This window comes from Candidatus Poribacteria bacterium (assembly GCA_009839745.1).
Taxonomy (GTDB): domain Bacteria; phylum Poribacteria; class WGA-4E; order WGA-4E; family WGA-3G; genus WGA-3G.
In genome coordinates this window covers 1-57,671 of sequence record VXPE01000030.1, presented here as the reverse complement: position 1 = coordinate 57,671, position 57,671 = coordinate 1, and the positions used below count along the sequence as shown (strand labels likewise).

Below are 57,671 nucleotides of genomic sequence, written 5' to 3'. Positions count from 1 at the left end.
AGGTGGTTTCCCATGTCAACATATTCCGAAGTGTGTTCCATGTCGAGGTGGTTCTGATAGAACCAGAGCTTGCGTGTGCAAACGTAGAGATAGTTGATAGCAGTGCCGGTGATGTTCGGTTGGTCTGGGGTTTGCATTTGTGGTGTCTCCTTTCAATGTTCCATAGGGGCGTGGTTGCCACGCCCGTCATAAGCGTTTTCATCATTTTGTAGGGGCGTGGTTGCCACGCCCGCTATAAGATGTTTGTGCTATGTTCATTTAAAAGTAAACCGAGCATGTCATCATAGCGAACCTTTATGAACCATTGCCCTAACTTTCCAAAGCGTTTACGCTCATATAGCTGCCCCTCCCGGTGTAGTCTTCCAAATTGACGCTCACTAATTTGGGCAATGTAAGCTCTGGATTCGTAGTATTGACGGTTTTCAATTTTTACCCAAAAATCTTCTTCATAACACTCGGGTACAACCTCAACACTCTTAAAAAGTTCATTAAATTCCTGATGCCCTTTAGAATCTTCAATAAACGGCACAATGTCTTGTAAGTGCCGCTCAAACAATTGTTTCGCTCTATCAAATTTTTTCTGTTCATCCTCATTATAGCCATCAGAATAAACTTCATCAATCAGACCTTGGATTTTGGATTCGTGGAGAACGTCTACAGATGCGAACGCTTTTATAGTGCGTTCAATCTTGTCAGGGGAATAGATATATTTGTCGTTTTCACTACCCTTTTCGCATATATGGACATCACAGATGTCTTTTTCACCTTTCCTGTTAACTCGACCAAAACGTTGAATGAGCGCGTCTATCGGGGCTGGTTCTGAAAATAGACAGTCAAAATCAATATCGAGTGAGACTTCTACGGCTTGCGTGCCGACGAGTAGGTTTGCGTCTTCAAGTTCCTTTTCAATCCGTTCTCGGTCTTTGAGGATAAATCGGCTGTGAAGGAGTTTAGCGTTTTCGGTTACACCCATTAATTCCTGAAACACATCTTGTGCTTGCTGGACAGTATTACAAACGACTAAAACACGCTGCTTTTGACTGAGACGCTCTTCAATCAGCGGAATTGCATCATGGATATTTCCGTCAAATAATTGGACTCGGTGTCGAGTGTATGTGTCCCGTTTTTCGGGTCCCATTTCAATCTGTGGTGGATCACCAAGTACCTTACTAATCATGCCTTTGAGGAACTGTGGCATTGTGGCAGTCATAATGCAGAATTGTGCGTCGTAATCTTTACGGAGTCGTTCTACCATTGTGAGAATAAGCGCGGTTGTGTGCGGGTCATAAGCGTGGATTTCGTCAAAAATAAAAAGCCCTTTGGACATCTCCGCCATTTGCATCTCAAAGCCGCGTATACCAAAAAAGGCTTTTAGGAGTTGAAAAGGGGTGAGTACCTTGTAAGGTCGGCAAATTTTTCGAGTCAGATTCTGTTGATCTTGAGCTTCGGCTGCGGCCTCTTGATAGGTATAGTCTTTATCGACGAGCTGTTGATAAACGAAATAAGCGGCTTTACCGTGCAACACACCGATTCTGTCATCGGATACGAGGTCTGTCAATCGATTATACATAGCGTTGATGCTGGCAGTGTAGGGTAAAACATAAAAGACACGGTTACCAAGTGTCTTGCCCTGATTTTTGTCCGACCAGAGGAGTGCGGCTTCAGTTTTACCGGAGCCTGTCGGTGCGGAGAGCATGAGTTGCCCGGTTGTTTCTCCAGAGACTTTTTGAAAGGGTTGCCACCCATGAAACTGCTGTCCTTTTTGCTTTGCCTTTTGTTTAATGTGTTGCATCAGGCAGGCTTTAAAGTTGTCAAGTGCGGTTTGTATCTCGTTTTTTCCCGCAGAAGCGAGATGATCGCAAGCAATCATACACCCACGGAGGAGCATGCCATAAGTGCTGTGTAGGATGGATAAAGGATGATTTTTTAATTGATGGTTCCTTTTAGTTCTTTGGTAAGGCAGCAAGAAATCGCGGTAGCCGTTAACAAGTTGGTCAGTTGAGGTAACAGGTGTCCACATACATTTTTCCAGAAGACACCAATGCGTGACTTGTTTCTGAATTGCCATTAACGCTTCCCAAGTCGGTTCTAATTCTTTGATTTTATCCTGCCAGACTTGGAATCCGATTTCACTTTCAGGATAGTGCTTATATGTGTGCCTAAGGGTGTCAATATCTTTATGATGTGTCAAGATTGTAAGTCCGATTGCCTTTTTTGCTTCTTGTGAGAGTTGAATGCCTGCTACAAATCCTGCAGATAGAATTTCATGGCGATAATTCCATCTCGTGCCATTGGTGAGTTGTTTTTGGAAACCCGTCGCCGCCTTTCCGAAATCGTGAAGGGCGACAGCGTAGAAAAGATGCTCAAAGAAATTGGAATTTTGGGCGACATCAGTTAAAAACGGCATCTGTTCTCGGAGGCTATTGTATACGTCGAGGCAATTTTCTGTATGCTTTTGGAGCGTTTCTGGTGGGTTGCTTTTTGCAAACAATATTGACATGGATTTTCCTCTGCGTAGGGGCGAGGTCCCCTCGCCCATCATAGATATTGTCATGGTTTCGTAGGGGCGTGGTTGCCACGCCTGCCTGTGTCCATTTCGGTTGCTCTCACCATTTGGAAGGATTGTCAGGATGCAATTGATCTAACGCCCATTTCATCGGATTGTCCTGAATGTATTGGTGAATTCGTTGTAAATCTGCGTCGTCTCGGATGATATGATCGTGATAATTTCTTTGCCAAATGCGCGTCCCGGGTGTATTGCGGTGTTGGTTGATATACTTGGTGGATTGGTATTTGAAGTAGGCTACGATTTTGCCTAACGAAGGTGAACCTCTATAAGCGGGCGAGGGGACCTCGCCCCTACGGTGAGAAGTGTTTTCTATTGGGTGGGGGGACCCCGCCCCTACGGGGTTGCATGTGATAATGCCGTGTATGTGGTTGGGCATGATAACAGACTCCCCTAACCCAATGGAAGGAAAATGTTGGGGAATACGGTTCCAACATTCAACGACGATTTTGCTTATTGCGTTCAATTGCATTTGTTCGTCCACAATCGCCCCAAATAAACATTTCCGGTGTTGGGCACAGACGGTCACGAAAGATGCACCGGGTTGGCTGTAATCATAATCCCGTAAGCGCGTGGGTTTGCGACGTGGAAGATTGGGTCTCATAAGGGAAATATCTCCTGTGGGCCCAGGGGCCCCGTCCCTACGGTTGTGTAGATTGTTGTTCTCCTACGGGCGAGGGAACCTCGCCCCTACGATGTATTGGGGTTAGGGATCAAAAAATTGCATCTGGTTTCCGCTCACGTCTGGAATTTGATAGTTTTTGTCAATAGGTTTCCTTGTTTGCTCAACAGGGACTGTGAAATTTCCCGGGATGCGTTCATGCAAATACACCCCCCAATTCTTATCAGGATCGTGTAGAACATTGCCCCTGTACTTTATCGGTTCGGTAATGATGCAAAAAGCACGCGTGCCGCATTGCCGACGGGGTATTTCCGCCGTGAAGTGCGTAGGCAATGCCTGGACCTGTCCATAAAGTTGTGGGTCAGGGAATGGGATTATCGTATTTTGATAAGTCGTTTCCGACCTACTCTCTAATTCAATTTCATCTATGGATTTGACAGTTGCTAAATCGGAGGAGCGTCCCAAGAGCAACGGATACCGAGGGCGTTCAAACGCTTCCTTTAACCATATCTCTGGGGTATAGAGATAGAGCTGAGGTTCAACGAGAAATTCACGTTTTTTTATGTTAGGGTTCATACGCATTGAGTACAATACTTTTGAAGAACCTAAACCAGATTTTTGCTTGTTTATCTTAGAGTTCGGACTCAAAGTATCCTCAAACTCGTAGATAGTTTCTAAATCAACAGCTTTTCCGTTACTTTTAAAAACAAATCCGATTGCAGTGTCGTGCGGTGTAACCCAATCACCTTTTGCGGCGGTAAAGAGCCCATAGAGAGTCGAGAGTGGTGGCAAAGGGAGTGTCGGTTGGAATCCGCTAATAAATAACGGATTCCGGAAAGAGGCGATCCAGCCGGTAATATGAACGCGAATTACCTTCATGGTGTGTCTCCAACGTGAGTTTCTAACTTTTGTGACAGTTGAGTAATTACCGTATTTGGTGTATCGTAAACGATCTCACCCGGCAGATTGTTGTCACCTGCTAACTCAGTGAGTTTGCCGTCTATGTCATCCATGAACCCGCTCCGTCTACCGATGTAAATTGCATCGCAAAATCTGTCTTTGTAATCTCCTATGATCTCTCGCAAGGCAGACAGACTTAATTTACCAAGCCCTTCTTCTTCAACTATTAAATTCATGAAGGGATGGTTGCCGCCCTTAAGCACAGAAAGAATAATGAGTTTGGGAGTAACGTCAGTGAGATGTGATGTCAACTTTGCCCCTCCGCTGAGAAAAGGAAGTGCCTTAAGTGTCTGTTGACAACGTCGGACGCGGATATCTTTCGGAAGGACCCACGGTGAATCTTCATTTTCTCTTGTTCCACGTGCGGCTTCAATAGTTGGAACATAGTCGTCACGGATATTTTTATACCCTGTCTTGTTAACAGCGGAAAACGATCCGACCGCACTAAGGTTTAGAGAAAAGATACCTTGTAGAATACAAGAGTAAAATTGGTGTTCATAAGGCACTGGGTCCCCTTCCTGACGTGCCATCACACCAAAATCGTTCGTTGGGATTTGTGGTGAAATGGAAATAAGCGGTGAGCATTTGAGAGGGGACAAACGGGTTACCGTAAGATCTTCCTTTTGTTTTCCTTTCCCTTCACTTCGCGCACGCATATAACCAAAAACATCGTCATCGTCATATTTTACCGGATCTACTTTGGTATATGCGATTTTATCCTCTCGATCTATAGGTGAGTTATGCCAGTCGTCAAATTCATGTTCAAGAGTCGTGCGCCACCAATTTCGCCATGCTTGACCGGACACATAGGGATAAGTCTGTCCTCTGCGCCCTTTTTTAAGGGTTTTAACAACAACTATGTTATCGTTAGGACGATCCTTCGGTTTATCAGCGTTATTCAACGCTGAATAAGGGGCATCAATAAGCATTAGTCCAATAAGATGCTTAGACATGATTAATTATCCTCCTGTTCAGTTAACCAACTGTGAAGTTGTTCATAAATCCGAAAAAGCAGCAAGTCACGGGTTTCACGCCAAAACCTGACATTATCATTTATAGAATGTCTCAACTGTTCTTTTTCTTCTTCATCCAACTCACTATCATCTAACTCATCACTCCAAGATTGAGCATTATCAGCAGAAATAAAAATATGTTCAACACAATCATCAAACGAGAACAGCGGCTCTGGTTCCTTTTGAACAATCCTATCTCTAATGATACGTAATAAAACGCTGCGGCAGTCAAAATAAGTTGTTGCATTTTCTAAATCTTGGAGTCGATTTAATCCACGCTTTTCAGATTTACGGATACTCTCTGCAATTAAATCGCCAACCTGCTTAATTTTCTCAATCCGTGTTGGTTTCATGTTTCTCACCTTCTGTAAATAAAGGGAAAATAATTCCCAATTTCCGCGATGTTTTTGAGTACGCCGGCTTAGAAAGAAGCCACGAATGGATCGATCTTCTAATAGGTACTCATATACAAGGTTTCTTGACTTCTTGTAATCTTTTTTAGATTTCCCCCTCCCGTAACCGATTTGGACGATCTCGTACCAGGCATCCTTATAGGGATTCTGCTCGGCGGCAGATAAAAATTGAAAGACAGAAGACGGGATGTAAAAGATTTCAATATCTGGAAACTGATTGTTGTTTGTAAAGGAGTAAACTTCCATAGATACATCTTTATCTGTGATTTCATCATAAAGCTGCATTTCCTCACATTCAATAATCATTTCCCGCACCATGTAAAACAAACCATTGCGAGAATTTTCATAATCAGGCTTAAAACATTCTCCTGATTGTTGTTGAGAATATTGTTGTTTAATACCTTGGATACACCGTATTGTCCAAATTCGCATAAGTTCCCAAGATTTGGAATGAAGCATAAGGAATCTTCCACCATTTTTCCCAGTCGCAACCAAAGAAAAGGGTAAAAACTGAATCGAGAAACTACAAGCGGGGCAATAACCTGCTCCTTCGGAGAAAACAGGGAAAAAGTTACTATTCTTTCCACCTGTTAGTGGAACGCCTGTTTTATCAAGCAAAGGTGTTGATCCTACGTCACGTCTACCACATCCCATACAATCGCCAATCTGATCAAGTTCCTTGACATTATGAATATAGTCAAGAAGCATTCCTCTGAAATGAGCTAGCCGTTCATCTTTTTTTTTCGAAGGATTAGTTAGTGAATGATTAAGTGTAAAAATTGAACCCCATTTTTCCCACTTCGCTGCCATAGGAATAAATTCCTCAACCATCACCTCAAGGTCTGTAGTTGTAATTTCCTCTGGCTGAGGTCGCCTTTCCAACCATTCACAAATTCCACAAACCCCCGCATCAACAAACGGATTTCCCATCAATTTTTCGTAAATTGGCATAGCATTTACCTCCCTTCAGAAAGTGTTAGAAATATATTATACAATTTTTACTAATGAGATTCAAATTAAAATTTGTTTGGACATCTACCATGCCGAAGCCTGCACTATTTTTGTCGCCGAAGCCACATTCGTAGCCGATCTGGATTAAGGGAATACTCCCAGAAACATCAAAAGGACACATCACGCCGCGAATCTTGATGCCTTTGTAGTCTACGAGACGGGTGACACGTCCTTGTCGTCTGTCAATATAGCCTTTGTCAAAAGTGAAGGTCAAGGTATCGTCATGCGGGGCGCGACCGTGGATCGCTTCGTGTTTGCGGATGAGGTTCTGACGGATGCGTTCTGAGAAGGCGGGATCCTCACAAGAGTCAAACCGAGTTATGGGCGGACAGTTTGCTGTTGTTTGAGGGTTTCAATTTCTCCTCTAAGTTCTTGATTGATTTTCTCCTGTTCGTGATCTCTTGTGCTGCGCCAGCCTATCATGACAGTCAAAGCTACCAGCGGAATGCCTATCAGAGCTATCATGGCGACGAACAACGCTATGAGCCAGGTGATTAGGGTCTTGATATTCTCTATCTGTGTGTTGGTATTTTCTTTAATGCGTGTCTCCGACTCTTTAATTTTTGTGTCAATTTTCTCGAGATCTTCAACCGTCAATGCCGCAGGGCTAACCGAAGACCCCGCGAGAATACAGAGGAATATCAAAAGAAGCAGCATAGATTTCATAAGAGGCTCTCCTTTTGGAGATAGATAAGTAAGGTTCGTATATTATAACCCAAGTTGCCACTTGTAGCACAAACTTTCCAGGTTGTGTCTGTGGATGCGCAAACTAAAAGTTTACGCTACGAGACCCTCGCGGCTTATCAACGCTTTTCACTGAAAAATGGGGTTCCTACATCCGAACTCAGGATGTTTATAGAGAACGGTTCTCTCAGGACTCCCAGCCCTGTCAGGGCGATATGTTTATAGAAAGTCGTATCATCGTGTATTTTAGCCCTGTCAGGGCGATATGTTTATACGCTCAGCAGTTTCACATTCAAAAACATAGTTCCTATCATCAGCAATCCTAAAAAGATAAAGACGTTCAACATATGCCTCACCAAACCTCTTGGTTCAATGCGGGGTTCTGGATTTTTAATCCACTGTGCAAGAGCATACAAGTGCCCATGAGAATATGAAAAAGCCGAAAAAACCTTCTAACTTTGATAAATATATCGATGCTACACACATATCGCCCTTACAGGGCTGAATAGGGTGCCGTCCCTTTTTCTATAAACATAGCGTTCCTACGGAACTCAAGAGGTTCGAGGGTGAGACGCAATGTCCCCCATAGGCATCACGTGTTAAACCTAAGGCAACGCTAAATTGACACCTATGGTGCGGTTAGATGAAGATTAATTTATTAATTCGGTAATTTCCTAACGGGTCCGGTGCGGTTAGGAAACCGCACCTACAGGGCCGGGGAAAATATTGGATTACCGATTTATTTTCTGAAACTTCATGAAACCGCACCTACCGGTTCTGTGGATCAAAACGCGTAAAAAATGGAAAACTAAATGCCCCTACCCTGTAGGGGTGCTATGTAAATGAAAAGTAGAAATTTGGGTTATTATAGCAAACATATCAACGAATATCAAGGAAAATGCGTGAAAACCGATATTCAGGTTAGACTTCTGCCATGCCGAAGCCTGCACTGTTTTTGTCGCCGAAGCCACATTCGTAGCCGATCTGGATTAAGGGAATACTCCCAGAAACATCAAAAGGACACATCACGCCGCGAATCTTGATGCCTTTGTAGTCTACGAGACGGGTGACACGTCCTTGTCGTCTGTCAATATAGCCTTTGTCAAAAGTGAAGGTCAAGGTATCGTCATGCGGGGCGCGACCGTGGATCGCTTCGTGTTTGCGGATGAGGTTCTGACGGATGAGTTCGGAGAAGGCGGGATCCTCGGGTAAGCAATAATGCATGACCTGTTTACCATCACGCTCGCGTTTTGTAGACATCGTGATTGGGGAGAGACATCGGAAATACATCTCGGGTTGAAAGCGCGGAATACGCGGCACGGTGACATCCTTGATTCGCAACTGATGTTGACCTATGGACAATCTGCCCTCGGTGAGCAAAGTATCGGCGAAATGGGATAGGAAGCGTTCGACGGGGGAGGTGATATACCACGTCAACGTTGATCCGAAGTGGATCGTCGCACCGGTGATGCGTCTGCGTTCCGCCATAAGCTGCGAGAAGGTGAAGAGCTTGAAACGTTTTTCTGCGGCAGCGTAACCCTCCTTGTGAAGAAAGGCGGCGTATTCAGGGTCGGATTCTGCGAGGAACCGGTAGATGACACCCGCGAGCGGATAGTTATAGTTGATAGGAAGCGTAATTCCGTTACCAACATCGGCGAGGATTTTGATGCGCATATTATATTCCCATCCGAAGGGCGACGGCGGCGAGGAGGATCAACAACGATACGACTCCCATCAGGCTCGATATGATTGACAGCTGGGAACGGAGGGGTTTTATCTCCGGGGGGAGTTCCGTAAGGTCAGGATCTAAGGTCTCGATGGCTGCTGCGAGTCGCGGTGCGAAAATCATACTGTGTAATGCCGTGAGGATGACCAGCACGAAGAATAGCACGATTTTGATGAGAAGCGTCCGCATAAAGGCGTTGGAAATCGCAGTGGTAGAGGTGAGATCCACTGCAAAGAAGATGTTGACGATGCCGGTGAAAAATAACACACCGATACATCCCCATACGATGGGCTCAAAGCGTTTCCCGATTTGCGTCAAAAGCTGGATACGCTGGACAGGGGGCAGGTTTTGTCTGAAATGCGGAACGATCACCATCGCTAAAATCAGGTTGCCGCCGACCCAGACGACAGCAGCGATAACGTGTAGCCAAAGAACGAAAAGCGAGAATATTTCCATGTTTTAAATTTTCCTTGCGGTTAAGCTGAGTGCGTTTGGATTGTCAAGCGCGTTGTTCATATCCGCCTGTGTGTTTTTGCGAATCAACGGTATGAAGCCCGTGTGGGCTTCCCCGGGGTATTTCTGCGTATTGTTGCAGACTACTGTTTTGGGTTTAATGAACACCTCATGTGTCCTGTGTATTCTGAAGGTTCTCAATGTCGTTAATAACCCTCTCAGCGCGAGCGATCAACGTATTTCGTTCACCCGTGGACAGTGGCACAGGCGCGAATCGGTGGTAATCACACTTCGTGAGAAGGTCGATAAGTGCGTCAAGGATAGGTTTCGGAATTCCGGCGTTCGCGCAGACTTCTCGTGCTGTGTCGATATTCCGCTGTGACACGCCAAATGTATCCTCAAGATATTGATGAAGCACTTGTGCGAGTGCGTTGGCAAATGTTGTCGCATTTTCTGTGGTATCGCTATTTATGAGCCTCCCAAGTGCCTGGCGTGCCTGTGAAACGGGTGTTATCGGTTCTGTCTCGGTATCCTGTGTGTTTCGATTTCTGGATCCACTGACTTCGGATGTATCCGTTCCTGTTTCGGTGTTCGGCTTCCTTCCTGTAGGGATCGCAAACCCAGTGCGATACCAGAGATACCCCCCTATACCCAACGCCGCTATCAGAATTGCCAAAACAATTAACCAGAGTAACCACGGTGAACTATCGGTCTCATATTCAGCAGGGTCGTTTGGGTGCGGGCGCACAGAAACAGGGATAGGAGTGGTCTGCGTGGTTGTATAAACCGCACGGATCGGATCGAAACAGGTGTATGCGATCGCGGGGATGCGGAATATTCCCTTTCTAACAGGGGTGAGTGTGTATACGTAAGCCCGGCTTGTTGATGTTATCACTTCAAACCGAGTGGCTCGGCTCACCATGACCCCAGCAATCCTTGGCAGCGTGGGGGGTATAACTGTCTGGATATTGCCGTGTCCGGAGATACGGACAGTGAGTGTTAGTTCGTGTCCGGCTTCAATCCAACCCCGTTCAATTTCAGCAGAAATTTGATATTCACCGATAGCGCCGTTGAAGTGAGACGGTCTGCCTGTTTCGGGAATCGGTTGCACCGTCAAGGTCAACGGTTTGGTTTTCAAGGTTCTACGTCCTTGCGGGAGGGGTAGCAACAGTTCCGCAGGTGCAAGCACGATCTGTCCGATTTTCTGTTGTGGATATAACGTGCGGGTATGCTCTTCGACCCAAAACGTCTTCCCGCGAATTTCTCGTGTATATAACGGTCGTTTTTGGGGGGTCTCGACGAAGAAACCACGGAATGTCGGGAGTCGTGGGGTTGGTGACTCGCGAGTCGGGAGCACCGTCGTATAAAGGTATCGGAATGTGTAAGTCAAAGGAGCGTTGAGATACGGTTCGTGCGTATCAACCTCCGCTTCAACTTGGTGAATCGCGTTGGTTGAAACATCTACGTATGTATCAGTGCCGCTCACGCGAATCGACCCCGGATTTGCGAAATACGGGGTGCCTTGATAGGCGAGACGGATGTCGGATAGCGTAAAGTCGCCGATCTTTTGTGGGATCAATTCATAAGCCCACGCCATAGAAACCGCAATTTGGTTGGCTTCTAAGCGGGGTGTCGTTTCGGAGTGCAGGGGCACTGCAAGGAACGCCGGTAGGAAATTGAACTGCGGGGCTTCAATATGCTTGATGAATGCCTCTCCTGAAAGTGTGAGGTCCAACCGCGCTTTCTCTCCAAATTGGATGTGACGCGGACTCACCACGGCAGCAACATTGATCTCCTGGCTTTGTGCCGCTGTTGCGAGAAAGATGAAAACGATGCTGACGAACTGAAGGTTACCAATCCTTTTCACGCCGATATCCACTTTTGCGTTGTTGTTGTAATTTTTGCCGTAGCCTGTTTTCATTCTCACTGAAACGTTCTAAGAGCCGAAGGGCTTCGGCTTTACCAACGTCGTTTGGCTCGGTTTTCGGTGCAGTGCTGCTCTTCGCCTGCTGTTGTGCGAGGTCTTGTTGCTGTTTTAAGAGTTGACGTGCCAATGCGAGGTTATGGTGTGCATCCGTATCTTGGGGGTCAAAGCGGAGTGCCTGCTGGTAAGCGTCAATTGCACTCGTAAGATCACCGACTTTAAATTGGGCGTTGCCTAAGTTATACAAGATACTGGATCGATTGAGAGTGTCTTCAGTCTGTTCAGCGTGTCTTGATAGCGATGCCTGAAATGTCCGTGCCGCCTCTCGAAATTTACCCTGTCTGTAGAGGGCAGTCCCTAAGTTATAGTGTGCAACGGGATTGTCAGGTTTTTCAAGGGTTGCCCGTTGAAAAGCCGCGTGTGCCTCGTTGTAGTTTCCACGCACATAAGCCGCGTTCCCGGCTTTCATAGCGCGGGTCCAACCCCCGATCCATCCGCTGAGAACGATAACGAAAGCAGCTATAAACGAGCAACAGCGCATTTTGTTTATCATAGTCTTATTATAGCAGATGCTTTTATGGTTTGCAAACAAATGTAATGGGGTATCGGTATTGTCTTTCTCAGTTCCGCTCAACCCAATCTACGGAAACTATACGAAAGGAAGTTGCGTCTATAAGGATCAGGGTTTAGGAGACAATAAAAAAGGCGCGCTTAGAAAGCGCGCCTACAAAAATAGCGATAGATCTTATTGGCGTTTGATATCCGCCCAAGTTGTCGTCAACTTCCCAGTGGGTTCAACGGAAACCACGATATCTGCGATCTCATCGAAGAAACTCGACTGGTCGGTTGAATCTTTGGGGTAAACGGTAACGGCATCGTTCGTTGCATCGTCTAAGTGCAGGTTGAAATATGCGGAACCGCCGGATTCACCACACCGGTAAAGGAGGACGTTCGCGCCTTTTTGCAAGTCGATTTCGACGTCGTGCAGAATCGTTTGCGCGGCACCTGTCCATCTGGTATTGTTGTACCATTTTTCGCCGTTGATCCAGATTTGCGCGTGGTCATCGTGTGCTGGAGACATCACGGCTGTCATATCGCTCGGAGAATCGATAACGATCAGAGCGTATGTATCGATATTATCAACGGGTCCGCCTCTGTTCATATTGTTGCCATCTGCGGGATCGATTTCGAAGACTGTCCATCCACGGTCACCGCCGTGGTCGTCGCCCCATTCCATATCAATGTCCTGCGTCATCAACAGACCGTCCAGCGTTGAAAGTGATGCCTGATTCAGTTTGCCGCCGCTTCCTTCTTCGATGAAGTCCATCGGGCCAGAAACTTGGAAGGTCCCGTTGTTTTCGTAGTTGCCATCAGGGCCATACCACAATGTAATCCACGGCGAATCACTGCGATCTTCTCTCAGATCGTCGCCGTTCGGATCTGGATCTTCTAAGAGCATGTCTTCAGCCAAGGGACCCCCTGTGAGGAGATCAGCTGCGAATACATGGTGTGAACCACTGATAATGAGCGTAAATACGATCGCGATTGCGAGTGCAAAAGTATCAAATCTTTTCATTCTGTATCCTTTTTTGGAGATTAAAAACTAAAGTAAATAGGACGCGTTGTGAGCATCCTAAGATTCTTTAACAGTTTAACAAATTATAAACGCTGAAATTGCGTTCGAGATTACAATTTACTAATTATTATAACACCTGAACATAAATTTGTCAAGCGAGTTGTAGAACAATATTGTAACGCTTCAGTTTTCTAATGTGCGATTCCGCATTAACTAAGGTTTTAATACACGCGCTTCCTCAAATTTGTTGACCAAGTAAGCAACACCGTCCCCCTCGGATATACCTAAAACAATCCTGGCTTTTCCATCGGGCGCGAAAAGTGAGAGGACCCCGCCGCCTTCATTCACCATGAGAGAGGCACCGGTTTTCTCCTTTGCACCTTGCGTCGTCACAACGCCATTCCCCTCCGCAACCAAAAGCGAGGCGGCACCGACTCCCTTTGGACCGTAAGTTACCAAACGTCCGCCATTTCTGTCCCAAGAGATATGAACGCGCGGCTCCATATCATCGCTCATGAGCCTTATATCCTTACGCACGATGAGCTCCCCGACGGTCAGTTTATCAATCGTTTCATATCCAAACTGTGCGTCTGTGGTGTTGTTCATGTTCCCTAACATAAAACCGGCGAGGGTCAGCAGTCCCCCGAGAAACATATATTTCAGTTTTTCACGCACTCTCAATTTCATTGGATTCTCCTTGTCAAAAGACTCGTAGAATACCCGCAGAAAGCATTTCTTTGGCATCCTTGGTAAGTTATGTTAGGTATGGGATCGGCTGTCAGCAGTCAGTAACCCCCTCAATCCCCCTTATCAGGGGGACAGGGCATTAAGAGTCGGGATTCGGAGATCCCCTACACGGTTTGTCAGGGGTCGGTGCAGAAAAAAGTGAGCAAGAAAAAGCCCTCGTCTGAAAAGAGTAGACAAGGGCTTATCTTTGCTACTAATTCCGCTTAATATCTGCCCAGGTGCTTGTCAATTTTCCAGCAGGATCGACTGCAAGAGCACGAGAGGCTTCGTTGAAGAAACTTTTCTGGTCTTTCGCCTTTTCTGGATAGATTTTGCAGAGCCTGTGCGTGTCTGAGTCAAAGTGCAAATTGAGGTATGCGGCACCGCCGGATTCGCCACATCGGTAAAGCACAACATTCCCGCCTTTTACCAAGTCGACTTCGATGTTGTAGTGCACGATCTGCGCGCCCCCTGTCCAGGTGCGATCGTTGTACCATTTTTCACCATTGACCCAAATCTGTGCCCAATCGTCGTGTGCCGGAGAAAAGATGGATTTCATATCTTTGGGTGCCTCAATCACACACATCACATACGTATCGATGTTATCGGCGGGACCGTCTCTATTCATATTGTCTTGATTTGCGACCTCAAGTTCAAAGACATCCCACTCTCGGGTGCCGCCGTGCTTCTTAGCCCATTCCATTTTAATGCTCTGGGTCTTTTTCAAGCCTTCGATCGTCGAAAGTGAGATTTCCGTCAGTTTTCCATTGGTGCCTTCGTCGATCAGGTCTCTCGTCCCGGAAACTTGGAAACTTCCATTGTTTTCATAGTTTCCATCGGGCCCGTACCACAGACTGATCCAATCTTTGACATCGGCGTGGTTCTCGCCCAATTGTGCGGCGGCGGCTTCCGCGCGCCAATCTTTCTCTGGTATAGGACCGCCTTTAATGTTGACTTTGTGCTTCTGTGCCAATGCGAGATGCGAGGTGCTCGCAACCAGCGCAAAGATAATTGCTATCGCAAGCATAAGTTGATACACTCTTTTCATTTTTCTCTCCTCCATGGTGGATATGTCTATGCGGGCGAGGCGACCTCGCCCCTACGATGTTACCCAGATTCACTGATGGATTGTATAACGTGAAACAATCCAACATTATAATTCGGCAGTATAACAGATGTAATAAAATTTGTCAAAAAAAATGATAAAAAAATGGCGGATTGTCGCGCAGGGTAGCACCACAATCCGCCTATGTAAGCATAAAGTTAGAAAACACAAATATAGAAACTGTGAGGTGTTCTATTTGCGTTTAAGGTCTGCCCACGTTGTTGCCAATTTGCCGGCTGGGTCAACAGCGAGAACGCTCTGAACTTCATTGAAGAAACTCTTCTGGTCCTTGGCTTTCTGTGGGTAGATATCGACCGCCTTATGCGTTTTATCGTCGAAATGCAGGTTCATATACGCATGTCCACCGGATTCACCACACCGATAAACGACGACATTCGCGCCTTTCACCAAGTCGACTTCAATATTAAAGTCCACCTGCAGCGCTGCACCCGTCCAACGGGAATTGTTGTACCATTTTTCGCCGTTAATCCAGATCTGTGCGTGGTCATCATGCGCTGGGGACATCACAGACGTCATGGCTTCGGGCGCGTCGATAACGCAGATCGCATACGTATCAATGTTATCGATGGGACCGTCGCGGTTCATGTGGTGGGCATCCGCTGGATCGAGTTCAAAGACTGTCCACCCGCGCGGACCGCCATTGCCTTTCTTCCAATTGACATCAACAGTTTGGGTCAATTCCAGACCCGCAACGGTCGAAAGTTTAAGCTGGTCCAACTTACCCCCTGTGCCTTCATCAATGAGGTCTTTGGGAGCGGAAGCACCAAAACCGCCGCTGTTTTCATAGTTTCCATCGGGACCATACCACAGGGTGATCCAGTTTTTGTTGTCCGAGTGGTCTTCATTCAGTTCCCCGGCTGGATCCTTTAACCAATCCCCCTCTTTGAGGGGACCATCTTTAATATTGACTTTCCCTTGCGCAACTGCAAGGTGGGAGATGCTCATCGTCAGCGCGAACATAATCACTATCGCGAGCGTGAACTGATAAAACTTTTTCATTGAAATGTGCCTCCTTATAGATAGACAATTCACACAACAGCGCAGGCACTGGTAGCCCGTCTGTTTCGCTAAAAAGTTAAGTGAATCTATAGTGGATCCTAAAAATATATGAACATCTTTGTAGCATAAACTGTTAGTTTGTGCGAGTGTGAATGTCCAAATAATTCTAAAATCTACCGTAAATATGCAATCTGGATTCACTCAGAAAGTTACACGTTATCAAGCATTATAAACTTTTTAGGAAAATTTGTCAAGTGTCAATTGTTAGTAGCAGAATTTAGGGATAGGCATCTAAAGCTGCCTGCCATTTGGTAAGTTGCGCGACGCGCTGCTGCGTATCCGCCGGTATTTCAAGAGGTCTACCACGAGTGTCAACGACCAATCCAACGACACCGCCCATCACTTCCGATTCAACGGCGTGTCCATTCCCTGCGCCGACATCAAATCGCCGTGAAGGTTGAAGTTTTACTGTCGCCTTTTCACCCAATGACAGCGGGTAGAGACGGAGTTCGCCGTAAGGGACATCCTCGGTGATGGGTGGGTTGCCTGCGATGCCAACTTCAATCGAAAGGCAGATTTCACCCACCTTGGCAATGCCGACTGGCGTGATCGCAGTGCCTAAATGGATGAGGCAATCCCGTTCAAAGACCTGCGTCGCGGCTTCAGGGTTGACCTGCGCCAAAACACCGAGTTGCGGCATCATGAAGATGCTATCAACAGCGAGATGCGTTATGCCTTCAGGTTGAAAGGCGTCTATCATCATGAGCATGGCTTGCTGACGCCGGGGTGCGTGCGATAAAACACCCCCACTTCCGACGATCATATCCAAGGAGAACATATCAACGAGGGTTTGACCGCTTTCGGCTTGATCGAAGGCTTCAGAGATCGTCCGTTGTTGCTGGACACCCCGCAATTCCACGGCGAGCTGTTTATGTTGTTCAAAAGCGAGTCGGAGTGCCTCACGCGCAATCGCTTGTTCGAGGATCAGTTCTTGCAAGGTTTGTGGGATTGTCGTCGGGCGAATCATCTTGTTCTTGATGCGGTTGCGGAGATCCCCGACTTCAATATCAAACGGGACCCAACGGAGGACGTTTTCTAAACCGGCTTCGGCAAGGACGTTAGAGACGCTGTAACTCATACCGAGATTCGCACTCACAGTGCGGTTAAAGATAGATGCGTCCTCTCTGTTTTTAAAGACGGAAAACACGTCCGTCGTCGCGCCACCGATGTCAACACCCACGACCGCAATATCTTGTTGTGCAGCGACGGTCTGAATGATCTCACCGACTGCCCCGGGGGTCGGCATAATCGGTGCGTCTGTCCAGTCGATGAGTTTCCTGTAACCGGGTGCATGTGCCATAACGTGTTCAAGGAATTGGTCCTGAATCTTGTGGCGTGTCGGCATGAGGTTTTCACGTTCTAAAACCGGACGGAGGTTGTCCACCATCTCCAGTGCCATTACGTCTTGCAGACGTTCTTTGATCAATTCGCGAGCGTCTTTGTTACCGGCATAGATGAGCGGGAGTTCGTAAGCGATACCCAACCGAGGTCTCGGACGGGCAGCTGCGATAATTTCAGCTAATTCGACGACGTGTGAGGTTGTCCCACCGTCGACACCCCCGGAAAGGAGTAGCATATCGGGACGTAGATGCCGGATGCGTTCAATTTTTTCGTGTGGAAGGCGCTTATCGTTCGAGGCAATAACATCCATAACGATGGCACCTGCCCCGAGTGCGGCACGCTCGGCACTTTCCGCGGTCAGATTGCGGACAACGCCTGCGACCATCATCTGGAGTCCGCCACCGGCGCTGCTCGTTGATATGTAGATGTCAACGCCTTCATCTCCGCGTTGTGGTTTGAGAATCACACCCTCGTTGAGGAGTTTACGTCCTGCGAGTTCCTCGACTTCGGTGATTGCATTAATAACGCCTGCCGTTACATCCTCGACAGGTGCTTCTACTGTGGTCGGTGCCTCACCCCGCACGATGAGTTGGTATTCCGCCCCTCTTTTTTCGATTAGAATTGCTTTCGTTGTTGTGCTACCACAATCCGTGGCAAGAATAGAGCGGATGTCCTCCGCGGGTTTGTTCATATACCTTGTTTCCTATCTTAACGCCAGTTTGATAAAAGTGACATGTCGGGTTTCGCTATGGTTTCTGACCCAAGGAGGCCCTTGAAAACCGCAGATTTGTCCGAATTTCGAGGGTTTTCGTCCGTCTTTACCGCTCTACCTAGGGGAAACACCCCAGCAAAAACACCTACAGATTTATTTTCAAACTCACGTTATCTTACTAAACTTTGGACAATTTTTTCAAGGATACACATTTCGCCCCGCTGGGGTTTGCCTGGTGGGGGGATGGCGTTTCTATAAACATTTCGCCCCGCTGGGGCTATCCTTTGGGGCCTCCGAGTTTATTTTTTCGGAGTTGGGTATGTGTGAGAAACCTCGAGAAAAATCAGACATACCTTGAAAACAAGGTATGAACCTGACTGAAATTGTCCAAACTATAGTTATCTTAGATTTTGGATTTAACCTGTCGCGAGCGGAGCTTGCTCCTATAGAGCTATAGATTAATAGCCTAATTGGCGCAGATACTCACGGTTCACTGTCATGCGCTCGAGATCCGAGCGTTCCTCAAGTTGTCCAGGGCATGCGGTAACCCAGCGGTCATAATTGAGTTCCTCCAGTGTCGACATGATACCGGGGAAATCCATGACAGTGCCAGCACCAACATCAACCCAATCTACATCGTAGGAGTTGCCATCTCCACCAGTATAGCCTGCATAATCCTGAAGGTGAACATAGACGAGAACATCGCTATACCGGCGAATGGACTCAACCGGATCGTAACCCCAGAGTGCGGAATGGGATACATCTATGCACAATTTGCACTTTCGGAGGAGACTCATATATTTTGCCCAATCGTCGATTGAGTCCACGGTCGTGTTGGTATGGATATGATAACAGACCTCCAAGCCGTATTGTGCGGCGTATTCTGCCCAATCTTCGGAGACATCGGCGAGTGCGGCGAGATCTGAATGATTCACTGGACGGTCTTGCGGTTTTCCCGCGCCCATGAACATGAAACAATCGGCTTCGACTTCTGCGGCAAAGTCAATGCGTCGTTTGTTGAGTTCCATCTGTTCTGTGTCTTTATCGATCGGGAGTCCGCGTGCTGTTACGGCGGCGATCGGTAAATCCGTATTGTTACACACCTGTCGAATGTGTTGCGGTGTGCCTACCCAGTCCAAGGATTGCCGCATCTCCCAACCGTCCCATCCTGCGTCCTTCAGTTGCGTTAGCAATTCCTCAAAATCTGGTGTTTGCCAGCGGAGTGTACTATATCCAAATTTGAAACCCATAGTGTTTCCCCCTCTCTGTTTGGGTTAGGGTGCTGTCCACCGACCTTCGGAAGACACAATGGGCAGCACCGTCTCACTTCACTTGAAATACGCCAGAAGCGCGATGATTCCGGAACCTACCGCTGCTAAAACAGCGATTTTGCCCCACAGCGCCGCATCCGATTCTTGTCTACCCTCAAGTTTACCCCGGATCCACCCTAAACCGATTTGGAGTTCGCCGAGAGAGGCGCGGATATCCGTGAACTGATCATCCGTTTTATTTTTCCATTCCTCGGTGCGCTCCATCCAGTTATCAGTGCGCTCCATCCAGTTATCAGTGCGCTCCATCCACGTTAAAACACGTTCTCGGAATTCAGCATCGTTCATAATAGTTCACCTTTTGTTTTGAAGATAGATTTCATATTTGCTGATGTTTCTTATTGTGCCTAAATACATTGTAGCACATTTGAAAATAAATTGCTTGCTATAAACATCCACTTTTGTTAAACTATCTCCGTAAAACTTAGGGATCTTGAAATACCCATTTTTAAGGAGAAAACATGGATAAAGTGAAACTCGGTTTCATCGGAACCGGCGGTATGGCTGGTGCGCACATGAGCAACCTTAAAGACAATTTTGAGGATGTTGAATTTAGCGCGATGTGCGACATCTCGGAAGACCGAGCAAAACAGCGTGCCGAAGAATTCGGCGGCAACGCTTACACCGATTATCGCGTCATGTATGACAAAGAGGAATTAGACGCCGTCTATATTTGTACACCCCCTTTTGCACACGGCGAACAGGAACGCATCGCTTGTGAAAAAGGCATCGCGATGTTTATTGAGAAACCGATCCATTCCGAATTAGAACCCGCGATTATCATCAATGAATACGTTGAACAGAGCGGTGTCGTCACGAGTGTCGGTTACCACTGGCGTTACGGCGGTAATGCACAGAACGCGAAAGCGATGCTTGAAGATCAACCGCAAATTCTCGGGGCACTCGGATATTGGATGGGTGGCATGCCTGGGACACCGTGGTGGCGTGTCCGTGCCGAATCCGGTGGACAACACGTCGAACAGACAACACACATCTTTGATCTTGCCCGCTTCCTCGTCGGTAGCGATGGGAAGACTGTCCACGGCGTTGCCGCGAGCGGTAGTATGGCGCATATTGAGAACTACGACATAGACGACATCAGCATGGTGAACATCGAATTCAAGAACGGTGCTGTTGCGAACATCGTCTCGGCGTGTGCAATGGAAGGTTTCGGACGCGTGCATCTTGAAGTCTTCACGCGTGGACTCGTTGTCACCGTCGGCGGGGCGAACGAAGTGAATCGCGGTGGCGAGACAGAAGCCCTCTCCAACGAAGGCGGACACGACCGGGATCGCGTCTTTATTGATGCCGTGAAGTCTGGGGACACCTCAAACATTCTATCACCTTACAGTGACGCCTTGGAGACGCTCCGCATTATGCTCGCGGCGAGTACTTCCTTCCGGACGGGTAAGGCGGTAGACCTGTAGAAAATTGTTACGGCACGTCGGAGCGTGCCTACTCCTATATTTTTTAAAGAAAGAGAGACCTATGCCAATTAATCAATCCATCTGTTTCGGCGGTTTCAGCCGCGGCAGAGATCCAATAGAAGTTATCAAGAAAGCCGCTGAAATCGGTTATAAATCCGTTGAAATGCTACCCGCAGAATACTGGTCGGTCGTTCAGGACCACGGGATGCGCGTTGCGATTATCGTCGGACACGCGTCACTTCCGTCTGGCTTAAACGATCCCAGCAATCATGACCGGATTGAAGATGAAATCCTTCAGAACATCGACATCGCCGCGGCAAACGACATTCCCGGACTCATCTGTTTCTCTGGAAATCGGGAAGGCAGATCGGAGGAAGAGGGACGTGATAACACGATAGCAGGTTTGTCCCGTGTTACGAAAGCCGCCGAGGAGAAGGGGATCAATCTCTGTGTCGAGCTGCTCAACAGTAAAGTCAACCATCCGGATTATCAATGCGATAAGACGGAGTGGGGGGTTGAGGTCTGCAAAGGTGTCGGCTCACCCCGTGCGCAGCTCCTCTATGACATCTACCACATGCAGATCATGGAAGGCGACCTGATCCGTAACATCACGGATTATAGCGACTATATCGGGCATTACCATACCGCGGGTAACCCTGGACGGCATGATCTTGATGACGAGCAGGAGATTTACTATCCTGCCGTAATGCGTGCCGTCGTCAACACCGGATATGAACTCTATGTGGGACATGAATTCGGTCCCAAAGGCGATGCGTTCGATGCGATGCAACACGCCTTTGATGTGTGTAACGTCTAAGCGTGTCACATACAGATTGTAGGGCAGGTCTAAGGGCTTGCCCTATTTTTTATCTTTTGTCTGAATCGCGGATTTGCACGGATTTATCGGATTACGCGGATTTTTAGGTTTTTGATTAACCTACTGTCCTATTTTTTACTACTTGTTAAAATGATACCTGAACAGCGAGCAAGACGCAACATAGACAATATGCTTGAAGCAGCCGGTTGGCACGTCCAAAATCACGCTGAACATGACACGGGTGCTGCGTTTGGTGTCGCTGTTCGCGAATATCCGTTGAGGGCAGACCAGAGGGCTGATTATCTCCTGTTTATCAATGGAGTCGCTGTTGGTGTGATAGAAGCCAAACCAGAAGGGACAACGCTCAGCGGAGCCCTCCAACAGGCTGAACGGTATCGAGCGAGTTTGCCAGATAACTTACGTCGTCTTCCCCAATTCCCGTTTTCCTACGCGTCAACAGGAGCTGAGACTTATTTTCGAGATACTCAGGATCCTGACTCTCGTTCGCGGCAGGTCTTTGCGTTTCACACCCCTAATTCTCTCTTGGGGCGAGGTAATGAATTAACGACGCTTCGGGAAAATCTCAGGACCAATTTATCTACGTTAGAGAGAGGAAACTTATGGGATTGCCAATTTGAGGCAATCACCAACCTTGAAGCCTCTTTGAAGGAAGCGCGCCCACGCGCCTTAATCCAGATGGCGACGGGTAGTGGGAAAACCTACGCTGCCGTAAGTGCTGTTTACCGACTCATCAAATTTGCTAAGGTCAAACGGGTCCTTTTTCTCGTAGACCGGCGGAACCTTGGTAGACAGGCTCTCCGCGAGTTTCAGGCTTACACGCCTCCCGATGACAATTCAAAATTCACCGACCTCTACAACGTTCAACACCTCGATAGCAACACAATTGATTCGGTAAGTCAGGTATGTATCACGACACTCCAACGTCTCTATTCTATGCTGAAAGGCGATCCTGACTATGAAACGGAAGCAGAAGAGATTTCCGATTTTGAAAATAGGGAAGGACAAACACCAGAAGTCATCTATAATCCAGCAATTCCTATTGATACCTTTGACGTTATTATTGTTGATGAGTGCCACCGTTCCATCTATGGCAGATGGCGACAGGTATTGGAATACTTTGACGCTTTCATTATCGGGCTGACTGCAACGCCGTATAGACAAACGCTCGGCTTTTTTGATCACAATCTCGTTTCTGAATATCGCCACGAACAAGCTGTAGAGGACAATGTAAATGTTGGTTATTACGTCTATCGGATTCAAACTGAAATTACACAGAGTGGTAGCACACTTGAGGCGGGTAATTATGTCGCAAGACGGGATAGGCAAAGTCGGCGGCTTAACTGGGATGCGTTAGACGCTGATGTTGAATATGCAGAAACACAATTGGATCGGGATGTCGTTGCCATAGACCAGATTCGCACAGTTATTCAGACGTTTAAGGAAAAACTTTCCACAGAACTTTTCCCGAGTCGGGGAATCGTTCCAAAAACGCTTATTTTTGCGAAAGATGACTCTCACGCCGAGGATATCGTCCATATTGTCCGGGATGTATTTGCCGAAACGGACGAATTCTGTCAAAAAATTACCTATCAAAGCGATAGACCCGAAGAGCTTATCGCACAATTTCGCAATGATTCGATGTTCCGAATTGCCGTCAGTGTTGATATGATTTCCACAGGCACTGATATTAAACCGCTTGAATGCCTGATTTTTATGCGGACCGTTCGATCCAGTGGCTATTTTGAGCAGATGAAGGGACGCGGTGTGCGGACTATCAATTCTAACGATCTGCAATCCGTCACCGGTGATGCGACTGCCAAGACACACTTTGTTATCGTTGATGCTGTCGGGGTCTGCGACTCCGTGAAAACCGATTCACAATCGCTCTCAGGCGATCCGCCCTCTGGTGAACCTTCTGAACCCACTGGGACGGATAGGGACCAGTTGATTGACGAAATTAGCGAAGATCGGGTTATTGATGCTGGATTTGACAATCTAAATTCCACACAGGTTACTGCGGTCATCCACGCCTTTAAACAGTTTATTGACCAAAACGTAGATGAATTGTCAGCGTTACAAATCCTGTGTAACCGTTCGGAGGCATACGGTTTGCTTGAGGTAGACTACTTAATTGTATTGGAAGCATCATTACGACAGTATTCAAACGGGCTCTCTTGCGAGGCCTTATGGTTCGCCTACCAACAGAGATCCCCAAACCGTGTTCGAGGCAACGTTGAACGACGTACGGATCTTATATCTCTCGTTCGATTTGCTATGGGTAATACTATTTTTCTTGAGCCTTTCCGTGTAACTGTCAACCGAAACTTTGAGGAATGGTTAGAGGGTGGATACTTTACTTCAGAACAACTCCATTGGCTTACATTGATACGCGATCATATTACCACTTCACTTGACATTCGGATGGATGATTTTGAGTTCACTCCCTTCGCAGAACTCGGAAATGGAGCAAAGGTTTATCAACTTTTCGGTGATGATTTAGGAGGCATACTAAAAGATCTTACAGAGAAATTGGTTTCCTAATTTTCCTTCTTTGTAGGAGCGAGTTCCGCTCGCGATAGAAAAATGACTGGCATCCAAGCCAAATTTGTGCTAAACTTCTTAACGGCACTTCATCAATGGGTATAACGATGTCGTCCCAATTTTAAAACACTTCAAAGAGGATCCATAAATGCCAACGCCAAAAGAGGTTTTTGATAATCCTTTGCAGTATCTGGATTTCCTACAGTCCGCTGGTTTTGAAAGGCAGCGATTTGACTGGAAAGAGGTTAACACTGACTCGGGGAATCAAATAAATACCCTTAAGGAAAATATTAAAAAATGCATCTCTGCTTTTGCTAATGGTATGAGAGAAGATGGGCTGGTGGTACTTGGTATCACTGATGACGGAACTATTACAGGGACACAACATGTTGATGAAGCGACAATGAACAATATTTTGCAAGTTGTCCGCGATTTAAGGAACCACACAACGCAGGTGCAAGAAGTAGAGTTGCCGAATTCGGGTGCAAAACGATTACATTTTTTGTACACGCCGTGGACTCCACACGCAATTTGTGAAACGATCGAGAATTTTCCAAAGGCATGGAAAAGGGTTGGGGCCCAAAACCTTGCATTGACTGAACCAGATAGGGAGCATCTTAAACGGGAAAAGAGGATAGTTGATTTTGAACAATCCTACTGCTGCCCCTACGATCCCGGTGAGCTTGATATAAAAGTGGTCGAAGAGTTTAAGAAGGCTTACCTTGCGGACAGGGATGCCCAGTACGATGATTATACAACTGAAGAAGTTCTGGAGTTAGCCGGTGCACTCATAAAAGAGAAAGGTGAATACGCGTTTACCAATGCAGGTTTTCTGTTTTTTGCCGCAAATCCTCGCAAGCGTTTTGCAAGTGCGTTCATAAGAGTCCTACGTTTTGAAGTAGACGTTGAGGAGTCTGAGGACCGAGGCGCGACAACCTTCGATAAAGATTTCGATGGAGCACTTCCAAACGTTATCCGTAAACTTCAAACCTTTTTCAAAGATTCCGCTCTTTTTCGGACGATGATAAGACGAAGTTCTCACGGAGGATTCATGGAAGATCCTGAATATCCACTATTAGCAGTTGATGAAGCAATTGTAAATGCCGCTATTCATAGAGATTATGGGGCTACCTCACCGATTCACTGTATTGCGTATCGAAATGGTCTGGTGGTGGAAAATTGGGGAGGCATTCTCCAGCAAGTCCCCCAGTTCTTCAGTCTCGCGGATACTGTCCTCGATTCTGTCCTACGCAATCCCAACATTGCTGGATGGATGCGTCTCATGAAAGATGAACGCGGGCAGCCTTTAGTGCGTGCCTTGAGAGAAGGCACAAGAAGAATGCTTCAAGAAATGACAAAAATAGGGCTGCCAGCACCACATTATGAAACGACTTTTGTGAAAACTTCTGTGACACTCTATAATCGTTTTGAGGAGAGGTTGGAACCCCACGCCTACACACTTACAAAAAACACCCGTGATAACACACCCGCAACATCTCCCGAACAAGGCGGACTCAAAAAGACACTACGTTCAATTGGAGAACGTCTCGCTAAAATCCAGTAAAAGGGAACACACGTGAGCAAAATAAAGTCGATAGATTTACCTCTGAATTGGCAAACCGTAAAATTTGGAGACGTTGCCACATTTACCAAAAAGCCAAAAGATTTACGGTATTCTGACTATAACGAAGTCCCCTTTGTACCGATGAACTTGGTTCCAATTGCCACATTATTTTCAAAGGAATTTATACGCAAACCATCAGATAAAATCAGTAGCGGAACCTACTTTGAACCCGGGGACATTCTTCTTGCTAAAATTACACCCTCTTTTGAAAATGGTAAACAGTGTATCATTCAGGAATTACCAACACCGTTTGGTATCGCAACGACTGAAGTAATTCCAATTCGTGAAGTTGAGGGAGTCAGTGACAAATTCTATCTTTTTAATTATTTGTTACTTCCCGACGTGCGTTCTTTGCTTACGGAGAGAATGCAAGGCACAACAGGCAGACTGCGCTTAGGGACTAAAACACTTGCTGAGTTGGAAATTCCGCTTCCGCCATTGGCAGAACAACTCCGCATTGTTGCCAAGATAGAGGCACTGTTTACACAATTAGACGCAGCGATTGATAGCCTTAAAAAAGCACACGCACAGTTGCAACGGTATCGTCGATCAATCCTTAAATCTGCTTTTGAAGGCGAGTTGACAAGGGAATGGCGCGAAGGATATTCGGGTGAACTTGAACCGATGTCGGTTTCAGAAGTTTCTACGCAGGAAGGTTTATCAGAGTTGCCTGAGGGTTGGGAGTGGACAACCTTAGCAAATTGTGCCGAGATTTTAGATAGCCAGCGAATACCGATAAACGCAAAAGAACGGGAAACCCGGATAAGCGGTAAATCTGAGTCAGAACTTTATCCATACTATGGGGCAACTGGACGAGTTGGGTGGATTGATGATTATTTGTTTGATGAGGAACTCGTCTTATTAGGAGAAGATGGTGCTCCATTCTTGGACTTTTTAAAAGATACAGCATATCTCATTAGGGATAAGAGCTGGGTAAATAACCATGCCCATGTCTTGAGAGCAAAATCTGAGGTCACATCAAATCAATTTTTATGCCATTATTTGAATACATTTGATTATCATGGGTACTTGACAGGAACAACAAGACTAAAACTTAATCAGTCGGCGATGCGAAAAATACCTGTTCCGCTCCCGCCCCTTCCTGAGCAGAAACAAGTTGTCTCTGAACTTGAGCGAAATCTTTCAGTTGCTGATGAAATTGAGGTAACCATTAAGTCAGAACTTGAACGCTCGGAAGGTCTACGACAATCTATCCTTAAGCAGGCCTTCTCTGGCAAACTTGTGTCGCAGGATCCGAGCGATGAACCGGCAAGCGTGTTGTTGGAGAAAATTCGAGCCGAAAAGAAACAGCAGCAACCGAAAAGAGGAAAGAAAACAACGAAGTCAAAAACACAGAACAGCGATAACTATCCACTCCTTATACCATTTCTAATTGATGATTTCTCTTAAAAGGGTTTCCTACCGTTTTTGGTTATGTTCCGTGCGGTTAGAAACCGCACCTACCGGGCCTGGATGGACGGTGAGGCTAATGCAATATAAACTTTTAGAGATGGTATTACATTAGGCGGAGCATTGGAACAGAATGATGGTTCTATCGGCGATGCGTCGTTGACTGAATTGTGAGGTGGTAAAGATGAATAAAAAAGATCGAGACGAGTTTAACAGAAAGGATACCGATCCGCTTCTTGCATTAGCAGGAACGTTGGAGTGGGATGCCACAGAAATAAGGAAACGCTTAAAGAATGCTGTTCGCCCACAGATCCGCGTGGTTAAAGGACCATACGAAGACCATCCAGATCCGCTCATTGCCTTGGCAGGAACGTTGAAATCCAATGTGACAGATATAGGTGAACGCCATGACGACTATATCGCAGACGCGCTGCTGGCAGAATTATGGGGAGATGCGGATGAATAAAGTAGACCCGGAGCGTAAGGCAAGAGAAACTTTTGTTCTCGAACTCCTACGCCAAGGCGATATTAGTGCCGGTAGAGCAGCACAATTGCTTAATATTTCGCGATGGGATCTCTCGGATCTGATGTATGCAGCCGGAATCTCTCCTTTTGACGACAGCCTCACAGCAGAAACATTAGATGCTGAAGTTAAAAGTACGTTGAAGGATTTCGATGAATTGGAAACATGAAGTTGTATGAATCGACGATTTGCTCATTCACACGCGTTAAAATCGAAAATTGATATTGTATTTAATGACGGGTCTGTGTTAAAATGAAATAGCGATAAATTAATATTAAACTTTGATAGGTAATACATGATGGATGCCCAAAAAAAGAAACTTGATTTTGCGAAACCTCCGGTAGATGAAGTTGTATTGAGTGTTCTTTTCAAGCCTCTTAATGGCTTCCTTGCTCCCCACCTTGGGTCACTTTGGCAAGAATTTAAAAAGGATCAGTTTGCGCGTATTGTGGAACGTCCGCTTGTTAATCCTACTATTGAGATCTTTCCGAACCAAGGTGAGGAAACTGAGTTTGAAATTAGTAATGTTCCTCCCTTCCCACGAACTTGGTTCATACATGAGGGTGAAAGCAAAATATTGCAAGTTCAACGTGATCGGTTTACATTCAATTGGCGTAGAACTGATTCAGATCAGGAATATCCGGGTTTCTCAGCAATCTTTGAAAGTTTTGAAGGTTTTTATAACCGTTTTGGCGAAATTATGAAAAACTTGGAACTTGGTTCGGTAACTCCGTTGCAGTACGAGTTAAGTTATATCGATCAACTTATGCACGGGGATGGTTGGAACGTTCTTAATGATATCGGAAAAGTGTACAACATGTTTGTTGATTCTCAACACTCCAATTCATTTTGGAAGGAGGCGGAATTGATGATCTTCCAAACTTCATTTTCAGTGCCGGATTTACGAGGCCGGTTGCATCTCGCTATCAGTAATCGTGTAAAGATGCCCGATCAACGACAAACATTGCAGACAGATTTTACAGTACGTGGTTTTCCGGAAAACGCTGCATATCCAATGGAAATGTGGTTCAAAGAAGCTCGAGACGAAATTCGAGAGAAATTCATCAGCATGTTCACGGAAGATATTCAAACACAAATATGGGAGCGGAAACAATGATTAAATATAAAAGTTTTGGACTACGCGACCAAACCTCTCAGAACCAGATGGAGTCGGAATTCATGAGTGCCCCCAATATCCCGTCGTTAACGCCTTATGCTGTGGATACGCAGACTTATGAATATAATTTACCAATCGGATATAATCCGCCAATTGCAGATGATTGGATTAGCAGCTTATCGTCTGCTGCTGATCCATATTTGTCATGGCTGGATGATGGACATCAACAGTTAGAAGAAGTTCGCGAGGAGGTGGAGGAAGCTTGTACATTGGATAGCGAAATTGTTCCTGTCCCGGATATGGCGTACAAGGAAACCCGTCTTCTACTAGAATTCTTTTTTCATTGCAATGTATCCATGCCGGACATCGGTTGGTTAATGGATGGTGGCATTGGGTTTGAATGGAGGTCAAGGGATCGCAAAGGTATAGCAACGATGAGCATATACGGAGACAATCAGGTTGTTTATGTTGCATCTTTAGGAGGCACGCGTAGAGTCAAAGGAACTTGTGAATTATCAAAATTTCCGTCACTTACCCGCTTTCTTACAATGTTGGTTACCTCATTTTCTGAATAAAGCGACACTGTCGCTAAATTTGATAAAACCATAATTGCTAAGAGACCACTGACGGCATATTTTTCAAGTGCTCTTGCCAGGAAATCTCTACATACTTTTTGATGTTCCTTTAGTGTCAGTGTACACAACCGTCAATCCCGCAAGTTCTTGACCGGTGCAATTCTCAGCTGTGCCTTTCCTATATATGTTACTTAGGTAATATCCTTGAATAAAGCACCTAATATGAATATTTCACTGGATGAGAAGTTAACCTATTTTATTAACTCTAAGAGCGGTTATGCTCGCACAAAAAAGGAAGTCAAAGCGAGAGCGTTTGCCCCAACATCAGGGAGTCCAAATGAACTTTCTGTATATCGTATCTCATCACTCACTAAAAGCGAGATATGGGAAATTGGGAGGAAATATGTTGAAGGAAAGATCAAAATAAAAGCAAGGGCTGACTTCTCAGCGAGTATATTTTATGAGAACCCATTTTTTCTTGAGAGAAATATTAAAGTAGTTCCAGATCCGCACCCACATGAACTCCATGCAAACATTATACCAATTCCAACAATTATAGAGGATCGAGATGAGATTTTCGGCGAACTTGCCCTTTTCTGTGAATTGGTTATGCGGCCCGAAAACCTTTGATTTCAGACTAACACAACCCATTAAAGGATATCCATGTCCAACGAATCCGCAACAATTGTTCAAAAGCTCTGGAATTTCTGCAATGTGCTTCGAGATGACGGAGTGAGTTACGGCGATTATGTCGAACAACTTACGTATCTGCTGTTCCTGAAACTCGCTGACGAGTCGACAAAGCCGCCGCTTAACAAACCCTCAACCATTCCTGCTGAACTGGATTGGGAGAGTCTCCTCAAAGAGCGCGGTGCTGCACTTGAAACACAATATGTCAAAATCCTTCGAGAATTGAGCACTCAGAAGGGGCTGCTCGGTGTGATCTTCCGAAAATCACAAAACCGGATTCAGACACCTGCAAACCTGCAACGGCTTATCCACCTCATCAATGATGAAACATGGAGTGGGATGACGGCGGACATCAAAGGCACTATCTATGAAGGGCTTTTACAGAAAAATGCTGAGGACACCAAAAGTGGAGCAGGTCAATATTTCACACCACGCCCCCTCATCAAAGCGATGGTAACTGTGATGCGCCCGCTTCCTATGAGAACTGTCTGTGATCCAGCGTGTGGGACAGGTGGCTTTTTCCTTGCAGCATATAACTATATCTCCGAAAATTACAACTTGACCCGCGAACAGAAGGCGTTTCTTAGATTTAAAACCTTCGCGGGGACAGACATCGTTGATAACGTGGTGCGCTTGTGCGTAATGAATTTGTACTTGCACGGTATCGGTGGAACAGAGAGCCCTATTACAACCGATGATAGTCTCAGAAGTGCTACAAAGGATCGCTATGACATGGTGCTTACGAATCCACCGTTCGGGAACAGGAGTAGTATTACAATAGCGACTGACGGAAGTAAACAGAAGAACACCGCCTCTACTTATGAACGCGAGGATTTCTGGGCGACAACCTCAAACAAACAGTTCAACTTCCTCCAGCACATCAAAACCATCCTCAAAACAGATGGCCGCGCTGCCGTCGTTCTTCCAGATAATGTGCTCTTTGAACGCGGCGCGGGGGAGACGATTCGTCGACAACTCCTCAAGCAATTTGATGTCCATACATTGTTGCGACTGCCAACGGGTATCTTTTATGCGCAAGGGGTCAAAGCAAACGTCCTCTTTTTTGACAAGCGGCCTGCGCGTGCGGAGCCGTGGACACAGAAACTTTGGATCTACGATCTACGGACGGATAAACGTTTTACCCTCAAAACGAATCCTTTACGTGATGCCGACCTACAAGATTTTATTACCCGCTACAATCCGAAGAACCGCTATGAACGGGTCGAAACCGAGCGTTTTCGTGCCTTCAACTACGAAGAACTTGTTCAACGCGAGCATGCCAATCTCGACATCTTCTGGTTGAAAGAGGACTCGCTTGAGGATGCAGCGGATCTCCCTGCGCCAGATGTATTAGTAGCGGAAATCACTAAAAATTTAGAGGCTGCATTAACGCAATTTCAATCCATCCAAAATGAATTAGACGATAACGATTAAATGAAAACACATCTCCTTGAAAACCTTCTCGGTTGCGAATTGGAAGAAACGCTCGCGGCAATTTCGTCAAACACTGCCGCCCTTGAAAGTTTTTTCTCTACACTTCCTACAGAGACACTTGAAAACGACCTCACACCGCAGTGGGTGGTGCTTGCAGCGGGTAAAGGCACCCGCATCGATCCCACCGGACGCTTGAGCAAAACGCTGGACATCACCTTCGGTGAGCGGAACACACTCCAACTTTCGCGACGTTACCTGCTCGGCGATCGCCCAGATATTGTCGTCATTAACCCACAGATGGCAGCGCGTATTGAGAAAAACGGGGATCCCATGCAACTCTTGGGTCCCGATGCTATCCCGTGTATCCAAGAAGAGATGAACGGCACAGGGGGTGCCTTACAAGCAGCACTGCCAGCGCTCCAAGCGTCCGACGCAGAATGGATTGGGGTGGCATTCGGTGATGAACCGTTTTTGGATCGCGAGATTTTCGCACAGACACTGCTCTCCCACTTCATTTCTGGTGCGGATGTCACGCTCTGCGGCAAGATCCCTGAAACAGTCGTGGATAAGGGCGGACTCTTTTTCGACGCTGACGGACAACTCACCCGCACCAAAGAGTGGTATGACATGACAGCGGCGGAAAAACAGGAGATGTGGGACCGATGGCATCGCGGTGAGGCGTATACCAATACGGGGATCACACTGATTCGGAAAAGCGTGCTGATAGAACGGATACATCGGTTGCAACCCCACACAAATCGAAACGATGAACTCCACCACGTTGACCTCATTCGACACTGTTATGCGGACGGATTGAAAACCAACGCTTTCATCTATCGCGGGGAAGTGCTGTCAGGCGTTAACCGATGGTCCAACGTGCTATCGGGTGAAGCCGCCCTGTTTGCTGAAATCCGAGAATCTCTGGCGCGGAAAGGCGTTCGCGTTGACCCTGCAGCACAGATAACAGTGGACAGCGAAGATATTGAGATAGGCACGGCGTGCTATCTCCTCGGTAGGGTGCATCTCGGCGAAAAGATTCGGATCGGGGATTACTGTCGGCTTGAAAACGTTACACTGCTGGGCGCGACACTGGTTGGGGATGCGGTCGGACTGCAGAACGTCACTGCAAACGATACAACCTTTGAAGCGAATCCGATACCTGAAAGGTTAGCGGCACCTGTCCGGGGACTTGCTACAGGTAGCACCATTGAAAATAGCATTTTCGATGCCGTGAATGTCGGGAGCAACGTTCAGCTTTCATCCATTGCGGCGCGGGGGACGGTGATCCCCTCCGACACGCTCTTGTCACATCGGACACTCGGTGTGCCACCAGCGCAATCTCCACCGGCTGTGCCAAAGTCGCTTTTCGAGCAGATTGTAACAGTCGAATATATCCCTGGGGTTTTCACCTTCGGAGAGAAAAAAGGGTTGCCGGATTGGGAGAACCTTCGGCAGCATGTCCAGTCCCATAGCGCGACGGAATTAATCCCACGTGCGACGGGAAATCCACAATTGCAACAAGTCGCGTGCGATGCCGTAAAAACACTTTTGGATCTTCGACGCGCCAACGGGGATTACCTCATCGAATCCCTCACACCTGAAGAACTCTGGGGCAGTATCTTCGAGATGGTCACACGCCACACAGGCAATCCGAACCCCTATCACCACGATAAACTGAAAGCCCGACAGACGGCACTCGCACTCCTCCCTGAGTTTTGGAAGGACAATTGGTTAACCCGGTTGAAATTGGTCGTCGCAGGCAATATTATCGATTACAGCAGTGAACGGGTTGTCAAAAAACTGAAAACGAATCCTGACTACTTTTCTGAATCGCTGCGTGCAGCGGTTGACACCTCTTTTTCTATCGACTGTTATGAAATGTTCTGTGAAAAGGTGATTGACGCTGTGCCACAGCACATCCTTTGGCTTGCTGACAACGATGGAGAGGTGATTTTCGACATCGCCTTCGTCCAAGAACTCGTGAAGTGTGGACACCATATCGTTATTGTTGGGAAGGCGGACAACGCCAGCAACGATGCGACCCTAACAGATCTGCAGGAAATCGTGGGGTATCCGCAATTTCGAGAAGTCCAAACAGCGATACAGGAGGGGATTGTGAAACTCATGTCGTCAGGCGCGAAGACGATCGGGACGAACCTCTATCAGGGGACTCCTGAATTTTTCAACGCCCTGTTGGATGCAGACCTTGTTATTTCAAAAGGGCAAGGGAACTTCTTTACGACACCCGGTTGGACAAAAGACACATTTTACTTACTTCTTTCCAAAGGTGTAACGGCAGAGCAGAGCACGGGTGTTATCGCGGATCGGAATTTAGTGATTGACGGACTGATTCTATCTTACGTCCCAGGTGGAACAAAACGGGTTGTGCCGCTTCGGGAACTTTTTTAATTATACCTTGCAGGTAAGTGACGTGGATTAAAACTTTGATATTTCATAAGTTCGAGTCGCCGTCCCCTAAATTAAAAAACCTTGGAAATCGTAAATTCCCGTTTGCCTGAAGTGGGAAGTGGAATCTCTTTTACAAATTCTATTGTAACGATGACATCAGCACCGAGTGCCTCCTGAATCTTCTGGACCATATATCGGCGCGCCGCTTCTGTCCACTGTGTGTTAACGACCACCTTCAAGAGGCAGCGTCTAAGTGTCTCTTGGATGAGTTGGAACTGCTCCAGACCAACGACGTTATAGAATTGCTGTGTGAAGTAACCGGCGTGTATCAATGTGCTTGTTCTCGTTCGGAAGGTAGCCGTGCTACGTCCGAGCAAGTCCGCCAAAACAGGTAACGGACTGCCACATGGGCATGGCTCATCGGAGAGACGGCCAATGTCTCCAATTCGATACCGAATAAACGGCATCGCGTAGTTATTGAGTTGTGTGATGAGAATGTCCCCGGGCTGCGTGTATGGGTCAGGACTGTCTATTTCAAGGTAGAGGTCGCGGCAGTTGATATGCAGGTGCCCCTCTTCACATTCCATTGCGATTAATCCGACCTCACGTCCGCCGTATCGGTTATAAACTTTTGTGCTAAAAATAGTTTCCGCCAAATCACGATGGTGTGAATGGAGCATCTCCGCCGAAGAGATGATCCCTTTCAAGTCCCACCTTGGCTTCAGACCATTCTCAAAAATGAACCTCGCGAACTGGTAAAGCGATGACGGGTAAGCAAGAATTGTTTGTGGCGGCGATTCGTCCATCTTCTGAAATGTCGTCCGCATCTTTAGGTCTGTGAGATGAAAACCGTTGAGCCAATAGTGATTCCGCCAAAAATTTTTCAGTTGATGCCGCCAACCTCGAGAGGCGCTGACATCTGAGAGGTCACCCCAGATAATTAATTGATGTTCACCGAAATTCCAGCCTGCCCATTGGTCGAAATAGTATACGCTCAAGTTCCGTTGATTCCAATAGTTTCTGTCCTGATAGAAGGTAAGGGGTTCTCCTGTTGAGCCTCCTGTAGCGTTTTGGATCCGGTGCCGCTGCGGAACCGCTTCGGAGCAGAGACGCTCCAACTGCTCACGAATGTGCCTTTTTTCAAGGGGTGGAATTTGTGAAATATCTGAGGGTTCTGCTTTGAACAATTCACGGTAGTAGGGTGTTGTCTGGTATGCATGCCGGAGGAGTTTCTCTAATTGTGATTGCTGGAACGCTAAGATGTCTGCACGTGGGGCATTCAACAGCGCATCGATCTGAGACAGTTGTGAACCGTACGTGACGCCTTTACGATAGGTATTGTAGGCGCGCCACGCAGCCTTTGAGATGAACTTTTTGATGGTGGAACGGATTGACATGTTTTTTAAACCACTTGTTCTTGGGCATGGTTCCTCTGTTTTCACTGCGAAGCAATGGAAACGTTTTCTTCGGAAACCTGCTTAGAAGGAATTTCCTTTCCGGTGTAAGCACCCCAGTGAGGAGCAATGTCTATAGCGGATCAATATGGGGTGAATATCCTGATGGGAACTGATCGCTCACGGAACGACCATCTTGAAAAAGTTGTCCAGCATCTGGATTTTCAGGCTCGACCGGTGCTGGGAAATCACGCCATTTATCGCCGTCAAGCGGACGTTCATAGCCATCCTCTCGGAACCGTTCAATCAAGCGTTGTCGATAGGTGTTGAGAATTCCACTGTATGCGGGATTACCCGCAAGACTTCGGTCATCAAGTCTTCCCTGTAGCCGTCTGAAGAGCCACTCCTTTCGATCGGCGGCAGAATAGATATATTTGTATTCCTCTGTCAAAAGCATATAGAGGCCTGTGCTTTCCTGTCCCAATTGCCCGACGATTGCATCTCGGTGTGCAGTCCCGGTGGCAATATCGGCAAGATCAGCTCCGCTCCGATCTGCTGATAGCGGGAGGTCTGCTGCGCCGAGACTGGTTGGAAGGACATCCACCAGACTGGTCGGTGTGTCGCATTGCGCGTTTGCCGCGAAACGTTCAGGGTAGCGGACAAGTAGCGGGATCCGAGCCGCCGCGTCCAAGAAGGAACGTTTTCCATAGCAGTCGTAGTCGCCGAGCAATTCACCGTGATCGGACGTATACAGGATGAGCGTGTTGTCCAATTGGTTTTCTGATTCGAGGTAATCAAGGATGCGTCCGACCTGATAGTCGATGAAAGAGATGGCGGCGTAGTAAGCAGCTCGCATTGTCCGCAGAAGGTTCATATCCCGTCCTTGGTCCCGGTACTTATACCGGTTTTGATGCCGATTCCAGTAGGTATGCAGATGTTCATAATCTGCAGGAAGGAACGGGAGTGGCATTTCGACCGTGCGGTAGAGCCGACTCCACGGCACCGGGGATTCAAACGGCGGGTGTGGTTTGATGAAACTGCTCCAACAGAGAAACGGACGCCCCGTATCGCGCCCAGAGAGGAACGCCAGTGTTTTATCGCCTACCCACTGTGTGTGATGTAAACGGGCAGGCAGTTGTGAGGGTTGTGGGATATAGTAGTACTCACTCCGCTCACCGTGTGGTGCGACGATATGGTCATAGTCGTTCTCACGTAGAAACTCGGTGAAATCATCGGGCCCCGGACCCTCTTCGGAATAGTCTCGCGTTTCAAACCCCCACATCTTACGTCCCTGTGGTGAAAAATGCATTTTACCGATACCGTGTGTCTGGTAACCTGCTGCGTTGAGCATTTCCATCACTGAGACACGCTCCTGCGGCATTGGCGAATTGTTTGTGCATCCAGTTTCGTGTGCCCACTGACCGAGCAGAAAACTGCAACGGGAGGCGACACACACGGGGGATGGACAATATGCTGACGTAAAACTCGTTCCCTCCCGAACGATACGGTTGAGTCCTGGGGTTTGAATGATCGGATTTCCAAGCGCACTGACCGTATCAAAGCGTTGCTGATCCGTCATCAGAAAGATAATATTCGGTTGTTTCGCCATGCGGGTTCCGGTCCTTTGAAAAAAGTAGTGCTGTTAGCAGATCAATTACAAATAACATATCAGATTTTCGGACAGAACGCAACGAAAAATTATTTGATCGTTCGACGGTTGTCTTTTATTTCCTGTTGACTTTTGATCGGATGTATGATAACATTTATAGAAAAAAGCAGAGACTTTCATAATGGCTTATAGTAACTTTACCTTAGAAGCAGTCCGAACAACATTCGGATTAGAAACAGTTGAATCGGCGGGTACCTTTTCCGAAATAGCACCGGTGGCTCCGAGTGACCATCTTATGACCGCTTTGTCGAGAAATGTGCCTTTAGCTGTAGCAATAGGTACAGAAAAGGCAAAGTCAGAGATGATAGTCGCTAATGTTCTTATAGAACTCCGCGAACAATTTGAGCATCGCATTAGTCTTTTTTCAGGAATTGATTTTAGTGTTGATGTTGAAAGTGGATTAACCGGGGTCTGTGATTTTTTGGTAAGTCTGTCACCAGAGCAGTTTTATTTAGAAGCACCTGTTATTGTGCTTGTTGAAGCAAAAAACGCTGATGTGAAGCTCGGGTTAGGACAATGTGTCGCTGAAATGCTCGCCGCACAACGTTTTAATGAGGAGAAAGGGAATAACATTCAGTGTGTTTACGGTGTTACGACTTCAGGTACAGATTGGCTCTTTCTCAAATTGGAGGGGCAGAAACTCCACATTGACATGGGAGTCTATGCGATTGGGCAATGCGACAAAATTCTGGGTATCCTTTCAAGTATGGTCTCCCAAAAAGCGTAAAGAAAAAATGGACAAACATGGAAATCCGTCCCTCGGTGTAAAATGCAGAAATGGTATGAAAACAGAAAACTTCTGAACACGTTCATCGCTTTGATGTGTGTCAGTTTTATCGCTTACTTTTTCTTTCACTGGCGATGGGGATTACCCCTCTTCCTGTGCAGCGGCACGGCAATTATGGTGAGAGGTGTCGTAAAAATTACGATGCGCATGCTAAGTAGAAAAAGACGCAAGGAAGAATAGAAAACGCAATCCAAAGCGTGCAGCCTGCAACAATACGCAGCAATACGCAGAAATACGCAGAAACACCCTATCAAAGACCCCAAGCAAAAACGCCCCAAGCAAAAACATGCAGGCGGATATATGCCAATTAACAGTATTTACTCAATGAACCTCATCGAACCGCGAGGAATAATTAAAAGATGAAGAGACGAACGTTCATAAAACTAAGCGCGATTAGCGCAGCCGGCATGGTCCTACCCCTTCAATTGGAAGCGGACGCGGCAGCAGTGCCACAAATGAAGCCGAGCACACTGATAACCCCGAATGCTGATTTCTATATCCTACAGATTGGGGATCCTGTTGAACTGGACGCCGCGACATGGCGATTGCCAATGACCGGGCTCATTGAAAAACGGATACCCCCGCTGCGACTCGAAGAGATCACAGCGATGGAATCCGTCACAGCGATGCGAACCTTGAAGTGTATCGGCGACCCGATCGGCACAGAACAGATGAGCAATGCGGTGTGGAAAGGCGTTCGGTTGCGCGATCTGCTTGAAAAAGTCGGACCCACATCCGATGTCAAAGTGGTCGTCTTCCGGTGTGCAGATGGCTACCATACCGCGATTCCTCTGGAGGACGCGATGCACGATGAGACGCTTCTCGCTTATGAAATGAACGAGGAACCCTTACCGACTGAACACGGCTTCCCTGTCCGATTGCTGAACCCCGGTCATTACGGTACGAAAAATCCGAAATGGATCATCAACATCCAGTTGGCGAGGGAACACGAAAGTTACTGGGAGAAACGGGGATGGGATCCGATCGCGAATGTAAAACTCGCCACAATGATTGGGACACCGAGTGAAGGCGAGGAAATTCCTGGCGGCAAGGTCTACACAGTCAGTGGCGCAGCGTTCGATGCAGGCAATCACGGCGGTATCAAGAAAGTAGAAGTGAGTATCGACTACGGACAGACGTGGGAAGAAGCGGAAATTTGGGCGAAAGATACCCCGCTGGCGTGGGTGCTCTGGAAATGGGAATGGCAAGTTCCTGAAGAATCGGAACCTGTTGAGATTTACGCAAGAGCCACCGGCAACAGTGGTGTTACGCAAGACGAAATCGGTATTGAAGTAGAACCCGTTGGCGCGACAGGCTATCACATGATTGATGCCGAGATTGTGATGCCATAATGTAGGAGGGGTCTTCAACTCCGATGCCTGAATGCGCCTGAAACCGCTCCAACTCCTCACTGTTTACGTGCCGGTCCTACTGCTTGACTTTGCCCTGAGCAGCATCTTAACGAATACCTCTTTTTATACCAGTCATTTAGGACTCTCCTCAACCTTCCTTGGCATTTTAATGGCAATCACTAACGGGATTTTTGCGCTGCTCGCGATCCCCTGTGGGAGGCTCTCCGACCGGATAGAGCGTCGGTATATTCTTTACGCCGCGTGTTTGATGCTCGGTGCTGCCTGCATTGGACTCACCTTTTGTCGAAATAGCGGACATCTCCTGAGTGTCTTTCCTGGAATTGGTATCAGTATGGCACTCTTCTGGCCCGCTTACGAAGCCTGGCTTGCCGAGAGGGAAGGTGAAGGTGAATTAATCCAACGGATTATGCTCTTCAACTTATTTTGGAGCATCGGCACGACCTTGGGGCCGGCGTTCTCCAGTTATCTCTACGGCGCGGTCAATCCGTTTAGACCTTTCTATCTCGGTGGTGGGGCGTGTCTGCTCACGCTCTTGACAATTTATGCGTCCCGTATTGCCCAATCCGATCCCTCACGTCCGGCTGACCAGACCGATGCATCTGACGCAGAACCCCCTGAGATACTCTATCCTCCTCCACCCGTTCGAGCGACATATCTCCACGTTGCACGGTGTGCGAATTTTGTCTCATGGTTTGCCCTGGGTGTCCTACGGCGGCTTGCACCGAAACTCATGTTAGAGATGGGGATACGTCCCGCAATATACGGAAATCTGATGCTCGTTCTCGGTGGTGTGCAAACGGTGGCGTTCCTGGTCCTCGGGACCGGTTACTCGACACGGTGGCACTATCAATTCACGCCATTACTCATCGTTCAACTCCTGGCAATCCTGAGTTTCCTCGGAATCGGGTTGACCCAACATACGATTCTCTGGGCTTTTGCTTTTGCGGTGATCGGTGTGTCTGTTGCGTTTACCTACTTCAGCAGTCTCTATTACGGTCTGGATCGGCATATGGATAAGGGGAATAAAAGTGGATGGCACGAAGCCATCTTGGGTGTTGGAATCATGTTAGGTCCATTTCTGGGCGGTATCGCAGCGGACTCAACATTGGGGGTTCAGAGTCCTTACCTACTTTGCGCTGTAGCGGTTGTTATCGCGATCCTCATAGAGATTTTGATACTGCTCAAGAATTCTCAACGTCAAGCACATTCGCCTTGATGTAGTCTTCATCGGGTGTAACACCCAGACCTGGACCGTCCGGGACCGTGGCGACGTGATCATGGATGTGGATGCCACGCACCGCCATAGTTTCCAGAAAAGCGGGTGCGTTGAGTTCAGCGGGAAGAACAAGGTCCAAAGTTGAGAAGAGGTGCACGCTCGCGATGAACCCGATTCCGGCTTCTGTCAATCCGCTGCCGAGGAGTTCAAGTGAATTGGCTTCAGCGATAGGCACACTCTTCAGACATGCGTTTAACCCGCCAGATTTACACACCTTTAAAACGACAGCATCTGCACATTCCAAGCGTGCGATCTTTGCCAGATCGAAGTAGGTGAAACACCCTTCGTCAATAGCGATTGGGATTGAGGCATCTTCGCGGACACGCTTCATACCGAACCAATCCTGACTTGCGACGGGTTGTTCCATACAGTAAATTTCACGGACATCTGCGACCCGTTTCAACAATTCAAGCGCATTCGTTGGGGTGTAAGACTGATTCGCATCGATCCAGAGTTTGGCATCGGGTGCGGCTTCATGCACTGCGCGTAGGCGTTCTTCATCTTCCGCGGGTGTTCCAGCCACCTTCACTTTGAAACAGGAGCACGGTGACAAGGCTTTCGCCTTTAATCCCATTATCTCTGGTGTATCAATACTCAGCGCATAGCAGAGCGGTAGCGTATCGTGGCGTTTCCCGCCGAAAAGGGTATGTAGCGGCACCTCAAGGATTTTTCCTTGCAGGTCGTGTAAAGCAATATCCACGGCGGCTTTCGCGAACGGGTGTCCGTTGCTAACGGCGGGTTTCAACGTCTGATAAATCGATGCTTGGATTCGGTTGAGATTCAGAGGATCGCGTCCGAGGAGCAACGGGGCGATGTGATGTCGAACCGTGGTTGTGATGGATTCGGTGGTTTCGTAACTCCATGAAGGGAGGGCGCGTTGTTCACCCCAACCGACGTAGCCATCGTCTGTTGTGAGCTTGACGAAAACATGGTCGCCTGCGGATCCCGGATCACCAACGAAACCGGTTCCGATATTAAAGATGTCTTTCATCCCGACGGCAGTGGGATAAACGTCTACATGGGCTATTTTGGACATGTGCGATAGGTTACTCCAATTTTGGAAAGTGTCTCTGTATTTTAGCATACATCTGAGCAATTTATCAAACATATAGGGCAGAATTTCCGTTGACACGTTCACGGCTATCCGCTATAGTAATAGGAACACTGATCCTCTATGTCGTTATGAAGGAAGCTATGTATGCTATTCATTATTTTTGTAATTTTCACGCCTATCGTCGTTTGGTTGATTTTGCACCTCATGTCCCGGCGGAAAGCCAGCGAAGAAGTGACTGAACCGGGAGCGTTGATGGAAGTCTGCGCGATCTGCCAAGACGAATTTACGATGACCGAATTGCTTGAAAAAGAGGTCGGTGGATACGGCAGGGTCTACTGTTTCTGTGGGCAATGTATTGAAAATCTCTATAACGAATACCGGAACACAATAGACATCAAAACAGGAGAATGAACTATGTACGATTTAGTTACGTTTGGGGAGGCGATGATTCGTCTGACTTCACCAGAATTTATGCGCCTTGAAAATACAACATCGCTGTCAATCACGGCTGGCGGTGCGGAGATGAACGTCGCTGTCAACGCCGCGCAACTCGGATTGCGGACTGCCTGGGTATCACGACTCGTGGACAATTGGTCGGGTCGCTATATCCGTAACAAAGGTCGTGAACTCGGCGTGGATATGTCGAACATCATTTGGGTCGATTTCGACGGGGTCGGCTTGGAGCGCAACGGGTTTTATCACCTTGAAATGGGTGCGGGACCACGTGCGAGCAGTGTCACTTATGATCGCGGATATTCTGCGATCTCCAAGGTCCAGCCTGGAGACATCGATTGGGCATCTATATTTAGCGGCGCGCGATGGTTTCATCTCAGCGGCATCACACCTGCGTTGTCGGCATCTGCGGCAGCTGTCTCGGCAGAAGCCCTCAAGGCGGCACGCGCGGCGGGGGTCAAAACGAGTTACGATCTGAACTTCCGTTCTAAACTCTGGAGTGCGGAGGAAGCACAAGCGGCGAATCAACCAATGATGGAGCATGTCTCTGTTCTCATCGGGAATGAAGAGGATTTCGAGAAGTCTCTCGGTTTCGCGGCGGAAGGGGCGACTGAGTCGTATAGCAGCCTTGAACCCGATAGTTACAAGGCAGTTGCCCAACGTGTTAAGGACGCTTTCCCCAACATTGAAATGATCGGCACGACGTTACGGGATGCCAAAACCGGGTGGCTGAATGATTGGCGGACACTCCTGTTTGATGGTTCAGAATTCTACCTATCCCGTATCTATGAGGATCTCGAACTGGTGGACCGAGTGGGGGGCGGTGATAGCTTCTCGTCAGGATTAATTTATAGCCTTTTGAACGGAAAATCATCTCAGGAAGCCGTTGATTTTGCGGGTGGATATTCCGCCTTGGCGCATACGTTCCCGGGGGACTTCAACTGGGCAACGGCAGAAGAAGCAGAAAAAGCGATGGAAGCGGGGGGCGTGCGTATCAGCCGCTAAACAGATAAAGCTATGAAAACCAAAATTCTTCTTTCTCCTATTTTTGAAAATACTGAATTCGATACTGCGGAGCGTCATGCGGCGTTGGCAGATTTGCAGAAACTTGGTGAGTTGAGTATCCACCCTCCGGAATTTACCGCGGAACACGCCGAGGGGGTCGTTGGTGTGATCGCAGGAGGGGTGCCTTTTCATGAAAGTTTCTACCAAGCTGCGGAATCACTCCGAATCATTGCACGGTGGGGGGTCGGATATGAAACCGTTAACGTTGATTTGGCGACGGCGTCTGGGGTCATCGTCACGATTGCTCCTGAACACATGGTGACCGTCGCTGAATATGCGATTGCACAGTGGTTCGCTACCCTGAAACGGGTCTATACGCTAAATAGGGATTCCCATAGCGGGAATTTTGGGCTTATCAAGACGCATGAGGTGATGGGTTCTACACTCGGCTTGTACGGTTTCGGTCGGATCGGTCAAGAGGTTGCGCGTCGTGCGCGTCCGCTTTTGGGCGAGCAGGGCAGGCTTTTGGTTTACGATATCCGTCCGGATATCGCTGAAGTTGCCGCGCAATATGGGGCGGAGGCTGTTGATACGCCGCTGGCACTCTTCCAAGAGAGCGATACGGTATCCTTACACCTATCGGGTGCGGATACTGTTGTCGGTTATGAGGAACTTTGTGCTATGAAACCGCATGCGTCTCTCATCAATCCATCGCGTGGAAACCTCGTTGACGATGCAGCCGCCAACCGCGCTGTCAGTGAAAACCGACTCTGGTATTATGTGGTGGATGACCCGGTAAACGGACCGCGAGCGATCCACAAAGACCATCCGCGCATCATCTCTACAAATCACAACGCCGGCATGACTGTTGAATCTGGGATTCGGTTGGACCTTCGGACGATTGGGCAGGTTACGGATGCGATTGAGGGGCGCGCACCCGCATATATGCTGAACCCAGAAGTCTTGGAACATCCGAGGGTTAAGGCGTTTTGCAAGGATACTTCGCAATCTCTGAAACTGTAATTTTAGTGTTTTTGGAGTAGGAACAGGAATTCGCGGTTTGGTGCTTCAGCGGCGTTCACCCACTCGTCCGTCCATCGCATACCCGCCATGACGTTCTTTTTGTAGTCGAGTTCGAGGACAGTGAGGAGTGTTCCGTTGTTTTGCATGACTTCGTTGAGTTGTTGGGCGGTTGCGCGACCACCGGAACTGTAAGAGAGCAGAATCCAGCGGGCGTGTGTCTCTCGGATTAACTTCGCAATGGCGTGGACAGCGATGAAGTGTCCGTCAGCATTGCGCCGGAATTCCTCAAATATCGAAGCGGCGAGGAGATCCGATGTATCCTTTCGCCGCTTTGCTTTGCCGAAAAGCGTAGGTTTGTCGAAAAGAACAACGCTTTTCCAGAGGTGATAGTAAGCGGCATACCTGACGCGGGACGGTGGCATCTTTTCGTTGTTTGAACCGTAAGGCGGATCGAAATAGGCGAGGTCTACAGAGACACGCGGCGTGAGTTCAAAGATGTCGGTTTGATGGACCTGGTGCTCTCCTTCCGATCTGAAAACATCAGGCACTTCCAGCACGAATTCTTTATAGGCGCGGGGTGCCCAGTCTTTGAGATAGGCGGAAAAGTGACCGAGCGTGCTGTCAACACGGTCGAGCGCGAGCATCAGACTTGTAAGCGCGACCGCTTTTTCGACTGGATCGAGTTTAAGGTTTTCGATTTCCTGTCGAATCGCATCTAACTTACGGGTGTTGTGGCGTTGCCACGGTTTTTTGAGTCCGTCTTCCTGAATGGCGCATCCACCGTTGGCGTGTCCGCCGTAGTGTTCCGTGAACCAACCGTCAACAGGGGGAACAGCGTTGAGGTGGTCGATGAGTGGTTGATATGCTTCTTTCGGTTTTGCGTTGAGGAGGTAGCAGGTACCGAAGACTTTTGACCACGGGGCAACGTCGTTGCAGATGACGGTATAACCGAGTTTCGCGAGTGCCTGTGAGACGCGCGTGGTGCCTGAGAACCCGTCCAGAATTGTTTTGGCGTTGACTTTGTTGACGAGTTCCAAGACGTGTGAGATGAGTTTCAGCTTGGATCCAATGTATTTGATGCCTTGCGTGGGAGGAGGGTGTAGAAGCGTTTGGGGCATGGGTTTATGGTATATGTTGTTCAAGTTCAACGTCTGTTTCTTCTGCGATAATAAGTCTATTTCCGTCTAATCTATCTAAAAATGGGTACTGTTTCTCCTTAACATCTGAAATGAGGGCGGTAAAATGGCCCTGAAGCACAAGATGTTAGATTGTGTCATCCGGTGCGCAGACTAACAGTCTACGCTACAACAAAATCTATTCAAAAAGTTGGGAGACGGGACACGTAAACCCTTCCACGACATCTTCACCTGTCAATGTGTCCTCACTCGTAAGCACTGTGAAATCCGTTTCAGAGCGATAAACCATCACTGTCTTCGCGACGGGCTCAATCACCCAAACAAGGCGTGTCCCCGCTTTCAGATAGGCTAACGCTTTTTCGGTAACATCATAGTGTTTATCTGTAGGCGAGACGACCTCAACCGCTAAATCCGGCGGCACGGGTGAACCCTTTTCTCTATTTTCGGGTAATCGAGCCGTCGACACGAACGCAATATCCGGCTTCACTAACCTGTCACCCAATTGAAAAGTCGTTTCGGCAATATATAAACGTCCCAGTTGATTTTCGCGAACGTGCAAACCTAAGCTTAAATGAACATTACTACTGATTTCACCGTGTTCCATGGATGCAGGTGGCATCGGCACTAATTCGCCTTTTACATATTCATAACCCTCTACATCGTTTTCCAGAAATTCGTCCAACGTCATTGGCATTCTGTGTGTTGGAACTTCTTGCGTAGATTCAGGATGGGTTTGCGAATTAAGCATTACTTTTCTCCTTTCACTGTGAATATTAAGTATTGCTTCGACAATCGGTTCGCACCTTACGTATGGCGAATAGCATCGATGGGAGCCATTTTGGCGGCTTGGCTGGCGGGGTAGTAACCGAAGAAGATACCGATTGCTGTCCCCGCAGCAACGGAAATTAACACGGCTTCCGGTGTAATCACAGAGGGCCAGGTGAGTCCTCCAAAAAACTGACCCACTGCCCATGCAAAGCCTTTCCCCACCACAGCCCCAAAAGCGATACCGAGCAGACTCCCTATCAAGCATAACAGCACAGATTCGGTGAGGAACTGCAAACGGATGTCAAGGCTTTTTGCGCCGACGGCTTTTCGTAATCCGATTTCTGGAATCCGCTCCGTTACGGAGACGAGCATAATATTCAGGATACCGATACCGGCGACAATCAAGGCGACAGACGCAATGACGACGAGCACCATCTCCATAATAAAGATAATCCTTCTTCCGCCTTCGATTCCTTTTTTTGCGTTCCACGTTCGGAAAAACGTATCGTCGTCCCCGTGATTGCGCATGATGACGGTTTTCACTTCTTTCAGTGCCTGTTCTACTAACTCGAGGCTCTTGGCGCGCGCCATGATGGCACCAACCCGATTACGCCCGCCAAAACGGGTTTGTGCGGTTGTAATCGGAATGAAGATCATATTATCGTCGCTTCTGCCTTCCTCCAACCCATCGCCACGGCTCTCCATAATGCCAATGACAGTAAAGCGTCTGTTGTTAATACCGACCTCCTCGCCAATGGGGTTCTGTCCTTTAAATTGCTCTCTCCAGACTTTTGCTCCGATGACACACACCTTATTCCAGAAATCCATATCGGTATCGGCAATGAACCTGCCGTATTCCGTCTGCCAGCGTCGGACGGCTTGATACTCATTCGTTGTCGCGCGGAGGTAGGTTTGTCGGTGCTTTCCCTCGACTTCAAAGTCTATGGGATGACTTCTCTCCACGGTGGCGACTTCAACGGAGGGACATTCCGTCAGAATGTCGTGCAGATCTCGCATTTCCAGATAATGCGGACTGTTGTTACGTTGCCAACGGTTGTTCTTCTCGATATACCCAGGGCGGTAAACGCCGAACATACTGGGTCCACCAATATTTTCAATTTGCGCCATCATCAGCTTTTCAGCACCCGCGCCGAAAGACATCATCGCGATGACACCCGCAATACCGATCGTAATCCCTAAAAGCGTGAGGATCGTGCGGAGTTTACTTCTGCGAAGCACTGAAAACGCTGAGATAAGATTTTCGAGGATGTTCATGTTTATTCTACTGGGCGTAGTGTTTGTTCAGGACTGAAGTATAGGGACAACCAAAACTTTTGATTGCATCAATTCCCAAGATATGCTAAATTTTTTAATATAAAAACTGGCAGAGCCCTCGCGAACCCATACTGTTTTTTGATGTTAAGTATATCACAAAACGTTTAGAGGTTGCAAAATTTTAATTATACCTTGCGGTTCGGTCAAGTGGATTGGACATTGGAAGTGCCTTTGCGTATACCCGCCTGCGTGTTTTTGCAATGTAATACAAGGAATGGAAATGTAATACAAGGAACGGATTTAGTCTATCCGTAGACTAAATCCAGTCTATTCCCAGACTAAATCCGGTATTTTTGTGTATTGTTGCAGGCTACAGTCTTGGATATAACGAAGACCTCCTAACCGAAACCGATAACCGACTGCTAATTGCTAATCATGGGCGGATAGTGGAACGTATGAGGATCGAACGGAGCAGGAGAGCCATAATTAAAAAATTAGGAGCGAGCAGTTGTGCAGAAGGCCCCTTTTGACGCGGGAAGCATACTATCGTGGCGCGAGTCGCAAGAGGCAACGGTGCATCGAGCAGAATTAACCCATTTGGTGCGAAGTGGGGAACGCGCATGGGTTTCATTACCATCTGCGCTGTTGGAAACGCGGTACCAACTCAACGCTGTGGAGCAATCCTTCAGTGGAGTGGAAAGCGCGACGGCGATTCAGGCAAAACTTCATCGGGTGCATGTCCAGAATAGCACTGAATTTGCTCAGCATCACCTCATCGCGCAACCGCAAGCGGATGCCCCCTGCTATAATATCAGCGAGTATGTCCAACGATGCATAGCGGGTGATCTCCCGGTCGCGGAACGGCTCCGCGGACGGACGGTCATACATCTTTACCAAACGGCAGCAGCGACGGAAGACCTTCTGGACAGCAGCGGGGTTTCGGGGTTCGTGAAACGCGTGCTGGTCAATTATATAAAGACTTATAGCAAAAAACACCTTATCGGTTTCACCTGTGAACTGCCGAAGTTTTTGTCCTTAGTCAGTGTGCTGGGAACCGGCATGACCTCAGTTCCGTGGAGCCCCACACTTTTAGAAACGGCTGAGGAGACGCTTGCAACGTATCTGCCCTTAGTTTTCTATGAAACATATAACTCTGCGGCAGTCAGGAACACGTTTTGGAACGAGTTGACGACACGATTCGCAACCTGCTTTCTTAAAGGGGTGCGCGATTTCTGCCATCAGGAGAGACTACAGTTTGCTTTAAGTCTCCCCGCAAGTGCAAGGGCATTGGAGTTTGAGTTAGGGGCACTGCTATCAGAGGTGGACTGCCCTATCCTAAACGCCACTGAAATAGATACACCGAAGCGATTCGTCATTGCGAAATGGGTTTGTAGCGATACACAGCACGCCGGTATTTCACGGAAGGTATCCCAGAAAACGGACAGTCGGACTGTGCTTGAAGACGCGAGTCTCGGTTTTAATCTCTGGATAAATAAGGATCAGACGGCATGCCCTGAATCCGTTACGCTAACGCAAAAATTGTCACGCGGTTATCCGAAAAGACCGCTCCTGATGGTCGCACCGACACAGAGTCTCTGGACGAAACCTGATGAGAAGCAGTGGAATGGATTGACGAAAGCGTGGGGATGGTTGTGTCAGAGCGTGTGGGAATTGGGTTACGATTTCAGGATTGTCTCGGAGCAGGAACTGGGTTCAGCAGAAATTGTGAGGACTGAGAGCACAGGAAAACGGGGCAATCGGAGGAGTGGACTGAGTTTCCCGAAAGACCCAGCAGACATTAAGTCGATTTATAACGTTATTCTGCTCCCGAGTTGCATTTCACTTCAAGAAGAGACCGTCAAGCGTCTGAGGGCATTCACGAAAGTGAAGGGGAGATTGATAGCAGATGAACCGATTCCGTATTTGCTCAACGGTCGGATCGGACTTGAACCGTATCCACTGGAACACCTTATCTACGGACGGCGAACGACGATTCTACGGGGTCCGCAAAACGAGAAACTCGAGAAACTCGAAAAAAGTCTCCGAAAATGGGTGAATTGTCCCGTATCGGTATACCTAAAACCGGGTAATGAAGAGACGCATCTCGTTCAGGGACACCACAGAGCAACGGAAAGATTTGAGACATTTTATCTCTTCTACAGAGGTGCTGAACCGATTGACGCTTTGATTGAGATATACCGTCAGGTATCCCATGTTACGGAATGGGATCTGTTTAAGGGAACGGAAGGGACTGTTGATTTTTGGCACGCGAATGGAAGGACATACCTCAATAGCACGTTTACAGATAAACAGGGACGGCTTTTTGTTGTATCTTAACCGTTTTCGCGCATCGGTTTTGCCTGCGTGTTTTGCTTGGGGTGTTTTTGCGAATCAACGGTATGAAGCCCGTGTGGGCTTCCCCGGGGTATTTCTGCGTATTGATAGGGTATTTCTGCGTATTGTTGCAGGTTACCATTTAACTTTATGAATCAAAGGAGTTATTATGACCGGTGGAGATCTTTTTGTCGAATGTTTGAAAGAACAGGGTGTGAGTGTTATTTTCGGTTTGCCGGGTAACCATTTAGACACTGTTTATGAATCCCTATACAACAATCAGGACAGCATTGCTCACTATGTCACACGACACGAAGGCGGTGCGGCATTTATGGCGGATGGTTACGCTCGCGCAACAGGCGATGTTGGTGTCTGTATGACCGTCCCGGGTCCTGGTTCAAATAACGCCTCTATCGGTATCGGTGAAGCGAATACAGCGTCTTCGCCGGTGCTTTGGATTACTGGACAGAACCCCTCCTATTTAGCACAACGGGATCCGAAGAAGAGTTTCCACGGGTTGGATCAAAAAGCTGCCTTCGGCACGATGACGAAACATCTGGAAATTGTGCATCGGGTAGACCAGATTCCGGGTGCCATTAATCGGAGTTTCAGTGCGCTGCGTTCCGGTAGACCTGGACCTGTGCTGATCGAGTTGGCGAAAGATGCCTTGGATGCCGAAGCCGACTTTCCAATCCCGCCATGGAACAACGGTATTCAGACGACCGCAAGTCCACAGGACGTAGATGCGGCACTATCGTTGTTGAGCACTTCAGAACGTCCATTGATTGTTGCGGGTGGGGGTATTAATCATACACGTGGGACCGCAGAAATCCTTGAGTTCGCAGAACTGCTGGACGCGCCCATCGTGATGACGGGGTTTGGGAAAGGTTCAGTGCCTGAAGATTCGCCCTGTTCGATCGGTGTTTTCCGAGATGGCGTTTCCCAAGTAGCGATGGAAGCCTCTGACCTCATCGTTGCTGTCGGCACTCGGTTTAACTACCGTGATACCGGCAACTGGAGCCTCAAGATGCCGCAACCCTTGTTGCATATCGAAGCCGATCCAGAAGAAATTCACAAGGAATATCCTGCGACTGTCGGCATCGGTGCGAATCCGAAATTGGTTTTGCGTCAGTTGAACGCCGCCCTACGCGACGAGAAGCCGAAAGGCGGTTGGGGTGAAGGATTGCGCGAATTACGGAGACGCTGGACAGCAACCGAACGCCCTCGGATCCTCCAAGAGATGCGCGATGTGATGCCCCGTGACGCGATCTTGTCGGTTGACGTTAATGTTACGGGTTATGGCGCGCTGCCACATTTCCCGTGTTATTATCCGGGGAGTTACATCTTCTCCGGCGTATCCGTTGCGATGGGAATCGGATTGACAGGTGCCATCGGAGCACAGGTTGCCTATCCAGAGCGGAAAGTCGTCGCATTGAGCGGGGACGGTGGATTCTTAATGACGTGCCCAGACCTCGCAACCGCGGTGCTGTATAATCTACCGGTTGTCACACTTGTGATGAACGATGACCAGTATACCTCAATTGAACGCGGGCAGCTCCGTCGCTTCGGTAAACGGATTGGTGTTGAACTTAGCAACCCGGACTTCGTGCAGTTCGCAGAATCGTTCGGTGCGGTTGGGTTACGCGTCGAAGATCCAAATGATTTTAAGCCGACGTTTGAAAAGGCACTTGCTTTGGATAAACCGGTGCTCCTCGAAGTCGTCAAGTAGTTGGTGGTGGGCGGAGAAACCCCGCCCCTACGCGTTCGACATCTGCCGGATAGCAGACGTGACCGAAATACCACTGGTGGCGCAAACAACACCGGACAATGGAATAAAAAATATATAAATAATAAAGGAGTTGGATATGCCAAAAAAGATCGGTGTTCTGACGGGTGGCGGTGATACAAGTGCTCTTAACGCCACCCTTAAGGGCATTGCATTGAAAGCCGAGGAACTCGGTTTTGAACTCGTCGGATTTATGGAAGGCTGGCGTGGTGTTTTGAAGGGTGGACGCTACTTTACGCTAACACCTGATCTGATTGACGAAAACCGAGGTGGGACACTTTTAAAGAGTTCACGCACAAACCTGATTAAAGATAATAAATTAGATGAAGCCGTCAGTAATCTGAAAAAACTGGACATTAGCGGGCTGATCCCGATCGGTGGTGATGATACGTTGACGGTCGGGACCGCTTTGTCGGACCAATTCACGACTACTTTCGTCACGAAAACCATTGATAATGATGTGGGTATCAATCCACCCGAAGGGGATGCCGTTGATTATTCTAAGATGGTGAACTATTTCTGTCCTGGCTTCCCTTCATCTGCGAACAGCGTCATCAATTACGTCAAAGATCTGCGGACAACGACCTACTCCCACGATCGTGTGATTGTTGTTGAAGCGATGGGGAGAGACGCGGGGTGGTTGACCTTATCCGCCGCTTATGGACTCGCGGACCTTATCGTTGTGCCAGAAATGCCGTATCAACCGGAGAGATTGGCGGAAGCGATTCGTGAAAAACACGCGGCACAAGGGAACGTCATCGTCGTGGTATCTGAGGGTATCCGAAATGACGATGGGGAACTGATGATTACTTCACAAGCGGAACTCGATGCTTTTGGGCACACGAAACCCGGGGGGTGTTCAGAAATTATCGTTGAGACGATGAAGAAACTCCTTCCCGAGATTTCGAGTTCTGCGTTCCGAGCATTGATACTCGGTTATCTCCAGCGGTGCGGTAGTCCGATTCCATTGGACAGAGATATCGCTATGAAGGCAGGTGCTATGGCAGTGCAAGCCCTCTCAGACGGGATGTTCAACGGTGTTGCGACGATTACTCGAACGGATGCCGGCATTGAACCGACCCTATTGCCGTTAGATCAAGTCCTGAAGCGGGATGCATCGGGGCATGTGATTCGGAGAAGTCTGGATCTGCGGTTCTACGACGCGGAACGTTACCAGATATCTCCAGCCGGGGTAGGATATTTCCGTCCGTTGTTTGGGGACTTGCCACACTCAGAATTGTCATTAGGTAATCGCTTGGTTGAGATTAGGGAGATTGGGTGATAGACTATTGCGCGCCCGGACAGACACCGAGGGCGCAGCAGTAGAGAACTCTCAATTAGAGGACAGCATATTATGAAAAAAGAACAGATTATGTCCCAGAATCCACGTGTGATGCATGGTGCTTTAGTTTTTGCTGGCACCCGAGTGCCTGTTGAAACCTTGATCGAGTATCTTGTAGCAGGAGATTCAATTGATACATTTCTCGTTGACTTCCCGACAGTTTCACACGAGCAAGCGGTTGCTTATCTGGAGATGACTCTGGAGTACGCGAATGCGCGTGTTGCTTGACGAAAATCTCCCGCATAAACTGCGCGCACTCTTTCCGGACTCAATTGAAGTTATCACAGTTGACTATCGCGGTTGGAAAGGGAAAGAGAACGGAGAACTCTTGCAAATGGCTGCTGCGGAATTTGATGCCTTTGTCACAACAGATAGAGGCATTTTGTATGAGCAGAACTTGGAGAAACTTCAACTCGGAATTGTACTGTTGGAATCCGATAGGAATCACTACGAGGCACTCAGCCCGTTGATTTCTCAGGTAAGGTTGGCACCCGGTTTTCATAGTAGAGCGGCACGGTTGCGCGGTCAAGGATGGATTGATTGAAGTCGTAAACACTCACATAGTCCCCAAACACCGATTTTGTCTTCTCTTCACCCGCCATAAGCGGTGTACCCGTGAACGCGATAAATGCGGCGTTGGGAAGTGCAGTGCGCATGTTTAGAGCAAGCGTATCATATTGGCTCCGATGCGCTTCGTCGGTGATGACAACGATGTCTGAGCGTTCAGAAAGAATAGGATGCCTTTCACCACCTTGCGTCTGAAATTTCTGAATGAGGGTAAAAATATAGCGATGGTCCTCACTGAGGAGTTGGCGTAGATGGACAACTCTTTCCGCGTGAACTTCTTGCTGCGTTAAGACACCACTTGTGCTCGCGAAGGTCTTGTAGATTTGGTCATCCAATTCTTTGCGATCAGTTACGACAACAAACGTCCAGTTTCCGGGCACTTTTCTGAGGACTTTCTGAGCAAACAACAGCATTGAAATACTTTTCCCACTGCCCTGTGTATGCCAAAAGACACCGAGTTTGCCTTGGTTATCTTGAATCTGGTTCAGGGATGCAATCGTGTTGTTGACACCGAGGTATTGATGGTTTTTGGCGAGAATCTTAATCAATCCGCCTTGTGCTTCCATAAACAGGATGAAGTTTTCGACAACATCAAGTAATCGTTGCGGTTCACACAGTGCTCGCAAGATTGTTTCTAAAGATATTTTAGGCGGTTCATTTTCACTGTGAATACGTTTCCACTCAGCGAAGTGTTCCCAACTGGCGGTGAGGCTTCCGACTTTGCTGTCCGTGCCGTTGGAGAGAAAAATAAAAGCGTTATACCAAAAGAGGTGTGGGATAGTGTCTTTATAGTCCCGGAGATTGTCATTGTAGGCAGCATAGAGATTCACATCAATCCGTTTGAATTCCATTAGGATCAAGGGAATCCCATTGACGAAACAGATGAGGTCTGGACGTTTGGTATACATCTCACCCGTGATCCAGAACTGGGATGCCGCGAAAAAATCGTTATTCTCCGGGGTGTTCCAGTCAATTACCTGAAGGACTTCAGTGGCTTCACTGTCGCCACTCGGATCACTGACAGTGACTCGGACACCGTCTTTCAGGAGGGTATAGATTTCTCGATTGGCTTCAACAATGCTCATCAGGGAACGGGAGTGGGTGAGTTCTTCGATTGCTTTAGCGATGGCTTCTGGGGTTGCGTTGGGATTGAGACGTGCAAATGCGGCTTGAAGACGAGGAATGAGGACAACTTCGGATTTTGTGTGTCTACCGAGTGGGCTATCCCCTCGGTTGAATTCATTGTGGCAGTTGCGTGTCTCCCACCCCATTTCTGTGAGTAGATTAATGGTGGGTTGTTCGATAAGTTCATCTTCGCTGTATGGATTCATTTGTTCGGGTTGGATTTGTGAAGACGTTTGTGGTGGTACGGCTGAACTCCATTCCTGAAGGTCTGGGAGGAAAAAAACTTTATTGGAGGTATATGTTGTTTTATTTTTTCCGTTTTCATCTTGAACCTCACCTTTTCCGTTTTCAACCGATATGATTTTTATACCTTCAACTAATAATTCCTCGGCAACAAAAGGATTGTGAACATCTGCCTTAAATTCCAATTCGTATATAGCTGAGGTTTCTTTCACTTCAGTTTGTAATTGGAAAGTAATATGACTTGCTTTACCTGCCCAAAGGTAACTCTGAACTAATTCAACTGGCGGAAGTTTTTCATCAGTCATCATTGACCTGAGACTGTACAAAGCACTCAAAACGTTGGACTTCCCACTGGCATTGGGACCGACGAGCACTGTCAGGGACTTCAGTGGAAGTGTAATATTCCGCAAGCTCAAGAAGTTTTTTATATGAAGTTTCTCTAAAAACGCTTTCTGTTTGGACATGGGTTTCCCTTTTATATCGGGATTCAACCTTCGGGGCAGCTCAGTTTTCAAGGTTCAAGAGAGCCTGCGTAAACTCATCAATGTCTGATGCGCGTGCCGCAACACGGTGTAACGCATCCAGACGTTGTAGATCGTCAATGGCTCCAAGAAAAGGCTTGAGTTTCTCAGCGACATCGGTCTGAAATCGGACCTCCAGCACTGTAAGGATCGCTTCAACAGCGTGCTGTTTCTTTCCTTGTTCTATGCCCTGCTCGATGCCTTGTTCAAGAGCTTTCTCAGTGAAGTATTGGATGATAGAAGATTCTTGCACAATGACCTCCGATATTGCCTCGCGGATGACTTGAGAATCATAGGCTAACCCACCGAGAATCGCTAAGTCCGCGAGTGTTTTTCTTTGCTGCGATTCGTCTTCTGTCCCTGCCTCAATCGTTTGCACACAGTGCCGTATCCATTCTGGCACCTCCACGGAAGCAGGCGGTTTCATCAAGGCTGCGAACGGAACCAGCCCCACTCTGTCCGGATCCAGAAGTGCCTGCCCGTCCATTTCAGTGAGTCTTAGCACGCGGTATTGGATGCCAATATTATATCCTGACATCTCTTGGACATACAGCCCCGGGTCGGTACGTCCAGCCGTTGGATGCAGGTAAATGACATGAGAATAGATTGGGAGTTTGTAAAACGCAAGGGCACTCCCGATATAACCTGCCATTCGGAAGGGCATCGGGACCGCCCGACTGTCGTGGGTCTGAAACTCACAGTGCACAATGGCTTGCTCGCTCCCAGTGGTAATGCGTATAAAACTATCAGCCAGGTGCGTTTTCATTGAGAGCTGCTCGGTCTCAATGACCTGAAACTCGTCTGCTTCTATACCGAGGAGCGTCGTGACGAAACCCTTGGGATCTCTGCGGACTCCGCGTTTTGTCACGTTATCAAACTGTCCGGGCAGGACGAGGTTTCGGTCAGGATCGTTCACTATAAAGTTTTCTCCCAATTGTCTTGTTGCAAATTATACACCCTCGCGTTGTATCTGTCAATTGCTTTTGGGATCAATGTCAATATCAATATCAAGTTCAGATACGTCTATCTCGCCGGAGATGAGTTTAGGGAGGAGGAGGTCTCGGGTTTGGCGGAGGTTGGTGTTTTTCTCAGCAAAGTTCTGGACTTTTCTAAATAAAGAGATAACTGTAGACTCGAATTGATCGAGTATGTCCTGATTGGGATTTGGCAAAAAATAATCATCAAAACATTGGTTGAGGACACGCTGTCTCCCTGTTGCTCCTGTCATACTCTTGATCGCATGCTCCCTGAAATCATGTGTCTGTGCCAAAAGATAAACAAAATATGGGTTCAACGTTTTGGACCTGAGAACGATAAATTCTGTCGATCCAAAAGCAATCTCAGTGCCATTCGGAAGAAATTGGACGAAGCCTGTCCTACCGTTTTCAAGACATGGAGTAATACGCGCAAATAGCGTGTCCCCATTTTTAAACTTCGCCCCACTGTTTCCCGTTTTTTCCTCTACGTCAGTGATTAACATTGAATTTTCTGTTGCTGACTTCATCGGCACAAATGGTTTTTTGGTATCACGTGGAGCAGAAGTCCTTGGATTTATGAACATAGCTTCGCTCGCAGCAATTATCTCCCACCCTTGCGGTATAAGTTCTAACGACGATTCCACCATCCGGACGTTCTCATGTCCGGGGAATCGGAAGTGGACGAACCATTCTCGGTAGAGGGTCTGTGCCATGTCCTCAAGGATTTTGATGCGGCGGGTGTTGTTTTCGATGAGATCGTCATAGGCGGAGAGAACGGCGGCGATTTTGCGTTGGGTTGGGAGAGGAGGAACATAAACTTCGAGATTTCCAAATGTTGATTTATTGACTATAGGACTTGCGACACCACTAGCTATATTATGAAGGACCTCTGTTTTAGTTCTGAGAAGATAGTATACAAAGTATGGATCGTGTTTTTGTTGATTTACGACAATGCTGTTAATTTGTTGGTTTGTTACGCTTGGAACAGTTGTCATGCAAGTTTTACCGATGCTTGCAATGCAGACGACACAAACTGTATTGGGAGGTAGCAGACGGTTTTTATTATATTCATATCCTGTTTGTGATAGGAATCGTTCGGTATGAACAATGCGAGAATCTATTTTCATATCCGTTGGAGTGATAAAGGGATATTCATTCCCATAATACTCCGTTTTTTTCGTAGGTGGGGTAGAACCTGTGATTATTTGTCCCAAATCATTAATGGTTAGGTTATGCCACGAACTCATACTAAATCCTCTAAGTTTCCCCTCAAATCATGGACTATTAACTTCGATCATATTTAGGTTTTGTTTTGCAAAAAATTTCTTGAGGTCTTCAGTATATTCCGGCATAGGATCTTGGTCAACTATATGAAACAATTCACGTCCAACACGCGAAAGCATAACCCCCCACAATCTAAACTCAGGGGTATGATCTCGTTCTGGCGTGGGTAATAAAATCCAGTATTTTCCTTGGTGCTGGAATGGCAAAAGGATTGGATTGTTTTGATTCATTAGGGACAAGTTATAGTCGCGCCAAGAGTTATAATCCGAAATAATTAGGCGATACTCATTTATAGTAAAGTTTAGAATTAATTGGACACTTCACACCGGCGAGGTTAGAAACCTCGCCTACCGGGGAAGGGAACATGTCTATTTATTTTTAGGATCCACTATAATATACTAAAGTTTGGACAATATTATGATATTCAAGCTGCCTTGTCGAAAGGCAGCGT

52 protein-coding genes (1 of these 52 running past the window's edge) are annotated in these 57,671 nt (G+C 47.6%); 24 read left to right on the top strand and 28 right to left on the bottom strand.

Annotated elements, in window-relative coordinates; genetic code table 11:
- The 19 genes from cas4 to F4X88_04185 all read right to left on the bottom strand — a co-directional run.
- A protein-coding gene (cas4, locus tag F4X88_04275; GenBank protein MYA55493.1) for a CRISPR-associated protein Cas4 crosses the window boundary here: on the bottom strand, nucleotides 1-137 show its beginning. 373 nt of this gene lie to the left of the window's left edge; 137 of the gene's 510 nt are visible here — the first part of the coding sequence; its start codon is at nucleotides 135-137; its stop codon lies beyond the left edge, outside the window.
- Nucleotides 138-232: 95 nt separating this feature from the next.
- The gene (cas3, locus tag F4X88_04270; GenBank protein ID MYA55492.1) at nucleotides 233-2,554 is read right to left on the bottom strand and encodes a CRISPR-associated helicase Cas3'; all 2,322 of its coding nucleotides are present in this window, start codon (nucleotides 2,552-2,554) and stop codon (nucleotides 233-235) included.
- Nucleotides 2,555-2,606: 52 nt separating this feature from the next.
- Entirely contained in the window at nucleotides 2,607-3,170 is a 564-nt protein-coding gene (locus F4X88_04265) for a transposase (protein MYA55491.1), read from the bottom strand.
- Nucleotides 3,171-3,272: 102 nt separating this feature from the next.
- Nucleotides 3,273-4,067, bottom strand: coding sequence for a type I-B CRISPR-associated protein Cas5 (gene cas5b, locus F4X88_04260; protein ID MYA55490.1), 795 nt, complete (start codon nucleotides 4,065-4,067; stop codon nucleotides 3,273-3,275).
- Complete coding sequence (gene cas7i, locus F4X88_04255; protein ID MYA55489.1) at nucleotides 4,064-5,101, bottom strand: type I-B CRISPR-associated protein Cas7/Cst2/DevR; 1,038 nt, start codon at nucleotides 5,099-5,101, stop codon at nucleotides 4,064-4,066. Before cas7i ends, cas5b begins: the two co-directional genes overlap by 4 nt.
- 2 nt (nucleotides 5,102-5,103) lie before the next feature.
- Nucleotides 5,104-6,525: a type I-B CRISPR-associated protein Cas8b1/Cst1 gene (gene cas8a1, locus F4X88_04250; protein ID MYA55488.1), complete on the bottom strand. Its 1,422-nt coding sequence runs from the start codon at nucleotides 6,523-6,525 to the stop codon at nucleotides 5,104-5,106.
- Nucleotides 6,526-6,550: 25 nt separating this feature from the next.
- Nucleotides 6,551-6,907 (bottom strand): CRISPR-associated endoribonuclease Cas6, encoded by a 357-nt coding sequence (cas6, locus tag F4X88_04245; GenBank protein MYA55487.1) that lies wholly within the window; start codon nucleotides 6,905-6,907, stop codon nucleotides 6,551-6,553.
- Nucleotides 6,904-7,251, bottom strand: a complete 348-nt coding sequence (locus F4X88_04240) for a hypothetical protein (GenBank protein ID MYA55486.1) — start codon at nucleotides 7,249-7,251, stop codon at nucleotides 6,904-6,906. Before F4X88_04240 ends, cas6 (F4X88_04245) begins: the two co-directional genes overlap by 4 nt.
- Before the next feature lie 939 nt (nucleotides 7,252-8,190).
- A complete protein-coding gene (cas6, locus tag F4X88_04235; protein MYA55485.1) occupies nucleotides 8,191-8,943 on the bottom strand; it encodes a CRISPR-associated endoribonuclease Cas6 in 753 nt (250 codons plus the stop codon).
- Between the two features lies 1 nt (nucleotide 8,944).
- A complete protein-coding gene (locus tag F4X88_04230; GenBank protein MYA55484.1) occupies nucleotides 8,945-9,451 on the bottom strand; it encodes a hypothetical protein in 507 nt (168 codons plus the stop codon).
- A 166-nt stretch (nucleotides 9,452-9,617) separates the two neighbouring features.
- Complete coding sequence (locus tag F4X88_04225) at nucleotides 9,618-11,375, bottom strand: protein BatD (protein MYA55483.1); 1,758 nt, start codon at nucleotides 11,373-11,375, stop codon at nucleotides 9,618-9,620.
- On the bottom strand, nucleotides 11,299-11,925 hold the full coding sequence (locus tag F4X88_04220) for a tetratricopeptide repeat protein (protein ID MYA55482.1): 627 nt from the start codon (nucleotides 11,923-11,925) through the stop codon (nucleotides 11,299-11,301). Before F4X88_04220 ends, F4X88_04225 begins: the two co-directional genes overlap by 77 nt.
- A 192-nt stretch (nucleotides 11,926-12,117) precedes the next feature.
- Nucleotides 12,118-12,948 (bottom strand): hypothetical protein, encoded by an 831-nt coding sequence (locus F4X88_04215; protein MYA55481.1) that lies wholly within the window; start codon nucleotides 12,946-12,948, stop codon nucleotides 12,118-12,120.
- Between the two features lie 213 nt (nucleotides 12,949-13,161).
- Nucleotides 13,162-13,635 (bottom strand): hypothetical protein, encoded by a 474-nt coding sequence (locus F4X88_04210; GenBank protein MYA55480.1) that lies wholly within the window; start codon nucleotides 13,633-13,635, stop codon nucleotides 13,162-13,164.
- A 253-nt stretch (nucleotides 13,636-13,888) separates the two neighbouring features.
- The gene (locus F4X88_04205; GenBank protein ID MYA55479.1) at nucleotides 13,889-14,722 is read right to left on the bottom strand and encodes a hypothetical protein; all 834 of its coding nucleotides are present in this window, start codon (nucleotides 14,720-14,722) and stop codon (nucleotides 13,889-13,891) included.
- A gap of 249 nt (nucleotides 14,723-14,971) precedes the next feature.
- Nucleotides 14,972-15,799, bottom strand: coding sequence for a hypothetical protein (locus tag F4X88_04200; GenBank protein ID MYA55478.1), 828 nt, complete (start codon nucleotides 15,797-15,799; stop codon nucleotides 14,972-14,974).
- Between the two features lie 277 nt (nucleotides 15,800-16,076).
- A complete protein-coding gene (locus F4X88_04195) occupies nucleotides 16,077-17,891 on the bottom strand; it encodes a methylaspartate mutase (GenBank protein ID MYA55477.1) in 1,815 nt (604 codons plus the stop codon).
- A 479-nt stretch (nucleotides 17,892-18,370) separates the two neighbouring features.
- Nucleotides 18,371-19,162 carry a sugar phosphate isomerase/epimerase gene (locus F4X88_04190; protein MYA55476.1) on the bottom strand — a complete coding sequence of 264 codons (792 nt, stop codon included), beginning with the start codon at nucleotides 19,160-19,162 and terminating at the stop codon, nucleotides 18,371-18,373.
- Nucleotides 19,163-19,240: 78 nt separating this feature from the next.
- A complete protein-coding gene (locus F4X88_04185) occupies nucleotides 19,241-19,528 on the bottom strand; it encodes a hypothetical protein (protein MYA55475.1) in 288 nt (95 codons plus the stop codon).
- Between the two features lie 173 nt (nucleotides 19,529-19,701).
- On the opposite strand from F4X88_04185, the gene F4X88_04180 reads away from it, so the two are divergent.
- The 12 genes from F4X88_04180 (at nucleotide 19,702) to F4X88_04125 (ending at nucleotide 33,828) form a co-directional block, all read left to right on the top strand.
- Nucleotides 19,702-20,667, top strand: a complete 966-nt coding sequence (locus tag F4X88_04180; GenBank protein ID MYA55474.1) for a Gfo/Idh/MocA family oxidoreductase — start codon at nucleotides 19,702-19,704, stop codon at nucleotides 20,665-20,667.
- 61 nt (nucleotides 20,668-20,728) lie between these two features.
- Complete coding sequence (locus F4X88_04175; protein MYA55473.1) at nucleotides 20,729-21,484, top strand: TIM barrel protein; 756 nt, start codon at nucleotides 20,729-20,731, stop codon at nucleotides 21,482-21,484.
- Between the two features lie 150 nt (nucleotides 21,485-21,634).
- On the top strand, nucleotides 21,635-24,046 hold the full coding sequence (locus tag F4X88_04170; GenBank protein ID MYA55472.1) for a DEAD/DEAH box helicase: 2,412 nt from the start codon (nucleotides 21,635-21,637) through the stop codon (nucleotides 24,044-24,046).
- A 148-nt stretch (nucleotides 24,047-24,194) separates the two neighbouring features.
- A complete protein-coding gene (locus tag F4X88_04165) occupies nucleotides 24,195-25,610 on the top strand; it encodes a hypothetical protein (protein MYA55471.1) in 1,416 nt (471 codons plus the stop codon).
- Nucleotides 25,611-25,622: 12 nt separating this feature from the next.
- Nucleotides 25,623-27,080, top strand: a complete 1,458-nt coding sequence (locus F4X88_04160) for a hypothetical protein (GenBank protein MYA55470.1) — start codon at nucleotides 25,623-25,625, stop codon at nucleotides 27,078-27,080.
- Between the two features lie 184 nt (nucleotides 27,081-27,264).
- Nucleotides 27,265-27,546, top strand: a complete 282-nt coding sequence (locus F4X88_04155) for a hypothetical protein (protein MYA55469.1) — start codon at nucleotides 27,265-27,267, stop codon at nucleotides 27,544-27,546.
- On the top strand, nucleotides 27,488-27,772 hold the full coding sequence (locus F4X88_04150) for a hypothetical protein (GenBank protein ID MYA55468.1): 285 nt from the start codon (nucleotides 27,488-27,490) through the stop codon (nucleotides 27,770-27,772). Before F4X88_04155 ends, F4X88_04150 begins: the two co-directional genes overlap by 59 nt.
- Before the next feature lie 126 nt (nucleotides 27,773-27,898).
- Nucleotides 27,899-28,720: a TIGR04255 family protein gene (locus F4X88_04145; GenBank protein MYA55467.1), complete on the top strand. Its 822-nt coding sequence runs from the start codon at nucleotides 27,899-27,901 to the stop codon at nucleotides 28,718-28,720.
- Nucleotides 28,717-29,295: a hypothetical protein gene (locus F4X88_04140; protein ID MYA55466.1), complete on the top strand. Its 579-nt coding sequence runs from the start codon at nucleotides 28,717-28,719 to the stop codon at nucleotides 29,293-29,295. Before F4X88_04145 ends, F4X88_04140 begins: the two co-directional genes overlap by 4 nt.
- A 204-nt stretch (nucleotides 29,296-29,499) precedes the next feature.
- Nucleotides 29,500-29,925, top strand: a complete 426-nt coding sequence (locus F4X88_04135; protein MYA55465.1) for a hypothetical protein — start codon at nucleotides 29,500-29,502, stop codon at nucleotides 29,923-29,925.
- 33 nt (nucleotides 29,926-29,958) lie between these two features.
- Nucleotides 29,959-31,419, top strand: a complete 1,461-nt coding sequence (locus F4X88_04130; protein ID MYA55464.1) for an SAM-dependent DNA methyltransferase — start codon at nucleotides 29,959-29,961, stop codon at nucleotides 31,417-31,419.
- Complete coding sequence (locus F4X88_04125) at nucleotides 31,420-33,828, top strand: DUF89 family protein (GenBank protein MYA55463.1); 2,409 nt, start codon at nucleotides 31,420-31,422, stop codon at nucleotides 33,826-33,828.
- A 71-nt stretch (nucleotides 33,829-33,899) separates the two neighbouring features.
- On the opposite strand, the gene F4X88_04120 is transcribed toward F4X88_04125, so the two are convergent.
- Nucleotides 33,900-35,225 carry a phenylacetate--CoA ligase family protein gene (locus F4X88_04120; GenBank protein ID MYA55462.1) on the bottom strand — a complete coding sequence of 442 codons (1,326 nt, stop codon included), beginning with the start codon at nucleotides 35,223-35,225 and terminating at the stop codon, nucleotides 33,900-33,902.
- 130 nt (nucleotides 35,226-35,355) lie between these two features.
- Nucleotides 35,356-36,831: a sulfatase-like hydrolase/transferase gene (locus tag F4X88_04115; GenBank protein ID MYA55461.1), complete on the bottom strand. Its 1,476-nt coding sequence runs from the start codon at nucleotides 36,829-36,831 to the stop codon at nucleotides 35,356-35,358.
- A gap of 181 nt (nucleotides 36,832-37,012) precedes the next feature.
- On the opposite strand from F4X88_04115, the gene F4X88_04110 reads away from it, so the two are divergent.
- The 4 genes from F4X88_04110 (at nucleotide 37,013) to F4X88_04095 (ending at nucleotide 40,267) form a co-directional block, all read left to right on the top strand.
- Nucleotides 37,013-37,618 (top strand): hypothetical protein, encoded by a 606-nt coding sequence (locus F4X88_04110; GenBank protein MYA55460.1) that lies wholly within the window; start codon nucleotides 37,013-37,015, stop codon nucleotides 37,616-37,618.
- A 42-nt stretch (nucleotides 37,619-37,660) separates the two neighbouring features.
- Entirely contained in the window at nucleotides 37,661-37,858 is a 198-nt protein-coding gene (locus F4X88_04105; GenBank protein ID MYA55459.1) for a hypothetical protein, read from the top strand.
- A 179-nt stretch (nucleotides 37,859-38,037) separates the two neighbouring features.
- Nucleotides 38,038-39,030: a molybdopterin-dependent oxidoreductase gene (locus F4X88_04100; protein ID MYA55458.1), complete on the top strand. Its 993-nt coding sequence runs from the start codon at nucleotides 38,038-38,040 to the stop codon at nucleotides 39,028-39,030.
- Between the two features lie 31 nt (nucleotides 39,031-39,061).
- Nucleotides 39,062-40,267 carry an MFS transporter gene (locus F4X88_04095; protein MYA55457.1) on the top strand — a complete coding sequence of 402 codons (1,206 nt, stop codon included), beginning with the start codon at nucleotides 39,062-39,064 and terminating at the stop codon, nucleotides 40,265-40,267.
- Here the strand turns inward: F4X88_04095 and F4X88_04090 are convergent.
- Nucleotides 40,233-41,363 carry a muconate cycloisomerase gene (locus F4X88_04090; protein ID MYA55456.1) on the bottom strand — a complete coding sequence of 377 codons (1,131 nt, stop codon included), beginning with the start codon at nucleotides 41,361-41,363 and terminating at the stop codon, nucleotides 40,233-40,235. The genes F4X88_04095 and F4X88_04090 overlap by 35 nt on opposite strands.
- A 162-nt stretch (nucleotides 41,364-41,525) precedes the next feature.
- Here F4X88_04090 and F4X88_04085 point away from each other — a divergent pair, with 162 nt between their 5' ends.
- Genes F4X88_04085 through F4X88_04075 form a run of 3 tightly spaced genes read left to right on the top strand, consistent with a single transcriptional unit; the run spans nucleotide 41,526 to nucleotide 43,862 of the window.
- On the top strand, nucleotides 41,526-41,792 hold the full coding sequence (locus F4X88_04085; GenBank protein MYA55455.1) for a hypothetical protein: 267 nt from the start codon (nucleotides 41,526-41,528) through the stop codon (nucleotides 41,790-41,792).
- Nucleotides 41,793-41,795: 3 nt separating this feature from the next.
- Nucleotides 41,796-42,839, top strand: a complete 1,044-nt coding sequence (locus F4X88_04080; GenBank protein MYA55454.1) for a sugar kinase — start codon at nucleotides 41,796-41,798, stop codon at nucleotides 42,837-42,839.
- 12 nt (nucleotides 42,840-42,851) lie between these two features.
- Entirely contained in the window at nucleotides 42,852-43,862 is a 1,011-nt protein-coding gene (locus tag F4X88_04075; protein ID MYA55453.1) for a hypothetical protein, read from the top strand.
- Between the two features lie 2 nt (nucleotides 43,863-43,864).
- Here the strand turns inward: F4X88_04075 and F4X88_04070 are convergent, their stop codons facing one another.
- The 3 genes from F4X88_04070 to F4X88_04060 all read right to left on the bottom strand — a co-directional run bounded on the left by F4X88_04070 (nucleotide 43,865) and on the right by F4X88_04060 (nucleotide 47,041).
- Nucleotides 43,865-44,980 carry a DNA methyltransferase gene (locus F4X88_04070; GenBank protein ID MYA55452.1) on the bottom strand — a complete coding sequence of 372 codons (1,116 nt, stop codon included), beginning with the start codon at nucleotides 44,978-44,980 and terminating at the stop codon, nucleotides 43,865-43,867.
- A gap of 196 nt (nucleotides 44,981-45,176) precedes the next feature.
- Nucleotides 45,177-45,692, bottom strand: coding sequence for a Uma2 family endonuclease (locus tag F4X88_04065; GenBank protein MYA55451.1), 516 nt, complete (start codon nucleotides 45,690-45,692; stop codon nucleotides 45,177-45,179).
- Between the two features lie 110 nt (nucleotides 45,693-45,802).
- A complete protein-coding gene (locus F4X88_04060) occupies nucleotides 45,803-47,041 on the bottom strand; it encodes an FtsX-like permease family protein (protein MYA55450.1) in 1,239 nt (412 codons plus the stop codon).
- Nucleotides 47,042-47,551: 510 nt separating this feature from the next.
- Here F4X88_04060 and F4X88_04055 point away from each other — a divergent pair.
- From F4X88_04055 to F4X88_04035, 5 genes are all read left to right on the top strand, one after another.
- Entirely contained in the window at nucleotides 47,552-49,378 is a 1,827-nt protein-coding gene (locus tag F4X88_04055) for a hypothetical protein (GenBank protein MYA55449.1), read from the top strand.
- 166 nt (nucleotides 49,379-49,544) lie between these two features.
- Nucleotides 49,545-51,104 carry a thiamine pyrophosphate-binding protein gene (locus F4X88_04050; protein ID MYA55448.1) on the top strand — a complete coding sequence of 520 codons (1,560 nt, stop codon included), beginning with the start codon at nucleotides 49,545-49,547 and terminating at the stop codon, nucleotides 51,102-51,104.
- A gap of 136 nt (nucleotides 51,105-51,240) precedes the next feature.
- A complete protein-coding gene (locus F4X88_04045) occupies nucleotides 51,241-52,443 on the top strand; it encodes a 6-phosphofructokinase (GenBank protein MYA55447.1) in 1,203 nt (400 codons plus the stop codon).
- 69 nt (nucleotides 52,444-52,512) lie between these two features.
- Nucleotides 52,513-52,731 carry a DUF433 domain-containing protein gene (locus F4X88_04040; GenBank protein ID MYA55446.1) on the top strand — a complete coding sequence of 73 codons (219 nt, stop codon included), beginning with the start codon at nucleotides 52,513-52,515 and terminating at the stop codon, nucleotides 52,729-52,731.
- Complete coding sequence (locus F4X88_04035) at nucleotides 52,715-53,047, top strand: hypothetical protein (protein ID MYA55445.1); 333 nt, start codon at nucleotides 52,715-52,717, stop codon at nucleotides 53,045-53,047. The genes F4X88_04040 and F4X88_04035 overlap by 17 nt, the downstream gene beginning before the upstream one ends.
- Here F4X88_04035 and F4X88_04030 read toward each other — a convergent pair.
- From F4X88_04030 to F4X88_04020, 3 genes are read right to left on the bottom strand one after another with little or no spacing between them, the layout of a single operon-like run.
- Nucleotides 52,962-54,902 (bottom strand): HsdR family type I site-specific deoxyribonuclease, encoded by a 1,941-nt coding sequence (locus F4X88_04030; protein MYA55444.1) that lies wholly within the window; start codon nucleotides 54,900-54,902, stop codon nucleotides 52,962-52,964. The genes F4X88_04035 and F4X88_04030 overlap by 86 nt on opposite strands.
- Before the next feature lie 40 nt (nucleotides 54,903-54,942).
- Nucleotides 54,943-55,875 carry a hypothetical protein gene (locus tag F4X88_04025; GenBank protein ID MYA55443.1) on the bottom strand — a complete coding sequence of 311 codons (933 nt, stop codon included), beginning with the start codon at nucleotides 55,873-55,875 and terminating at the stop codon, nucleotides 54,943-54,945.
- Between the two features lie 57 nt (nucleotides 55,876-55,932).
- On the bottom strand, nucleotides 55,933-57,183 hold the full coding sequence (locus F4X88_04020; GenBank protein MYA55442.1) for a restriction endonuclease subunit S: 1,251 nt from the start codon (nucleotides 57,181-57,183) through the stop codon (nucleotides 55,933-55,935).
- Nucleotides 57,184-57,671: the final 488 nt, after the last annotated feature.

What these genes read in the sequence shown, in the direction of transcription:
- cas3 (MYA55492.1), bottom strand. Translation starts at nt 2,554, where the DNA reads ATGACAATATCTATGATGGGCGAGGGGACCTCGCCCCTACGCAGAGGA.
- F4X88_04265 (MYA55491.1), bottom strand. Translation starts at nt 3,170, where the DNA reads ATGAGACCCAATCTTCCACGTCGCAAACCCACGCGCTTACGGGATTAT.
- cas5b (MYA55490.1), bottom strand. Translation starts at nt 4,067, where the DNA reads ATGAAGGTAATTCGCGTTCATATTACCGGCTGGATCGCCTCTTTCCGG.
- cas7i (MYA55489.1), bottom strand. Translation starts at nt 5,101, where the DNA reads ATGTCTAAGCATCTTATTGGACTAATGCTTATTGATGCCCCTTATTCA.
- cas8a1 (MYA55488.1), bottom strand. Translation starts at nt 6,525, where the DNA reads ATGCCAATTTACGAAAAATTGATGGGAAATCCGTTTGTTGATGCGGGG.
- F4X88_04240 (MYA55486.1), bottom strand. Translation starts at nt 7,251, where the DNA reads ATGAAATCTATGCTGCTTCTTTTGATATTCCTCTGTATTCTCGCGGGG.
- cas6 (MYA55485.1), bottom strand. Translation starts at nt 8,943, where the DNA reads ATGCGCATCAAAATCCTCGCCGATGTTGGTAACGGAATTACGCTTCCT.
- F4X88_04230 (MYA55484.1), bottom strand. Translation starts at nt 9,451, where the DNA reads ATGGAAATATTCTCGCTTTTCGTTCTTTGGCTACACGTTATCGCTGCT.
- F4X88_04220 (MYA55482.1), bottom strand. Translation starts at nt 11,925, where the DNA reads ATGATAAACAAAATGCGCTGTTGCTCGTTTATAGCTGCTTTCGTTATC.
- F4X88_04215 (MYA55481.1), bottom strand. Translation starts at nt 12,948, where the DNA reads ATGAAAAGATTTGATACTTTTGCACTCGCAATCGCGATCGTATTTACG.
- F4X88_04210 (MYA55480.1), bottom strand. Translation starts at nt 13,635, where the DNA reads ATGAAATTGAGAGTGCGTGAAAAACTGAAATATATGTTTCTCGGGGGA.
- F4X88_04205 (MYA55479.1), bottom strand. Translation starts at nt 14,722, where the DNA reads ATGAAAAGAGTGTATCAACTTATGCTTGCGATAGCAATTATCTTTGCG.
- F4X88_04200 (MYA55478.1), bottom strand. Translation starts at nt 15,799, where the DNA reads ATGAAAAAGTTTTATCAGTTCACGCTCGCGATAGTGATTATGTTCGCG.
- F4X88_04195 (MYA55477.1), bottom strand. Translation starts at nt 17,891, where the DNA reads ATGAACAAACCCGCGGAGGACATCCGCTCTATTCTTGCCACGGATTGT.
- F4X88_04190 (MYA55476.1), bottom strand. Translation starts at nt 19,162, where the DNA reads ATGGGTTTCAAATTTGGATATAGTACACTCCGCTGGCAAACACCAGAT.
- F4X88_04185 (MYA55475.1), bottom strand. Translation starts at nt 19,528, where the DNA reads ATGAACGATGCTGAATTCCGAGAACGTGTTTTAACGTGGATGGAGCGC.
- F4X88_04180 (MYA55474.1), top strand. Translation starts at nt 19,702, where the DNA reads ATGGATAAAGTGAAACTCGGTTTCATCGGAACCGGCGGTATGGCTGGT.
- F4X88_04175 (MYA55473.1), top strand. Translation starts at nt 20,729, where the DNA reads ATGCCAATTAATCAATCCATCTGTTTCGGCGGTTTCAGCCGCGGCAGA.
- F4X88_04170 (MYA55472.1), top strand. Translation starts at nt 21,635, where the DNA reads ATGATACCTGAACAGCGAGCAAGACGCAACATAGACAATATGCTTGAA.
- F4X88_04165 (MYA55471.1), top strand. Translation starts at nt 24,195, where the DNA reads ATGCCAACGCCAAAAGAGGTTTTTGATAATCCTTTGCAGTATCTGGAT.
- F4X88_04155 (MYA55469.1), top strand. Translation starts at nt 27,265, where the DNA reads ATGAATAAAAAAGATCGAGACGAGTTTAACAGAAAGGATACCGATCCG.
- F4X88_04150 (MYA55468.1), top strand. Translation starts at nt 27,488, where the DNA reads ATGACGACTATATCGCAGACGCGCTGCTGGCAGAATTATGGGGAGATG.
- F4X88_04145 (MYA55467.1), top strand. Translation starts at nt 27,899, where the DNA reads ATGATGGATGCCCAAAAAAAGAAACTTGATTTTGCGAAACCTCCGGTA.
- F4X88_04140 (MYA55466.1), top strand. Translation starts at nt 28,717, where the DNA reads ATGATTAAATATAAAAGTTTTGGACTACGCGACCAAACCTCTCAGAAC.
- F4X88_04130 (MYA55464.1), top strand. Translation starts at nt 29,959, where the DNA reads ATGTCCAACGAATCCGCAACAATTGTTCAAAAGCTCTGGAATTTCTGC.
- F4X88_04125 (MYA55463.1), top strand. Translation starts at nt 31,420, where the DNA reads ATGAAAACACATCTCCTTGAAAACCTTCTCGGTTGCGAATTGGAAGAA.
- F4X88_04120 (MYA55462.1), bottom strand. Translation starts at nt 35,225, where the DNA reads ATGTCAATCCGTTCCACCATCAAAAAGTTCATCTCAAAGGCTGCGTGG.
- F4X88_04115 (MYA55461.1), bottom strand. Translation starts at nt 36,831, where the DNA reads ATGGCGAAACAACCGAATATTATCTTTCTGATGACGGATCAGCAACGC.
- F4X88_04110 (MYA55460.1), top strand. Translation starts at nt 37,013, where the DNA reads ATGGCTTATAGTAACTTTACCTTAGAAGCAGTCCGAACAACATTCGGA.
- F4X88_04105 (MYA55459.1), top strand. Translation starts at nt 37,661, where the DNA reads ATGCAGAAATGGTATGAAAACAGAAAACTTCTGAACACGTTCATCGCT.
- F4X88_04100 (MYA55458.1), top strand. Translation starts at nt 38,038, where the DNA reads ATGAAGAGACGAACGTTCATAAAACTAAGCGCGATTAGCGCAGCCGGC.
- F4X88_04095 (MYA55457.1), top strand. Translation starts at nt 39,062, where the DNA reads ATGCGCCTGAAACCGCTCCAACTCCTCACTGTTTACGTGCCGGTCCTA.
- F4X88_04090 (MYA55456.1), bottom strand. Translation starts at nt 41,363, where the DNA reads ATGTCCAAAATAGCCCATGTAGACGTTTATCCCACTGCCGTCGGGATG.
- F4X88_04085 (MYA55455.1), top strand. Translation starts at nt 41,526, where the DNA reads ATGCTATTCATTATTTTTGTAATTTTCACGCCTATCGTCGTTTGGTTG.
- F4X88_04080 (MYA55454.1), top strand. Translation starts at nt 41,796, where the DNA reads ATGTACGATTTAGTTACGTTTGGGGAGGCGATGATTCGTCTGACTTCA.
- F4X88_04075 (MYA55453.1), top strand. Translation starts at nt 42,852, where the DNA reads ATGAAAACCAAAATTCTTCTTTCTCCTATTTTTGAAAATACTGAATTC.
- F4X88_04070 (MYA55452.1), bottom strand. Translation starts at nt 44,980, where the DNA reads ATGCCCCAAACGCTTCTACACCCTCCTCCCACGCAAGGCATCAAATAC.
- F4X88_04065 (MYA55451.1), bottom strand. Translation starts at nt 45,692, where the DNA reads ATGCCAATGACGTTGGACGAATTTCTGGAAAACGATGTAGAGGGTTAT.
- F4X88_04060 (MYA55450.1), bottom strand. Translation starts at nt 47,041, where the DNA reads ATGAACATCCTCGAAAATCTTATCTCAGCGTTTTCAGTGCTTCGCAGA.
- F4X88_04050 (MYA55448.1), top strand. Translation starts at nt 49,545, where the DNA reads ATGACCGGTGGAGATCTTTTTGTCGAATGTTTGAAAGAACAGGGTGTG.
- F4X88_04045 (MYA55447.1), top strand. Translation starts at nt 51,241, where the DNA reads ATGCCAAAAAAGATCGGTGTTCTGACGGGTGGCGGTGATACAAGTGCT.
- F4X88_04035 (MYA55445.1), top strand. Translation starts at nt 52,715, where the DNA reads ATGCGCGTGTTGCTTGACGAAAATCTCCCGCATAAACTGCGCGCACTC.
- F4X88_04030 (MYA55444.1), bottom strand. Translation starts at nt 54,902, where the DNA reads ATGTCCAAACAGAAAGCGTTTTTAGAGAAACTTCATATAAAAAACTTC.
- F4X88_04020 (MYA55442.1), bottom strand. Translation starts at nt 57,183, where the DNA reads ATGAGTTCGTGGCATAACCTAACCATTAATGATTTGGGACAAATAATC.